This window comes from Blastococcus jejuensis, from assembly GCF_039534705.1.
GTDB classification, from domain to species: Bacteria; Actinomycetota; Actinomycetes; order Mycobacteriales; family Geodermatophilaceae; genus Blastococcus_B; species Blastococcus_B jejuensis.
Map to the genome: position 1 here is coordinate 175,946 of NZ_BAAAVV010000005.1, position 57,671 is coordinate 233,616.

Below are 57,671 nucleotides of genomic sequence, written 5' to 3' on the forward strand. Positions count from 1 at the left end.
TGGAGCAATTCACAACCCGCGCAGTGTGCGTTCGAGTCGCACCGGGGGCACCGACGAGCCGACTCCAGTACGGGGTTGGAGCAATTCACAACCCGCGCAGTGTGCGTTCGAGTCGCACCGGGGGCACCGACGAGCCGACTCCAGTACGGGGTTGGAGCAATTCACAACCCGCGCAGTGTGCGTTCGAGTCGCACCGGGGGCACCATCAGCGCCTGATCGCACCACCCAAGGGTCAGCGGGGCGTCGACGTCCCGGGACGGAACGGCGCACCGTGGCCGGGCACGACCAGCGTGGCCAGACCCAGGCATCGATCGCGGTTCTGCCGCAGCTCGTTCCGGTCCAGGCAGTAGGGGTCCTCGGCCGGCCCCTCCCCCGTCCACCACAGATGGGTCAGCGCGACGACGTCGTCGGGCGTGCCCACCAGCGTCGTGATGTCCTGCGGTGTGTGCCCCGGTGTGGCCAGCAGCCGGATGCTCGGCGTGAGCTGCACCCCCTCGGCGGGACGCCGGGTGAACACGTCGCCCTCGATGACGGATTGGAAGTCGTGCACCGGCACCACCGGGAACAGCGCGACGTTCAGGTTGTGGTCGAGGTGGTGGTGGCTGAGGACGACGTCGGTCACGTCCTCCGGCCGCACCCCGAGCGCGCGCAGCGGCCCGAGGATGAGCTCCCGGTCGGCGACCATGCCGGGGTCCACGACGACCACGCGGTCCCCGTCCCGGATCAGGCTCACCGTGCCCGCGACGTTCGGCGGCCGCACGTAGCCCTCGACCAGGACGTCGACTCTCGCGGTGCGGCCGAGGTCTGCCATGCAGCGGAACGTAGCAGCCGACGGTGGGTGCGCCCGCTCCCCGACCCGGGCCACATACGGTGGGCACCGTGACCGAGCCCGCACCGCACATGACGCCTGAGCAGTTCCGGCAGCACGGCCACGAGGTCGTCGACTGGATCGCCGACTACTGGTCCCGGATCGAGTCGTTCCCGGTGCGCTCCCAGGTCTCGCCGGGTGAGGTCCGGGCGGCGCTCCCACCCGCCGCCCCCGAGCGGGGCGAGCCCGTGTCGGCGATCCTGGCCGACCTCGACCGGGTCGTGCTCCCCGGGCTCACGCACTGGCAGCACCCCGGTTTCTTCGGCTACTTCCCGGCCAACACCTCGGGCCCGTCCGTCCTGGGCGACCTGGTCTCCGCGGGCCTGGGCGTGCAGGGCATGTCCTGGGTGACCAGCCCGGCCGCCACCGAGCTCGAGCAGCACGTCATGGACTGGTTCGCCGACCTGCTGGGACTGCCGGCCGCCTTCCGCTCCACCGGCGCCGGTGGCGGCGTGATCCAGGACTCCAGCTCCGGCGCCAACCTCGTCGCCCTGCTGGCCGCTCTCCACCGCGCCAGCAGGGGCGGCACCGTCCGGCACGGCGTCGAGCCCGACCGGGCCACCGTCTACGTCTCCGCCGAGACCCACTCCTCCATGGAGAAGGCCGTCCGCATCGCCGGCCTCGGCTCGGACGCCGTCCGCATCGTCGAGGTCGACGAGAACCTGGCCATGCGGCCCGAGGCGCTCGCCGCGCGGCTGGAACGGGACGTGGCCCGGGGTTACACGCCGGTCCTCGTGTGCGCCACGGTCGGGACGACGTCGACCACCGCCGTCGACCCGCTGGCGCAGCTCGGCCCGATCTGCCAGCGGTACGGCGTGTGGCTGCACGTCGACGCCGCCTACGCCGGCGTCAGCGCCGTCGTCCCGGAGCTGCGCCCGCTGCAGGACGGCGTCGAGTGGGCCGACAGCTACACGACCGACGCGCACAAGTGGCTGCTCACCGGGTTCGACGCGACCCTGTTCTGGGTCGCCGACCGGGCGGCCCTCACCGGCGCCCTCGGGATCCTGCCGGAGTACCTGCGGAACGCGGTCACCGACGCGGGCACCGTCGTCGACTACCGCGACTGGCAGATCGAGCTGGGGCGGCGCTTCCGCGCCCTGAAGCTGTGGTTCGTCGTGCGCTGGTACGGCGCCGAGGGGCTGCGCGCGCACATCCGCGGGCACGTGGCGCTGGCCCAGGAGCTGGCCGCGTGGGCGGAGGCCGACGAGCGCTTCGACGTCGTCATGCCGCACCCGCTCTCGCTGGTGTGCCTGCGACCGCGGTGGGCCGACGGCGTCGACGCCGACGTCGCCACCATGACGCTGCTCGAGCGGCTGGACGACGGCGGGCAGGTCTTCCTGACCCACACCACGGTCAACGGCTCGGCGGTGCTCCGCGTGGCCATCGGCTCCCCCGCGACGACCCGCGCACACGTCGAGCGGCTCTGGGCGCTGCTGCGGGAGAACCACGACTGGCTGGCCACCGACTTCGCCGCGGCTGCGGCAGAGCGGGAGGCCGCCCGCGCGGCGGCAGCAGCCGTCCTTCAGGGGCCCGCGCCGAGCTAGCGAGGCGTGGGGGGAAGGACGGTGTTTTCTCTGAGCAGACCCTCCTGGGCCACCGTGGCGACGTGCGTGCCGTCGGCGGCCCAGATCTGGCCGAAGCAGAGCGCACGGCCGGCGGACGCGGCCGGGCTGTCGGTCTCGTAGAGGAACCAGTCGTCGGCCCGCACCGGCCGGTGGAACCACACGGCGTGGTCGAGGCTCGCGCCGATGAAGTCCTGCCAGCCGCCCCCGAGCCGCGCGAAGCCTGCCCCGAGCAGCGTCAGGTCGCTGACGAAGGTCAGCGCGGCCGCGTGCACGGCCGGGTCGTCGCCCAGCCGGCCGGCCACCCGGAACCAGGTGCGCGCCTGGGTGTCGGGCGGTGACTTCGGCGGCGCGGTGAACGGGTCCTCGAGGAACCGCTGGTCCACGGCCCGCCCCATGGCGCTCATCCAGGCTGCCCGGTCGCCGTGCCGGGCGGCGATCTCGGCCGTCCCCGGCAGCGTCTCGGGATCCGGCACCGCCGGCATCGGCAGCGAGTGCTCGGCCACGGGCTTCTCGCCGGCGTGGAAATCGGCGGTGAGCGCGAAGATCGCGACGTCCTCGCCCTTGCGGGTCTGCCAGGCGACCACGCGGCGGGTGGTGAAGGACCGGCCGTCGCGGATGCGGTCGACGGCGTACCGGATCTCCTCGTCGGGGTCGCCGGGCCGCAGGAAGTAGGAGTGCAGCGAGTGCACGCCACGCTCGCGCGGCACGGTCCGGCCGGCCGCCATGAGCGCCTGACCGGCCACCTGCCCACCGAAGATCCGCTGCCGCTGGGTGCTCGGGGTCTGGCCGACGAAGACGTCGGTCTCGCGCTCGTCGAGGTCCAGGATGGCCAGCAGCGCGGCGGCCTGGCTGTCGTCGCGCACCTCGCTCACGAGTCGGTGCCCACTTCGTGGACGCGGATCAGGTTGGTCGACCCGACCGTGTTGGGCGGGCTGCCGGCCACCACGACGACGCGGTCCCCGACCTTGAGCCGGCCGATGGACAGCAACGAGAAGTCCACCTGGGCGACCATGTCGTCGGTGTGCTCCACCGAGGGCACCAGGAACGTCTCGACGCCCCAGGACAGCGCCAGCTGGCTGCGCACCCGCGCGTCGACGGTGAAGGCCAGCAGGGGCTGGCGGGGGTGCAGCGCGGCCAGCCGCCGGGCGGTCTCGCCGGTCTGGGTGAAAGTGGCCAGCGCCTTGACCTCCAACGCCTCGCCGACGTCCTTGGCGGCACGCACGATCGCTCCCGAGCGCGACCGCGAGCGGCGCTGCAGCTCCGGGACCATCGAGTGCGCGCTCTCGACGGCGTCGATGATGCGTTCCATCGTGCGCACGGCCCCGATCGGGTGCGCGCCCACCGACGTCTCCCCCGACAGCATGACGGCGTCGGCCCCGTCGAGGACGGCGTTGGCGACGTCGGAAGCCTCGGCGCGGGTCGGGCGCGAGTTCACGATCATCGACTCGAGCATCTGGGTGGCCACGATGACCGGCTTGTTCCGCTCGCGGGCCGACTGGATGGCCCGCTTCTGCACCAGCGGCACCTGCTCCAGGGGCAGCTCCACGCCGAGGTCACCGCGCGCGACCATGATCCCGTCGAACGCCTCCACGATGGCGTCGAGGCGCTCGACGGCCTCGGGCTTCTCGAGCTTGGCGATGACCGGGACCTCGATGTCCTCCTGCCGCATGATCTCGCGGACGAGCTCGGCGTCCTCGGGGTGGCGGACGAAGGACAGCGCGATGAAGTCCACGCCCAGGTGCAGCGCGAACCGCAGGTCCTCCTCGTCCTTGTCCGACAGCGCCGGCACGCTCACGGCGACCCCGGGCAGCGACAGGCCCTTGTTGTTGGAGACCTCCCCGCCCTCCACGACCAGGCAGATGACGTCGGGGCCCTCGACCTGCACGACGGTGAGGGCCAGCTTGCCGTCGTCGACGAGCAGACGGTCGCCCACGCGCGCGTCGTTGGCGAGGTTCTTGTAGGTCGTCGACACGCGCTCGGCGGTGCCGTGGACGTCGTCGACGGTGATGCAGACCTGCGCCCCGGTCGGCCACTGGACGGGGCCCTCGGCGAAGGTGCCGAGGCGGATCTTGGGGCCCTGCAGGTCGGCCAGGACGGCGACCGCGTGCCCGGTCCGGTCCGACGCCGTCCGGACCTTCTCGTACGCCGTGGCGTGGTCGGCGTGCGCGCCGTGGCTGAAGTTGAGCCGGGCGACGTCCATCCCAGCCTCGACGAGGGCGGTGACCTGCTCCAGCGAACTGGCGGCCGGACCCAGGGTGCAGACGATCTTGGCGCGACGGGACATGGCTCAGACGCTAGTGGGGTGGCGGCGATCTCACCGGAGGGACCCGGTGCCGACCCGCGGGATTAGTCGTGGCCGGCACCGAATCCTCGGCGGCGGAGCGGCTACCTCAGGGCGACGGTGGTCGGCGCGACCGGGCGCGGCAGCATCGAGTTGCCCGTCAGCCAGGTGTCGGCGGCGGCCGCGGCGGCGCGGCCCTCGGCGATGGCCCACACGATCAGCGACTGGCCGCGGCCGATGTCGCCGGCGACGAAGACGCCGGGGAGCGTCGACATGAAATCGCTGTCGCGGCTGACGTTCCCGCGACCGTCGACGTCGACCCCGAGGTCGTCGACCAGACCCTCGCGCTGCGCACCGGTGAAGCCCATCGCGAGGAAGACGAGATCCGCGCGCAGTTCGCGCTCGGTGCCCTCGACCTTCTGGAACTTCCCGTCGACCATCTCGACCTCGTGCAGCAGCAGCGCCCGCACGGCCCCGGCGTCGGGGCCCTCCTCGTGACCGAGGAACCGCTCGGTGTTGACCGAGTACAGCCGCTCGCCGCCCTCCTCGTGCGCGGAGGACACGCGCATGATCATCGGGTAGGTCGGCCAGGGGTTGGTGTCCTCGGCCCGGCGGTCCGGCGGCTGCGGCATGATCTCCAGCTGCGTCACCGAGGCGGCACCCTGGCGGTGCGCCGTCCCGAGGCAGTCGGCCCCGGTGTCACCGCCACCGATGATCACCACGTGCTTGCCGTGGGCGCTGATCGGCGGGTCGTCGAGCTCGCCGAGGGCCTGCAGGTTGCCGTAGGGCAGGTACTCCATGGCCAGGTGGATGCCGCGCAGGTCGCGGCCCGGCGCCGGCAGGTCGCGGCCGACGGTCGCGCCGCCGGCCAGGACGACGGCCTCGTACTCGGCCCGCAGCGCCTCGGTGGAGAGGTCGTTCTCGCCGCTGCCGCCGACCTCGACACCGGTGACGAACCGCGTGCCCTCGGCCCGCATCTGGTCCAGCCGCCGGTCGAGGACGGCCTTCTCCATCTTGAACTCGGGGATGCCGTAGCGGAGCAGCCCGCCGACGCGGTCGGCCCGCTCGAAGACGGTGACGTCGTGCCCGGCCCGGGTGAGCTGCTGGGCGGCGGCCAGACCGGCCGGCCCCGACCCGATGACGGCGACCTTCCTCCCCGTCCGCTTCGACGGGGTCTGGGGCTGCACCCAGCCCTCCTCGAACGCGCGGTCGATGATCTCCCACTCGATCTGCTTGATCGTGACCGGCGACTCCTGCAGGTTGAGCACGCAGGAGCCCTCGCACGGCGCGGGACACAACTTCCCGGTGAACTCGGGGAAGTTGTTGGTCGAGTGCAGGCGCTCGATGGCCTCGTGCCAGTCGTCGCGGCGGGCGAGGTCGTTCCACTCCGGGATCAGGTTGGCCACCGGGCAGGCGTGGTGGCAGAACGGGATGCCGCAGTCCATGCAGCGCGCGGCCTGCTTGCGCACGGCCGACACCGGGAACACCTCGTCCTCGCCGTTGGCGCGGGACAGGTAGACGTCCTTCCAGTCCATGATCCGCACGTCGACGGGACGCCGCGGCGGCAGCTCCCGCTCGTACTTCAGGAACCCACTGGCGTCAGCCACAACTGCCGTCCCTCCGGGCGAGATCGCCGATGTCGCTCGTTTTCGTGGCCCAAGGCGTGCGAGATCGCCGATCTCGTCGGTGACTGGAGCGCGTCTCAGCCACGAGCAGCCTCCATCACCGCAAGATCGACATCGGTCCCGTTGGCCTCGGCCATCCGTTGCGCCTCGAGGGCGCGTCGGTAGTCGCGCGGCATGATCACGCTGAACTGCTCCGACCAGCGGCCCCAGTCGGCCAGCAGGGCCTGCGCGACCGGTGACTCGGTGTCAGCGGCGTAGCGCACCAGGACGTCGCGCAGCCACTGCGCGGACTCCCCGTCGAGCGGCTCGATGTCGACCATCTCGGGGTTGACCCGGTGCCGGGCCAGCTCGAGCACGTAGCCGATCCCCCCGGACATGCCGGCCGCGATGTTCCGGCCGGTCGCGCCGAGGATCACCGCGCGCCCGCCGGTCATGTACTCCAGCGCGTGGTCGCCGGCCCCCTCGACGACGGCGAGGGCGCCGGAGTTGCGGACGCAGAACCGCTCGCCGACCCGCCCGCGCAGGAAGATCTCCCCCGCGGTCGCGCCGTAGCCGATGACGTTGCCGGCGATGACGTTGTCCTCGGCGGCGAAGGAGGCCTCCCGCGCCGGCCGGACGACGATCCGCCCGCCGGAGAGACCCTTGCCGACGTAGTCGTTGGCGTCGCCGAACAGCCGCATCGTGATCCCGCGCGGCAGGAAGGCGCCGAACGACTGCCCGGCCGACCCGCCGAAGGTCAGGTCGATGGTGCCGTCGGGCAGACCTTCACCGCCGAAGCGCCGGGTGACCATCGACCCGAGCATCGTGCCGACGGTGCGGTTCACGTTGCGCACCGGCAGCTCGAGGCTGACCGGGCGGGCGTCGAGCAGCGCACCCTCGCAGAGCTGGATCAGCGTCTGGTCCAGCGCGATGTCCAGGCCGTGGTCCTGCGACGTCACCCGGCGGCGCGGCGCGCCCTCGGGCAGCTCGGGCACGACGAGGACCGGCGACAGGTCCAGCCCGCGCGCCTTCCAGTGGTCGACGGCGGTGCGGGTGTCGAGCATCTCCGCGTGGCCGATCGCCTCGTCCAGCGACCGGAAACCGAGCTCGGCCAGGTACTTCCGGACCTCCTCGGCGAGGAACTCGAAGAACGTGACGACGAACTCGGGCCGCCCGGTGAAGCGCTTGCGCAGTTCCGGGTTCTGGGTGGCCACGCCCACCGGGCAGGTGTCGAGGTGGCAGACACGCATCATCACGCAGCCGGACACGACCAGCGGGGCGGTCGCGAAGCCGTACTCCTCGGCGCCCAGCAGCGCGGCGATGACCACGTCGCGGCCGGTCTTCATCTGGCCGTCGACCTGCACCACGATCCGGTCGCGCAGGCCGTTGGCCAGCAGCGTCTGCTGGGTCTCGGCCAGGCCGAGCTCCCAGGGCGAGCCGGCGTGCTTGAGCGAGGTCAGCGGCGCGGCGCCGGTGCCGCCGTCGTGCCCGGAGATCAGGACGACGTCGGCGTGCGCCTTGCTCACCCCGGCCGCGACCGTGCCGACCCCGACCTCGCTGACCAGCTTGACGTGCACCCGCGCCTGGTCGTTGGCGTTCTTCAGGTCGTGGATGAGCTGCTTGAGGTCCTCGATCGAGTAGATGTCGTGATGTGGCGGCGGGCTGATCAGGCCGACGCCCGGCGTCGAGTGCCGGGTGCGCGCGACCCACGGGTAGACCTTGCTGCCGGGCAGCTGGCCACCCTCGCCGGGCTTGGCGCCCTGTGCCATCTTGATCTGGATGTCGTCGGCGTTGACCAGGTACTCGCTGGTGACGCCGAACCGGCCCGACGCCACCTGCTTGATCGCCGAGCGCCGCAGGTCGCCGTTCGGGTCGGGGGTGAACCGGTCGGGGTCCTCGCCGCCCTCACCGGTGTTGGACTTGCCGCCCAGCCGGTTCATCGCGATGGCGAGGGTCTGGTGCGCCTCCTGCGAGATCGAGCCGTAGCTCATCGCGCCGGTGGAGAACCGCTTGACGATCTCGCTGACGGGCTCGACCTCGTCGAGCGGCACGGCCGGCCGGACGCCGGTCTTCAGGGTGAACAGCCCGCGCAGCGTGGCGGCGTCCTCGGAGAGCTGGTCGACGGTCCGTGTGTACTTCTCGAAGACCTCGTACTGCCGTGACCGGGTGGCGTGCTGCAGCAGGAACACCGTCTCCGGGTTGAACAGGTGCACCTCGCCCTCGCGGCGCCACTGGTACTCCCCGCCGGTCTCCAGCCGGCGGTGCGCCCGCTCGGTCGGGTTGTCCGGGTAGGCGCGGCGGTGGCGCATGGCCACCTCCTCGGCGAGCACGTCGATGCCGACCCCGCCCAGCGGGCAGGAGGTGCCGGTGAAGTACTCGTCGACGAGGTCCTGCGACAGGCCGACGGCCTCGAAGATCTGCGCCATCGTGTAGGAGCCGACGGTGCTGATGCCCATCTTGCTCATGACCTTGAGGACGCCCTTGCCCAGCGCCTTGACCATGTTGCGCACGGCCTGCGCGGGCTCGACGCCGGTGAGGGCGCCGTCGCGGATCAGGTCCTCGATGGACTCGAACGCCAGGTAGGGGTTGACCGCGGCCGCGCCGTAGCCCAGCAGCAGGGCGACGTGGTGCACCTCGCGGCAGTCGCCGGACTCGACGACGAGGCCGACCTCCATGCGGGTCTTCGCGCGGACCAGGTGGTGGTGGACCGCGGCGGTCATCAGCAGCGACGGGATCGGGGCGCGCTTCTCGTCGCAGTCGCGGTCGGAGAGCACGATGATCCGGGCCCCGGCCGCGATCGCCTTGCTGACCTTGGTCCGCAGCTCCTCGATCGCCTGCGCCAGGGCCGGGCCGCCGCCGTGGACGTCGAAGTGGCCGGTGATCCGGACGGCGGCGTAGCCGGGCAGGTCGCCGTCGTCGTCGATGTGCAGGATCTTGGCCAGCTCGTCGTTGTCGATGACCGGGAACGGCAGGAACACCTGGCGGCAGGACGCCGGCGTGGCCTGCAGCAGGTTCTGCTCCGGGCCGAAGGTGCGGCCGAGGCTGGTCACCAACTCCTCGCGGATGGCGTCCAGCGGCGGGTTGGTCACCTGCGCGAACAGCTGGCCGAAGTAGTCGTAGAGCAGCCGGGAGCGGTCCGAGAGGGCCGCGACCGGGGTGTCGGTGCCCATGGAGCCGATCGGCTCGGCCCCCGACGACGCCATCGGCGTCACCAGGATCCGCAGCTCCTCCTCGGTGTAGCCGAAGAGCATCTGCCGGCGGACGACGGACTCGTGGCTGGGCCGCGCGCGCCGCCGCTCGGGCAGCGTGGGCAGGTGCACGAGCCCGGCGTGCAGCCAGTCCTCGTAGGGGTGCTCGGCGGCCAGCGCGCCCTTGACGTCCTCGTCGGAGACGATCCGCCCGGAGGCGGTGTCGACCAGGAACATGCGGCCCGGCTGCAGCCGCCCCTTGGCGACGACGTCGGCCGCGGGGATGTCGAGGACGCCGACCTCGCTGGCGAGGACCACGAGGTCGTCCTTGGTGTGCCACCAGCGGCCCGGGCGCAGCCCGTTGCGGTCGAGGACGGCACCGATGAGCGTGCCGTCGGTGAACGCGACCGCGGCGGGCCCGTCCCACGGCTCCATGATCGAGGAGTGGAACCGGTAGAAGGCCCGGCGGGCCGGGTCCATCTCGTCGTGGTTCTCCCACGCCTCCGGGATCATCATCAGCACCGCGTGCGGCAGCGAGCGCCCCGAGAGGTGCAGCAGCTCGAGCACCTCGTCGAAGGTCGCCGAGTCGCTGAAGTCGCTCGCGGTCACCGGGAAGATGCGGTCCAGGCCGAGCTCCGACGCGGGGCCGGCCGGGCCGTCGAACAGCTCGGTGTCGAGCTTGGCCTCCCGGGCCCGCATGCGGTTGCGATTGCCCTTGATGGTGTTGATCTCGCCGTTGTGCGCGATCAGCCGGAACGGGTGGGCCAGCGGCCAGCTCGGGAAGGTGTTGGTCGAGAACCGGCTGTGCACCAGCGCGATCGCCGACTCGTAGCGCTCGTCGCGCAGGTCGGGGAAGAACAGCGGCAGCTGGTCGGTGGTCAGCATGCCCTTGTAGGTGATGGTGCGCGAGGACAGCGAGGCGATGTAGAGCGAGCTGCCCGCGTCGACGGCGGCCCGCTCGGCCCGCTTGCGGAGCACGAAGGAGCGCCGCTCCAGCCGGGTGACGCCGTTGCAGACGAGGTTGCCGCCGAAGGCCTTCTCGTCGGCACGGGCGCCCATGGTCTCGGCGACGAACACCTGGGCGAAGTGCGGCATGACCGCGCGGGCGGTGGGGCCCACGTCGGCGCCGTCGGGGTCGACCGGGACGTCGCGCCAGCCGAGGACGGTCAGGCCCTCCTCCTCGGCGAGCCGGGCGACGTCGTCGTAGCGGGCGGCCCGCTCGGCGTCGTCGGTGGGGAGGAACGCGATGCCCACCGCGTACTCACCCAGCGGCGGGAGGTCGAAGTCGACCGCGGCCCGGAGGAGGACGTCGGGGACCTGGGTGAGGATGCCCGCCCCGTCACCGGAGTTCGGCTCGGCGCCGGCGGCACCGCGGTGGTCGAGGTTGTGCAGGGCGGTCAGGCCCTTGGCGACGATGTCGCGGGACCGGCGGCCGCGGGCGTCGGCCACGAAGGCGACGCCGCACGCGTCCTTGTCGTTGGCCGGGTCGTAGAGCCCCGAGCGCGCCGGGACCGCGGAGAACGGAACAGCGGCGGGGGCGGTGAGGTCTGGCATGTCACTCCCGTCGTCGGCGGCGTCCGCGTCTCGGGCGAGGTCGCGGACGGGGCTGGGCCCGGGCCGGTGGTCGAAGGCGCTGGCAGGGCGGCACGTGCGGGAGCCGGACGGTCGGGGTCCCGTCGTCCCGACGCGGTTCAGGCTCGCGAGCCCAGAGGGAGGTGACCGCTGGGCTGTCGTCCGCGGGGCGACGCTGGCCCGGTTCCGACGAGGTGGACCCGGCCAGGATCGCCGGCGGGTCTGAGCGAAGGGTACACAGCGGTCACAGCCACCTCACACGCTCGACGCCGACCGTCACACGCTCGTCAACTACGCGACCCGCTGCTCGGTCACGCCCCCGGACCGGGGCGGTGATCATCCTCACTCACGACGGCGTCCTCGGCCTGCGGAGAGTCGTCCTCCCGGTCCGCGGCGGCCGCCGGACCCCGTTCGATGACCTCCCGGGGCCTACCCCGCTGCCAGATGAAGTACGCGACGGCGAGCAGTCCCAGGACGCCGGCGGTGAACACGTTGAGCCGGACGCCGAAGAACGTCTCGGCCGGGTCGGTGCGCAGCAGCTCGATCCAGAACCGTCCGAGGCAGTAGCTCGCCACGTAGAGGGCGAACGCGCGGCCGTGGCCCAGCCGGAAGCGGCGGTCGGCCCAGATCACGACGGCTGCGGCCGCCAGGTTCCACAGCAGCTCGTAGAGGAACGTCGGGTGGAAGGTGCCGAGCACGACCGGCTGCCCGTCGGCGCCGACCACGGCCTGCGCGCCGTCCCACTCGTAGATGCGCAGCGCCCAGGGCAGGTCGGTCGGCCCGCCGTACAGCTCGTTGTTGAACCAGTTGCCCAGCCGGCCGATGGCCTGGGCCACGAGCAGCCCGGGGGCCAGGGCGTCGGCGAAGGCCGGCAGCGGGATGCCGCGACGCCGGCAGGCGATCCAGGCGCCGACGCCGCCGAGGGCGATCGCGCCCCAGATGCCCAGGCCGCCCTCCCAGATGGCGAACGCCCGCAGCGGGTCACCGTTCTCGCCGAAGTAGGCCCGGGGGCTGGAGATCACGTGGTAGATCCGGCCGCCGACGATCCCGAAGGGCACGGCCCACGTGGCGATGTCGATGACGTCGCCCGGGGCGCCCCCGCGGGCCACCCACCGCTTCTCGGTGATCCAGGCCGCGGCGATGATCCCGGCCACGATGCACAGCGCGTAGGCGCGGATCGGCAGCGGGCCGAGCTCCCAGACGCCCTGCGTGGGGCTGGGAATGGTCGCGAGCACGGTCACGCTCTGACTCCTTCGGCGAGGTCGGCGGTCAGCGCGCGGACGCCGTCGGCACCGCGGCCCTCGAGCAGCTCACGGACGTAGGCGGAGCCGACGATCACGCCGTCGGCGAAGGCGGCGACCTCCGCCGCCTGGGCGCCGTCGGAGACCCCGAGCCCGACGCAGACCGCCAGGTCCGGCGCGGCCTCGCGGGTGCGGGCGACCAGCGCCTCTGCGGCGTCGCCGACCGTCGCCCGCGTACCGGTGACGCCCATCGTGGAGGCGGCATAGACGAACCCGCGGCAGGCGGCGGTCGTCGAGCGCAGGCGGGCGTCGGTCGACGACGGCGCGACGAGGAACACCCGGTCGAGGTCGGCCCGCTCCGCGGCGGCGATCCAGGCCCCGGCCTCCTCGGGGATCAGGTCGGGGGTGATGGCGCCGGCGCCCCCGGCGGCGGCGAGGTCGGTCGCGAACCGCTCCACCCCGTAGCGCTCGATCGGGTTCCAGTAGCTCATCACCACGGGGACGGCCCCGGCCTCGGCGACGGCCGCGACCGCGCGCAGCACGTCGGCCATGCCGACCCCGGCGCGCACCGCGACGTCGACGGCCTGCTGGATCACCGGTCCGTCCATTCCGGGGTCGCTGTAGGGCACCCCGACCTCGACGACGTCGGCGCCGGCCTCGACCGCCGCCGTCATCGCCGCGATCGAGTCGTCGACGGTCGGGTAGCCGACCGGCACGTAGGCGATCAGCGCCGCCCGTCCCTCGGCCTTCGCCTTGCCGATGCGCTCGGCCAGCTGACTGGTCACGCCGTCTCCCCCGCCTCGGGCCCCGCCACCGCGTCGCCCTGGCTGATCGCGCCCTCGGTGGGCTGCTGGTCGGTGTCGAGGCCGGGGCCCGGGTCCACGGCGTCGGCGTCGCCGAGGCCGAACCACGTCGACGCCGTCTCGACGTCCTTGTCGCCGCGGCCGGAGAGGTTCACCAGCAGCAAGGAGTCCGGGCCGAGTTCCTTGCCCACCACGAGGGCTCCGGCCAGCGCGTGCGCCGACTCGATCGCCGGGATGATCCCCTCGGTGCGGCAGAGCAGCGCGAACGCCTCCATCGCCTCGGCGTCGGTGACCGCCCGGTACTCGGCCCGGCCGATGTCGTGCAGGTAGGAGTGCTCCGGGCCGACGCCGGGATAGTCCAGCCCCGCGCTGATGGAGTGCGACTCGATGGTCTGCCCGTTGTCGTCCTGCAGCAGGTAGGAGCGGGCACCGTGCAGCACCCCGGGCGTGCCTCCGGTGATCGTGGCCGCGTGCCGGCCGGAGTCCACGCCCTCGCCACCGGCCTCGAGGCCGATCAGCCGCACGCCCTCGTCGGGCACGAACGCGGTGAAGATGCCGATCGCGTTGGACCCGCCGCCGACGCAGGCCAGGACGGCGTCGGGCAGCCGGCCCTCCCGCTCCAACACCTGCGCGCGGGCCTCGTCGCCGATCACCCGCTGGAAATCCCGGACCATCGCCGGGAACGGGTGCGGGCCGGCGACGGTGCCGAAGACGTAGTTCGTCGTCTCGACGTTGGTCACCCAGTCGCGGAAGGCCTCGTTGATCGCGTCCTTGAGCGTGCGCGAGCCGGTGGTCACCGGGATGACCTCCGCGCCGAGCAGCCGCATGCGGGCGACGTTCAGCGCCTGGCGGCGGGTGTCCTCCTCGCCCATGTAGACGGTGCAGGACAGGCCCATCAGCGCGGCCGCCGTGGCGGTGGCGACGCCGTGCTGACCGGCGCCGGTCTCGGCGATGACCCGGGTCTTGCCGATCCGCTTGGTCAGCAGGGCCTGACCCAGCACGTTGTTGATCTTGTGCGACCCGGTGTGGTTGAGGTCCTCCCGCTTGAGCAGGATCCGGGCTCCCCCGGCGTGCTCGGCGAACCGCTGGACCTCGGTGAGCGGGCTCGGCCGGCCGGTGTACTCCCGCTGCAGGCGGTCGAACTCGGCCAGGAAGGCGGGGTCGACCCGCATCGCCTCGTAGGCCTCGGTCAGCTCGTCGAGCGCGGCGATCAGCGCCTCGGGCACGAACCGTCCGCCGAACCGGCCGAAGTGACCGGTGTCGTCGGGCCAGCCCGGGCGCGCCGGCAGGAGATGTTCTCCGGGCTGCGGGGGGCTGGTGGTCGTCATGCGCCCAGTGTCCCGCGCGGGGCCGAGGAGCTGTGGAAGGGGGTTACCGACTGGTGCGCGGCGTGGCGGGATGCGCGCCCGCCGTCACCAGGTCGGCGACCGCCTGGCGAGGGTCGCCGGAGGTGACCAGCCCCTCGCCGACGAGGACGGCGTCGGCTCCGGCCCCGGCGTAGGAGATCAGGTCGTGCGGGCCGCGGACGCCGGACTCGGCGACCTTCACCACGCCCGAGGGCAGGCCCGGGGCGATCTTCTCGAAGGTCGACCGATCGACCTCGAGGGTGGTCAGGTCGCGGGCGTTGACCCCGATCACCGAGGCCCCGGCGTCGAGCGCGCGATCGGCCTCGGCCTCGGTGTGCACCTCGACCAGCGCCGTCATCCCCAGCGACTCCACCCGCTCCAGCAGACCCACCAGGGCGTTCTGCGGCAGCGCCGCGACGATCAGCAGGACGACGTCGGCCCCGTGGGCCCGGGCCTCGTGCACCTGGTAGCTGGTGACGACGAAGTCCTTGCAGAGCACCGGCACGTCGACGACGGCACGCACCGCGTCCAGGTCGGCCTGCGAGCCGCCGAAGCGCCGCCCCTCGGTGAGCACGCTGATCACCCGGGCACCCCCGGCGGCGTAGAGCTCCGCCAGCTGCGCGGGGTCGGGGATGGCGGCCAGCTCGCCCTTGGAGGGACTGCGCCGCTTGACCTCGGCGATCACGCCGACACCGGGAGCGCGCAGGGCGGCGAGGGCGTCCAGCGCCGGCCGCGCGTCGAGCGCGGCGGCCTTCACCTCGGCCAGCGGGGTCGCGGCCTCGCGGGCGGCGAGGTCCTCGCGGACCCCCGCCACGATCTCGTCGAGCACACTCACGAGAGCGAGTCCTCGAGGTCCACTGGCAGCTGCACGTCGGCCCCCTCGCCGGTCGGATGGGTGGACCTCACTCTAGAGGCGGCGCTGAATCCCCCCGGGGGGCGGGTCGGCGTGCGGGGTCGCGACGGCCGTGGGGTCCTCGCCCCGGTCCAGCGCCTTCCAGGCGTCCTGCGCGCGGTCCTCGTCGGTCCGGGACGCCGGAGCGACCGTGCTCGCCGACCCGGTCCGCTCGTACCGCTGGCCCATCCCGGGCCACGCCCGCCCGTGCAGCACCACCAGCGCGCCCGCCCCGACACCGACGGCCCCGGCGACGACGGCCAGCACCGGCCAGGCGACCGCGACGTCGACGCCGACCTCGGCCCCCGCTCCCCCGACGTCGTCGACCCGCACCCCGGCGATCAGGACCCGCAGACCCGACCACGCCAGGGTGCCGCCGGCCAGGGCCACGAGCAGCCCCGTCGCGACCCGGGCCACGCCGCGCACGGCGAGCAGGGCGACCGCGGCGGCCAGCAGCACCAGTCCCGCCGCGGGGACGAGCGGGGCGGCGTCCGCGCCGGACAGCGTGCTCTCGGTCGGCGGCAGGGGGGCCGCCCGCCCCACGGTGACCTGCGCCCACGCCTGGCTGCCGGCCGTGAGGGCCAGCCCACCGGCGGCCGCGGCCGCGACGACCGCGCTGGTGAGCTCCCGGCGGGCGCCGACGTCCTGACTCATGACAGCTCCCGCAGCCCCTCCGCGGCGGCGATCGCCGAGATCACCGCGCGGGCCTTGTGCCGGGTCTCGGCCTCCTCGGTCGCGGGATCGCTGTCGGCGACGATCCCCGCACCGGCCTGCACGTAGGCGCGACCCTGGTGCAGCACCGCCGTCCGGATCGCGATCGCCATGTCCATGTCGCCGCTGGCGTCGAGGTACCCGACGGTGCCGGCGTAGAGCGCACGCCGCGTGGGCTCCAGCGACTCGATGATCTCCATGGCCCGCGGCTTGGGCGCCCCCGACACGGTGCCGGCCGGGAACGTCGCGTCGAAGACGTCGAGCGCGTCGTGGCCGGCCGACACCTCACCGGTGACGGTCGAGACCAGGTGCATGACGTGGCTGTAGAGCTCCACCCGCATGAAGTCGGGCACCTCGACCGTGCCCGGCACGCAGACCCGGCCGAGGTCGTTGCGGGCGAGGTCCACGAGCATCACGTGCTCGGCCCGCTCCTTGGGGTCGCGCAAGAGTCCCTCGGCCAGCCGGACGTCCTCCTCCTCGGTGGCGCCGCGGGGCCGGGTGCCCGCCGGCGGGTGCACGACCGCCGACGTCCCCGTGACGGTCACCAGCGCCTCCGGCGAGGACCCGACGACGTCGAACGGCGTCTCCCGTCCGGCGAAGCGCAGCAGGTACATGTAGGGCGACGGGTTGGTCGCGCGCAGCACCCGGTAGAGGTCCAGCGCGTCGGCCGTCGTCGGAACCTCGAAGCGCTGCGAGAGCACCACCTGGAAGGCGTCCCCGGCCCGGATGTGCTCCCGGATCCGCTCCACGCCCTCCTCGAAGACCCCCGGCTCGAGGTTGCTGGTCACCGGCGGCTCCTCGGCGGGATCCACGACCGCCACGCCCGGCGGGACGGCGGTGGTGAGCGCGGCGGCCATCGCGTCCAGTCGGGCGAGGGCGTCGTCGTACTCGGCGTCCCCGTCGCCTCCGGCCGCCCGCAGCACGTTCGCGATGAGCAGCACCGAGCCGTCGGTGTGGTCGAGCACCGCCAGGTCGGTCATCAGCATCATGGCCAGCTCGGGCATGCCGATGTCGGGGTCGCTGGTCTCGGGCAGCCGCTCGAGGCGGCGGACGACGTCGTAGCCGAGATAGCCCACCAGGCCGCCGGTCAGCGGCGGCAGTCCCTCGGTGCGCGGCGAGCGCAGCCGGCGGGCCAGGACTCGGACGGCCGCGAGCGGGTCCGCCGGCAGGTCGTCGGTGACGCCCGGGATCTCCTCGCCGAGCCACTGCGTGGCGCCGCCGGTCTCGGTGAGCACCCCGGCGCTGCGGACCCCGACGAAGCTGTACCGGGCCCACCGCTTGCCCTGCTCGGCCGACTCGAGCAGCACCGTGCCCGGCCGGTTGCCCGCCAGCTTGCGGTAGACGCCGACCGCGGTCTCGCTGTCGGCGAGCAGCCGCCGGGTCACCGGCACCATCGGCTGCCGCAGCGCGGCGAACTCCGCACGGGTCGGGCTCGTGACGCCGAACCTCACGAGGGGACCCCCTGCACGGCGGGAAGGGGCCGGAAGAAGCAGCTGCGGGCGCCGGTGTGACAGGCGGCCCCCTCCTGGTCGACCAGGACCAGCAGCGCGTCGCCGTCGCAGTCCAGTCGGACCTCGCGGACCCACTGCCGGTTGCCCGACGTCTCCCCCTTCACCCAGTACTCGCCGCGGCTGCGGGACCAGTAGGTGGCCCGCCCGGTGGTCAGCGTCCGGTGCAGCGCCTCGGCGTCCATCCAGGCGAGCATCAGCACCTCGCCGGTGTCGTGCTGCTGCACGACGGCGGCGACCAGGCCGGCCGGGTCGCGCCGCAGCAGGGCGGCGACCTCCGGATCCAGGGCTGTGGGGGCAGGGGGGACGGCGGACATGCGGCCGATTCTCCCCTGCGCCGCGGTCAGCCCTGCGGGGCGGGCGCCGTCCCCGTGTCGAACCAGCGGCGACCGTCCCCGAACAGGATCAGGCCCAGCCCGACCAGCGGCCCGGCGGCGAAGAACAGGGTGAACACGAAGAAGACCGCGCCGGCGTCCGGACCGGGGGTGTCGCCGGCCAGCGACGAGAGGCGCACCAGCCAGTAGAGGCTGAGCACCACCTGGAACCCGTGCGCGGCGAGCAGCAGGATCCAGGCGCGGCGGTTGCGCTGGTTGAGCGCGAGCACCCCGGCACCGACGAGGAGGACGGCCGACAGCACCTGCACGATCGCCAGCACCGTGCCCTCGGTGGCCAGTCCCTGGGCGGTGTCGGTGTCGAGCGAGCCGGGTGCGTCGGCGGCGACGACGTCGACGATCGACGCGGCGAACCAGACGTAGAGCGATGCGATGAGCACCATCGCCGCCTGCACGAAGGCGAGCACCGCCGAAGCGATCACCTGCCCCGGACGACGTGGCCCCCGGGGCACCATCGGCCAGGGGGCGGGGTATCCGTAGCCGGGCGGCGGGTAGCCGTAGCCGGGCGGCGGATAACCCGACGGCGGGTACCCGGGTGCTCCGTACCCCGGAGGGGCCCAGCCGGCGCCGGGCGGCGTGGTGGTCGGAGGGCCCGCGTAGGGCGCCCCGTGCTCGGTCGGCGTGCTCGGATCCGCCCACGGATCGCTCACAGCGCCGCCGCCACGGCGCGGCCAGCCACCCGTCCCGAGAACAGGCACCCGCCCAGGAACGTGCCCTCCAGGGAGCGGTACCCGTGCATGCCGCCGCCCCCGAAACCGGCCACCTCGCCGGCGGCGTACAGCCCGGCGAACACCTCCCCGCCCGGGCGCAGCACGCGTCCGGACAGGTCGGTCTCCAGGCCCCCCAGGGTCTTGCGGGTGAGCAGGTTGAGCCGCACGGCGATCAGCGGTCCGGCCTCGGGGTCGAGCAGCCGGTGCGGCGAGGCGACCCGGATCAGCTTGTCGCCGAGGTAGTTGCGCGCGCCGCGGAGCGCGGTGATCTGCATGTCCTTGGTGAAGGCGTTGGCGATCTCCCGGTCGCGGGCGACGACCTCGTTCTCGACCGTCGCGAGGTCCAGCTCGGGCGTGCCGCCGGTGATCCGGTTCATCCCGGCCACCAGCTCGGGCAGCGTCGTCGCCACGACGAAGTCCTCCCCGCGGTCCAGGAACGCCTGGACCGGACCCGAGACGCCGGCCTTCACCCGGTTCAGCAGGAGCTTCATGTCCTTGCCGGTGAGGTCGGGGTTCTGCTCGGAGCCCGACAGCGCGAACTCCTTCTCGACGATCTTGTGCGTGGCGACGAACCAAGTGTGCTCGTAGCCGGTCGTCCCGATGTGGGCCAGCGTGCCGAGCGTGTCGAAACCGGGGAACAGCGGCACCGGCAGCCGCTGCCCGGTCGCGTCCAGCCAGAGGGACGAGGGGCCGGGCAGGATCCGGATGCCGTGGCGCGCCCAGACCGGGGTGTGGTTGGTGATGCCCTCGGTGTAGTGCCACATGCGGTCGCGGTTGACCACACTGGCGCCGGCGGCCTCGGTGGCCTCCAGCATCGCGCCGTCGACGTGCGCGGGCACGCCGGAGAGGAGGCGCTGCGGGACGGGTCCCAGCCGGGCCGGCCAGTTCTTGCGCACCAGGTCGTGGTTGCCGCCGATGCCGCCGGAGGTGACGACGACGGCCTGCGCGGTGATCTCGAAGTCGCCGACCTCGGTGCGCGAGCTGGCCTCCCCGCGGGCGGCGTCGCTCGGCTCGAGGACGGCGCCGCGCACGCCCGTCACCGCTCCCCCGCTGACCACGAGCTCGGAGACCCGGTGCCGGAAGCGCAGCTCCACCAGTCCGGCGTCGACGGCGGCGCGGACCCGCCGCGCGAACGGCGCGACCAGGCCCGGCCCGGTGCCCCACACGATGTGGAAGCGGGGCACCGAGTTCCCGTGCCCCGTCGCGGTGTACCCGCCGCGCTCGGCCCAGCCGACCACCGGGAAGAAGCCGACGCCCTGCTCCTTCAGCCAGGCGCGCTTCTCCCCCGCGGCGAACTGCAGGTACGCCTCGGCCCACTGCCGGGGCCAGTGGTCCTCGGTGCGGTCGAAGGCGGCGGTGCCGAACCAGTCCTGACGCGCGAGCTCCAGCGAGTCGTGCACCCGCAGCCGGCGCTGCTCCGGGGAGTCGACGAGGAACAGCCCGCCGAACGACCACCACGCCTGCCCGCCGAAGGAAGCCTCGGGCTCCTGCTCGAGCAGGACCACCCGCCTCCCGGCATCGGCCAGCTCGGCGGCGGCCACCAGACCGGCCAGGCCGGCCCCCACGACGACGACGTCGGTCTGCTCGGTCACGGTCACGGTCCCGACGCTAGCGGTCGGCGCCTCGGGTGCGCCGTCCCCCGGGCGAGCGAGTCGGCCGGCCGGGGCTGGTCCAGTCCCGGACGGGGCGGCGGGTGGCGAGGATCAGGCAGCCCAGCGGCCCGGTGGTGAGCAGCACCGCCGACCACATCTCCGCGGTGGCGCCGAGCGCCCCGAGGATGAACACGAGAACCAGCAGCCCGACCAGCGGGAGCACGGCCGCACCGGCCAGGACCATCCAGGCGCGCGGACGGCCGCCCAGGACCAGCAGCGACCCGGCCACGGCGGCCGCCGCGAGCAGCACCGGGACGACCAGGTACCAGTCGAGGGAGGGGTCGGGCTCCCACAGCAGGTAGCCGAGGTAGAGCACCTCGGCCGCCATGAGCAGCCCGAACACGACCGCGAAGGGCACGGCGAGCGGGCGCTCGCGCGGGGACGGCGACGTCCGGCCGGCGGCCCGCGGCGAGCGGCGCGGGGTCACGCGGGCGCGGGACGAGGGCACGGGCGCAGCCTAGGACGCGGGTGCCGCCGTCAGCCGCGGGTGCGCTGGCCGGCCGCGAACCGGCGGCGGCTCGCCACCCAGCGCCGCACCGCGGGCAGCCCGGCGAGCAGCATCGCGAGCACCGGCGCGCCCAGCGCCGGGGTGTACCAGCCCATGCCCTGGTCGTTGACGACCTGCTCGACCACCAGGTACGCCAGCAGCGCCGCACCCGGGAGGCAGGTGACCACCAGCAACCACCAGCTACGGCCGATCAGCAGCTCGATCGCTCCCCAGAGCTGCAGCAGCGGGGCGGCCAGCAGCGGGTAGAGCCACCACTCGACCCCCGTGTCTCCCCACAACCCGCCGAGTGCCACGGCGGCTCCGACCAGCAGCGCCAGGGGGAGCGTCCCCGCGATCCCGAGGGTCCCCGCGGCCAGCGCGGCGATCGGCATGGGCCGGACCCGCCCCCGGCTGCCGGGCACCCGGCGGCGCGGCTCGGGGAAGGGCCGGTCGGGGCCCATGTAGCCCTGCGAGTACGGCCCGGTGTACGGCGCCGCGCGCGGGCGCAGCCGGGGCTCGGGGAGCTCGCGCAGCAGCTGCTGCCGGGGCTGCTGGGTGGTGGGCTGCACGCTCCCGGAGGCTAGGGCCTCATGGCCCGGTGCGGAACGCCTGTGGCCGTGCGGATCGGGCCCGCAGGCCCCTTTTTCCGCGCAGGTCGGGGCGGCGAGCCGGGGTCGAGGGCGCGGAACCCCTGCGGGCATCACGGCGGGTCACTCCGGCCCTCCGGAGGGTCAGGACGGCGCGCCGCCGACCGGCTCCGGCTCCCCGGCCGAGGAGCGCCGCCACGACGCGTGCAGGCGGGCATAGGGACCGTCGACGTCGACGAGCTCGGCGTGCGTACCGCGCTGCGCGACCCGCCCCCGGTCGACGACGAGCACCTCGTCGGCCCGCTCCGCGGTGGACAGCCGGTGGGCGATGGTGAGCGTCGTCCGGCCGTCGGTCAGCGCGTCCAGCGCGCGGGTCAGCCGGCGTTCGGTCGCCGGGTCGACCGCGCTGGTCGCCTCGTCGAGGACCAGCAGGTCGGGGTCGGCCACGTAGGCCCGGGCGACGGCGACCAGCTGCCGCTCCCCCGCCGACAGGCTCTCGCCGCGCTGGCCCACCGCGGTGGTCACACCGGCCTCGAGGGAAGCCACCCAGTCGGCCAGACCCAGGTGGTCGAACGCCTCGGCGATCTCGGCGTCGGTCATGCCGGGCCGGCCGTAGCGCACGTTGTCCGCGACGGTCGCATCGAACAGGAACCCGTCCTGCGGAACCATCACGACCTGCGCGCGCAGCGAGGCGAAGGCCACCTCGGGAAGCGGCACCCACCCGGCGGCGTCCGACCCGAGCAGCACCCGGCCCGCGCTCGGGTCCATCAGCCGCGTGACGAGCTTGGCGAACGTCGTCTTCCCGGAGCCGGTCTCGCCCACGATCGCCACCCGACGGCGGGGTTCGAGGGTCAGGTCGACGTCCTCGAGCGCCGGCCGCGCGCCCGGCGAGTAGCGGAAGGTCACGTGCTCGAAGCGGACGCCGAGCGGGCCGCCGGGCAGCCGGTGGACCCGCCCCGGCGTGCTGATCGCCGGGTCGCGGACGTCGGGCTCGGCATCGATCACGTCGAGCACGCGCCGGAAGCCGGCGACCGCGTTCTGCGCCTCGTTGAGCACCTCGCTGGCGGTCTGGACCGGCGCGACGAAGAGCGTGACCAGGAAGAGGAACGCGACCAGGGTGCCGGCCGAGATCTCCCCGGCCAGGCCCAGGAGCACGCCGACCACGACGACGGCCGCGTTGGCCAGCGCCGCGACGAACTCGCCGCTGACGAACACCGCCGCGGTGGTCTTCTGCGCGTCCACCGACGCCCGGTAGTGGCGGTCGATCGCGGCGTCGATGCGGTTCGCCGTCCGGTCGCCGACGCCGTAGGCGCGGACCGTCGACGCCCCAACCACCGACTCCGAGACCGCGCCGAGCACGTCACCCACCCGCTCGCGGACGACGCCGTAGACCCGCGCCAGCCGCTTCGCGAACCACCGGACGGCGAAGCCCAGCGGCACGAAGCAGGCGAGCACCAGCAGCGTCAGCTGCCAGGAGTAGACGGCCATGACGGCGGTGGCGACGACGAGCTGACCGAGGCTCACCAGGCCGAGGACGCCGCCCCACTGCATGAACACCGACAGCTGGTCGACGTCGCTGGTGACCCGGGAGACCAGGGAACCGCGGCGCTGCCCCTGCTGGTGCAGCACCGACAGGTCGTGCACGTGGCGGAACGCGCGCACGCGGAGGCCGGCCAGGGCCGTCTCGGTGGTGCGGAACAGCCGCACGTTCATCCGGTAGACGGCGACGGCGGTGATGACCACGACGACCGCGCACGCCAGCACGAGCCAGGTGACCAGGCCCATGTCGGGGCCGCCGGGGCGGGTCAGGCCGCGGTCGATGACCTGCTGGACGGCGATCGGGACCACCACCCGCCCCGCGGTCGCGATCAGGGCGAGGCTGAACGTGGCCGGCAGCCCGCGGCGGAACTCCGGCATCATCCGCAGGCCCCGGCGCAGGGTGGTCAGGGCGCCCTCGTCGCGGCGGTCGCCGGGCAGCAGGACGTCGTCGTCGGAGCCGCCGCGCAGGCCTGCCCGCGTCATGCCGCCACCTCGCCGGCCTGGGAGTACGCCCGCACCAGGGCGGCGTACCCGGGCACGTCGGCGAGCAGTTCCTCGTGGCTGCCGCGGGCGAGCACCTCGCCGTTCTCCAGCCACACCACCTCGTCGGCCAGCGCGATGGTGGCCTGGCGGTAGGCCACGACCACGACCGTCGACGGCGCGTCCCCGTCGCGCAGCGCGTCGAGGATCCGCGCCTCCACGGCGGGGTCGACCGCGCTGGTGGCGTCGTCGAGGACCAGCAGCCGGGGCCGGCGGACGACGGCCCGGGCCAGGGCCAGCCGCTGTCGCTGCCCCCCGGAGAGGGTCGCCCCGCGCTCGCCGACGCGGGTGTCGAGGGCCTCGGGCAGCGCGGCGACGAAGTCGTCGGCGGCGGCCACGCGCAGCGCCGCCCACACCTCGTCGTCGGAGAACTCGCCGCCGAGGGTGATGTTGCCGCGCACGGTGTCGTCGAAGAGGAAGGTTCCCTGGGCGACGAACGCCGCCTGGCCGCTCACCTCGCCCTCGCGCAGCCGGCGCAGGTCGATGCCGTCGAGCAGCACCGCGCCGTCGGCGGGGTCGACGAGACGCACGAGCAGCCCGGCGAGGGTCGACTTCCCCGACCCGGTGGGGCCCACCAGTGCCACGGTCGACCCGGCCACGACGTCGAAGGTCACGCCGCGCAGGGTCGGCCGCGACGTGCCCTCGAACGCGAAGTCCACCGCCCGCACGCCCAGCCCGGCGCCGCCGACGCCCGGGACCGCGGCGTCGGGCCCGTACGGCGTCTCGCCGGTGGCGTCGAGGACCGGGGTGACCCGGTCGAACCCGGCCAGCGCGCGGGGCAGGTCGGCCAGGACCCAGCCGATGGCGCGGATCGGCAGCGCCAGCAGGGTGAACAGGTAGGCGACCGAGACGAGGTCACCGGCGTCGGTGCCGCCGTCGGCGACCCGCGCGGCGCCGATCAGCAGGACGGCCAGGGTGCCCAGGCTGGGCAGCGCCTCCATGAGCGGGTCGAACAGCCCGCGCACCCGGCCGACCGCGATCAGCCCGTCGCGCAGGTCCTCGGCGCGGTCGGCGAAGCGCTCGGTCTCGGCGGCCTCCCGGCCCAGGGTCTTGACCACGAGCGCCGCGTCGAAGCTCTCGTGCGCGATCTCGCTGACCTCGGCCCGCAGCTGCTGGGCCAGCTGCATCCGCGGGCTCATCACCTGCGAGTAGACGACGTTGGCGCCGAACACGAGCGGGAACACGACCAGCCCGACGAGCGCGAGCAGCGGATCGGTCAGGACGAGCGCGACCGCGGTGATCGCGATCATCACCAGGGCCCCGACCGCGAAGGGCAGCGGCGCGACGAAGAACCAGGCCGCCTCGACGTCGGAGTTGGCGTTGGACAGCAGCTGGCCGGTCGGGTGCCGCTGGTGCCACGACAGCGGCAGGCGCAGGTACTGCCGGGTGACCCGGCGCCGGTAGTCCGCCTGCAGCCGGTAGCTCATGATCCCCGCGAACAGCCGCCGGCCGAGGATGCCGAGGATCTTGAGGACGGCGACGCCGATGATCGCCACCGCGGCGAGCCCGAGCGCCCCTGCCGTCGTGGCGCCCGTCTCGAACGAGGGCAGGAGCACGCGGTCGGTGATCTCACCGATGACGTAGGCGCTGGCGACCGTCATCCCGCCGTAGAGGCTGCTGCCGAGCACGGCGAGGGTGAACATGCCGCGCTGCTCGCGGATGGCCCGGCCGACGTGACGGAGACCGCGCCGCACGACGGCGTCTCGGCGGCGGGTCACAGGGCTCCTCGGGCGGGCGGTGGGAAAGGGCTCGATGGATCGGATCGCGGAGTGCCGATGCTACGCGATCGTTAGGGCTGCTAACGGAGGTCGGCGGACCGGCGGGTCTCGTGGGTAACCTCCGGCGATGAGCCCTTCTTCCCCGTCGTTCGCCGTCCGTGAGCGCGCGGCGCTGGCCGACCTCATGGAGGAGCTCGGCCCCGACGCGCCGACGTGCTGCGCGGGGTGGACCACCGCCCACCTCGCCGCGCATCTCGTCGTCCGCGACAACCGGCCCGACGCGCTGGCCGGGTACGGCCTCGAGGGCGCCGGCATCGGTGGCCCCTTCGTGGCCTGGACGCACCGGGCCGAGGACCGGCTGCGCACGTCGACCCCGTACAGCGACGTCGTGGCGCGCGTCCGGAACGGACCGCGGCCGTGGCTGCCCATGGGCTGGCCCCCGATCGCGGAGGCGCTCAACGTCACCGAGTTCGCGATCCACCACGAGGACGTGCGCCGCGCCCAGCCCGACTGGGCGCCCCGCGAGCTGTCGCGCGCCGACCAGGACGCGCTCTGGTCGCACGCCGGTCTCTACGCCCGCCGCGGGGCGGGACGCCGCGGCCTGGTGCTGCGCCGCTCCGACGCGCCGGGGGTCGAACGACGGATCGGCGCGGCCGGCCGCGTCGTCGAGGGCGAGCCGATGGAGCTGCTGCTCTGGGCCGCCGGCCGCCGCGACGTCGCCCGGGTCGAGGTCTCCTAGCCCGCGAGGGGGTGGTCGGCCTCGCGGCGCACCGGGTAGCCGGCCGCCGCAAGGGCGTCCTTCACCTCACCGATCCGCAGGATCCCGAAGTGGAAGACGCTGGCCGCGAGCACCGCGTCGGCGCCCGCGTCGACCGCGGGCGGGAAGTGGCCGGCCTCCCCCGCGCCCCCGCTGGCGATCAGCGGCACGCTCACCTCCCGACGCGCGGCGCGGATCAGCTCGGTGTCGAAGCCGGCCCGCGTGCCGTCGGCGTCCATCGAGTTGAGCAGGATCTCCCCCGCCCCGAGCTCGGCGGCCCGGACCACCCACTCGATGGCGTCCTGTCCGGTGCCTCGGCGGCCACCGTGCGTGGTGATCTCGAAGCCGGAGTCGGTGGCCGCCCCGTCCTGGCAGCGACGCGCGTCGAGGGACAGCACCAGGACCTGGTTGCCGAAGCGGTCGGCGATCTCGGCGATCAGCTCCGGCCGGGCCACCGCGGCGGTGTTGACCGCGACCTTGTCCGCCCCGGCGCGCAGCAGCTGGTCGACGTCGCCGACGCTGCGCACTCCCCCGCCGACGGTGAGCGGGATGAACACGCTCTCGGCGGTCCGGCTGACCACGTCGTAGGTGGTGGCACGGTCACCGGAACTCGCCGTGATGTCGAGGAAGGTCAGCTCGTCGGCGCCCTCGGCGTCGTAGACCCGGGCCATCTCGACCGGGTCGCCCGCGTCGCGCAGGTCGACGAAGTTCACGCCCTTCACGACCCGGCCGGCGTCGACGTCGAGGCACGGGATGACGCGCACAGCGAGACTCACGCGGTCGTCCCCCGGACCGCGTCGGCCTCGACCTCCACCAGCATCGCCGGGTCGATGAGCGCGGCCACCTGCACCATCGACGTCGCCGGGCGGATCTCCCCGAAGACCTCGCCGTGCGCCCGGCCGATCTCCTCCCAGCGCGAGATGTCGGTCACGAACATCCGGGTGCGGACGACGTCGTGCAACGTGAAGCCCGACCGTTCCAGCGCGGCCGCGATGTTCGCCAACGCCTGCCGGGTCTGCGCCGCCGCGTCGCCGGGGTGGACGACGACCCCGTCGACGGTCGCCGTCGTGCCGCTCACCCAGGCCGTGTCGCCGCGGACGACGACGCGGCTGTAGCCGACCACGCCCTCCCAGGGCGACCCGGAGCCGAGCCGGATGACGCTCACGATGTCCCCCGTTCACTCCCGCGGGGCGCTCCGCTCCTCGCTCGTTCCTCGCTGCGATGCTCACGCCCCTGTCCGCTCACGAGACCTCCTGGGTGACAGCCAGCGCCTCCGGCAGGGTGAACGCCCCCGCGTAGAGCGCCTTGCCGACGATCGCGCCCTCCACCCCGACCGTGGTGAGCCCGGCGAGGGCACGGACGTCGTCGAGCGAGCTGACCCCGCCGGAGGCGATCACCGGCTTGGCGGTGGCGGCGCAGACCTCCCGGAGCAGGTCGAGGTTGGGGCCGCGCAGGGTGCCGTCCTTGGTGATGTCGGTGACGACGTAGCGCGCGCAGCCCTCGGCGTCGAGCCGGGCCAGCGTCTCGTAGAGCTCGCCGCCCTCGCGCGTCCAGCCGCGGGCGGCGAGCCGGGTGCCGCGCACGTCGAGGCCGACGGCGATCCGGTCGCCGTGCTCGGCGATCGCGCGGGCACACCACTCGGGGGATTCCAGCGCCGCGGTGCCGAGGTTCACCCGGCGGCAGCCGGTCGCCAGCGCCGCGGCCAGCGACTCGTCGTCGCGGATGCCGCCGGAGAGCTCCACGTCGACGTCGAGCTCGCCGACGACCCGGGCCAGCAGCTCGCGGTTGCTGCCGCGCCCGAACGCGGCGTCGAGGTCGACGAGGTGCACCCACTCGGCGCCGTCGCGCTGCCACGCCAGCGCGGCCTCCAGCGGGTCCCCGTAGGACGTCTCGCTGCCGGCCTCCCCCTGCACGAGGCGGACGGCCTGGCCGTCGGCGACATCGACGGCGGGGAGCAGCTGCAGCGTGGGCACGAGCGACAGCCTAGGAGCGCCCGGCCGGTGGACGCCGGTAGCCCTCGGGCAGGCTCTGGGCCATGAAGTTCGCCGAGGTGGTGCGCCGGCGCCGGATGGTCCGTGACTACGACCCGGGACGGCCCGTGCCGGCCGAGGTGCGCGAGCGACTGCTCGAGCACGCGATGCGGGCGCCGTCCGCCGGGTTCAGCCAGGGCTGGGCCTTCCTGGTGCTCGAGTCGCCCGAGGAGCGCGACCGCTTCTGGACGGCGACCAGCACCGGCGGCGCCCCCGACGGCTGGCTCACCCGGATGCGGCGGGCGCCGCTGCTGATCGTGCCGCTGTCGAACAAGGCCGCCTACCTCGACCGCTACGCCGAGCCGGACAAGGGCTGGACCGACCGCGACGAGGCCCGCTGGCCGGTGCCGTACTGGGACGTCGACGCCGGCATGGCCGCCCTGCTGATGCTGCTCACCGCCGTGGACGAGGGGCTGGGCGCCTGCTTCTTCGGCGTTCCGCCCGAGCGGGTGGACGCGTTCCGGGCCGCCTTCGGCGTACCGGGCGAGTACCACCCGGTCGGGTGCGTGTCGGTCGGCTACCCCGGGGACGACGACCGTCGCTCCCCGTCGCTGCGCCGTGGTCGGCGCCCCGTCGAGGAGGTCGTGCACCGTGGCAGCTGGTGAGGGACGGGCCGTACTGGTCACCGGAGGCTCGCGCGGGATCGGCCGGGCGATCGCGCACGCGTTCGCCGAGCGGGGCGACCGGGTCGCCGTCCACTGGGGCAGCTCTGCCGACCTGGCCCGGCGGGTGCGCGACGAGCTCCCGGGCGCCGGCCACGTGCTCGTGCAGGCCGACATGTCCGACGCGCAGGCCGTGGGCGAGATGGTCGACCGGGCGGCCTGGGATCTCGGTGGGCTCGACGTGCTGGTGAACAACGCCGGGATCTTCACCGCCCACCCGCCGCTGTCCACCTCGTACGAGGACTGGCAGGCGGCCTGGTCGCGGACGCTGGCGGTGAACCTCGTGGGCGCGGCCAACGCGACCTTCCGGGCCGTGCCGCACCTGATCGCTGCAGGCGGCGGCGCGGTGGTGAACGTGACCAGCCGCGGGGCCTTCCGCGGTGAGCCGAACAATCCCGCCTACGGAGCCTCGAAGGCCGGGCTCAACGCGTTCGCGCAGTCGATGGCGCTGGCCCTGGCACCGCAGGGCATCTCGGTCAGCGCCGTGGCGCCGGGGTTCGTGCAGACCGAGATGGCCCGCGAGGTTCTCGACGGGCCGGGCGGGGACGCAGTGCGCGCGCAGTCACCGTTCGGCCGGGTCGCCCGTCCCGAGGAGGTCGCCTCCGCCGTCGTCTGGCTGGCCTCCCCCGAGGCCCGCTTCTCCAGCGGCACCATCGTCGACGTCAACGGCGCGTCCTACCTGCGCAGCTGACGCCCGGTCAGCGGGGCGGAGTGGCCACGCGCGGTGGGGTCGTCACGCGCGGCAGGCTCAGCATCGCCTTCAGCGCGCCGAGCACCCCGAGCGCCGCCACGGCGATCGCGACCCACGTGCCGAGATCGAACTGCCCGGTGCTCCAGTCGGCGCCGGCGAGCAGGGTCAGGACGGCGGCGGTCGCGGTCAGCGCGGCGACCAGCGCCAGGACGCCGAGCAGCCGGTGGGTGTGCGCGGGCAGGAACAGCAGCAACCCCAGGACCAGCATGACCCCGCCGCCCAGCACGACCGCGACCGGCTGCCACAGCCCCGAGCGCAGGAACTCGCCCAGCCCGGAGTCGACGACCTCCAGGCCCCGCCGGAACAGCGACAGGCCCCGCTCGCGCTCCCCTCGCACCCAGGGCACCGTCAGGCTGGCGGCCGATGCGACGCCCGCGAGGACCAGCGCCGCGCCGGCGATCCGGTCGGGGCGGCGCAGGACCACGAGCGCGACGCCCGGGTCGGTCTCGTCGTCGTCCTCGTCGGACTCGATCTCGGCGGGGAAGCCCAGGATGGTCGGCTCGTCGTCGGCGGCGCCGCGCGGCGGCGGTGTCCCGGGAACGGTGCGCTGGCGCTCGAGCATCGGGGCCTCCGACGGCGCTGGGCGCGGAAGGGGGCGCCCGTGGCACCAGGGTAGGGCTCCGGGCGCGCCGTGGCTGGTTTTCCGGAACGGCAGCGACCTCACCCGAGGCCCCGGACGCCGAGCCGCCCTGCACCGCCGGGCGGGGCGCAGACTGGCGGCGTGACCGGCCGTGTCCCGCTGCGGCTGCCCCGCCGCGCGGGGCGGCGGACCAATCTCGGCCTGCTCGCCCTGCTGCTGGTGGCCGGCGGCACGGGCGTGCTCGCCTACGGGGTCGGGACGTCCGGGGCGTCCGCCGTGGTCGTCGCGGTGCACGGAGCAGCCGGTCTCGGCCTGCTCCTGCTCGTGCCGTGGAAGACGGTCGTCGTCCGCCGGTCACGACGGCGGCAGATCGGGCGGCGCGACCCGACCGCGGCCGTGGGTCTCGGGGTGCTCGTCGTCCTCACCGTCGTCACCGGTGTGCTGCATGCCGTCGGCGTCACCGGGCCGTGGCCCGCGGTCGGCGGAGTGGCCGCCCTGCAGGTGCACGTCGCCGGCGCGATCATCGTCCTCGCGCTGCTGGTGATCCACGTCTGGGGCGCGCGGCAGCGGCCCCGCGCGACCGATCTCTCGCGGCGCTCGCTGCTGCGGGCCGGGGCGCTCGGTGCCGGCGCCGCGGCGCTGTGGGTCGGCAGCGAGGGCCTGCTCCGGGTGACCGGGGCGCCCGGCGCCGACCGGCGCGGCACAGGGTCGCACGAGCGGGGCACCGACGACCCGAGCGCGATGCCGGTCACCCAGTGGATCGGCGACACCGTGCCCGAGGAGCGGGCGGGCACGCTCGCCGTCGTCGCCGGCGGCCGGCGGGTCCGCGTCCCGGTCGCCGACCTCGACCGGGGGGACCGCGTGCGCGCCGTGCTCGACTGCACCGGCGGCTGGTACGCCGAGCAGGACTGGGGCGGGGTGCGGCTGGACCGCCTGCTGGCCGACGTCGTCGGCGATCGCCTGCCCGAGGGCGGCAGCGTGGACGTGGTGTCGGTGACCGGCTTCCGCCGGCGGCTCCCGCTGCGCGACGCCGGTGCGCTGCTGCTGGCCGTCTCCGCCGCCGGCGAGCCCCTCTCCCCCGGGCACGGCGCGCCCGTCCGCCTGGTCGCCCCCGGACGGCGCGGCTTCTGGTGGGTGAAGTGGGTCAGCCGCGTGGAGGTCGTCGACGCGCCCTGGTGGCTGCAGTCGCCGTTCCCGCTGCAGTAGCCGATCAGCCCAGCTCGGTGGTCGAGCCGACCAGCACCAGGTCGGAGCTGTGCGAGCCGGCCGCGTCGACGCCGTCGGGTCGCGGCTCGAAGCCGGGCAGACCGTCGAGCCCGTCGCTGCCGTCGACCACTCGCAGAGATGCCGTCCCGTCGCCGGCGACGGAGAAAGTCGCCTGGAGGCCGTCGGGCGGCGGGGCGTGGAACGTGATCCGCAGGAAGCTCCCGCCCAGTGCCGCGTCCGGCACAGCGCGCCCCCCGGCCCGGGCGCGCTCCACCGTCCCCCCGTCCACGGCCAGCTCCAGCGACAGCAGCCGCACGGCAGACCGCTGCGGCGTCACCCGCACGGTGACCTCGCGTCGCTCGCCGACGACGGCGTCGGAGACGACCTCGACCTCCGGGGCCGGCAGGTCGGCGGGCACGGCCGGGCCGGCGACGACGTCGGAGCCGTCGAGGTAGGGCCAGCCGCCGAAGGAGGAGTCCTCGTCGACGTAGCGGGAGGTGTACTCCCCCGGCTCGTGCTCCGTGCTCGCCCACCACGCCTGCCCCCCGTCGGCGTCGAGCACGTACACCAGCTGGCTGGGCACCGGGTGCTTCGCGTCGAAGGTGTCGACGAGCAGCCCCGCGACGGCGCAGGCCCCCGCGGTGACGAGGGCGACGACCGGCACGGCCGCCGCCGTTGTCCGCGAGCCCGCGGTCGGCACCGCGTCGGGGTCGGGGAACAACAGCTCGAAGGCGGGCAGCAGGGCGACGGTCAGCATCGCGGCGACGAACGCCGGCGCGGCGCCGGAGGACAGCCCGAGCGCCGGGAAGAACAGCGACACGGTCGGCGCCAGGACCACGACGGCCACCGCACCCGCGGCCAGGGCGAGGACGGCCCGCACGACCCGGTTCGCCGTCAGCGCGCAGACCAGCACCACCAGGGCCCCGGCGAGCGCCGGCCACACCGCGAGGTAGGAGCCGCCCGGCGCGTACGCCGCCAGCACCCCGGCGAGGACGGCGAGCCAGACGAGGCCGCCGACGGCCAGCGACGTCGGGCCGATCCGCCGGCGCAGCACGGCGTACCAGAGCAGCGTCACGGCGGCGACCAGCGCCACCGCGGCCAACCGGTACGGCCCGGGCCGCCAGTGGTCGAGCATCGATCCGTAGTCGGAGCGCACCGCGACGAGTCCCCACCACAGCCCCTGCACGGCCAGCGGCCCGCCGACCAGCGGGACCGCCGCCAGCAGGGTGCCGGCCAGCGTCCAGCGCAGCGGGCTCTCCCCCCGCCGGGCGACCACCCACACGACCAGCAGCACGAGCACCCCGGCTCCGGCCGCGAGCGGCCACACCCAGCTGCCCGGGTAGCGCACCAGCTGGTCGAGAACCGGGAAGTAGGTGGCGTCCTCGGCACCCGGCACGGCCAGGGCGGCGAGGTCGCGGTCGCCGAGCTCGCGGGCCATCGCCAGGGCGTTGTCCCCCATCGCCTGCAGGGTGGCGCGGTCCAGCCGGTCCGGCACGTCCTGCGGGGTGTGGTACGCCGCCGCCCCGTCGATGAAGGCGGTGTTCAGGCCGGTGAAGCGGCCGTCGGCGAGCAGCACGCTGAAGTCGGTGTCGTTCGGGAGCGCCCGGTAGACCTCGACGGCGAAGCTGCTGGCCACCTTGTGCGGCGCCGCGTCGGCGAAGGCCCCGGCCAGCCCCGCGTTGCCCAGCGACGTCTCGAACATGATCGGCGGGCCGGTCGTGCCGCGGGCCTCGAAGTTGAGCACCACTCCCCCGCCGGAGGCCAGCGGGTGCGAGGCGGCGAACGCCTCGGCGCCGCAGAGGCAGGCCTCCTCGGCGTCGGTGAGCACGACGACGACGTCGTTGCGCAGCTGCGGGCCCTCGGTGAGCGCGCGGACCGACTCCAGCAGCGCCGACACCCCGGCCGCGTCGTCGGCGGCGCCCGGCCCGGTCTCCACCGAGTCGTGGTGGGCCATCAGGTAGAGGCGGCCCGTCGGGTCGGACCCGGGCAGGACGGCGACGACGTTGCGGACGCGCGCCATCTCGGTCGAGCCCGGCTCGGACTGCCAGGCACCGACCGCGCGCTGCACGCGGGTGTCGAGGCCGAGCGCCGACAGCGTCTCGACCAGGTCGTCGACGACCCGGCCCCCGGCCGCGCTGCCCGCAACGTGGGTCTCCGCCGCGATCCGCTGCACGTGCTCGAACGCGCGGGCGGCGCTGAACTCCGCGGCCGGGGCGTCGGCCGGCGCCGGGGACGGCGGCCGCAGGGCGAGCACGCTCCACGCCGCCAGCCCGAGCAGCAGGACGACGACGAGCAGGCCGGCGAGGCGCGGGAACGGACGCGGCGGAGTCGGCACGCGGGCACCCTAGGTGACGATCTTGGTCATCCCGGGGAGGCGCGGAACCGCACGGGCCAGCGCGGCGCGGATGGATGTCCCCCAGGCGGGCACTCCCCGCAGAGAAGTGCCCGGGCGAGGGACGACGATGCGGCCCAGCCGGGCCCAGGCCCGCTCAGGCGAGCGTTCGTAGCCAGTTGGTCAGCAGCTGGGCGCCGGCGTCGCCGCTCTTCTCCGGGTGGAACTGGGTCGCCGACAGCGCCCCGTTCTCCACGCCGGCGACGAACCGGTCGCCGTGCTCGGCCCACGTCACGAGCGGCCGCTTGAGCGGGCTCGGGGGGCCGTCGGCACCGAGCGGGAAGTCGCGGACGCCGTAGGAGTGCACGAAGTAGAAGCGCTGGTCGGTGAGCCCCTCGAACAACCGGCTGCCCTCGGGGACGTCGACGGTGTTCCAGCCCATGTGCGGCAGCACCGGGGCCTCCAGCCGCTCGACGACGCCGGGCCACTCGCCGCAGCCCTCGGCGTCGTGGCCGTGCTCGACCCCGCGGTCGAAGAGGATCTGCATGCCGACGCAGATGCCGAGCACCGGGCGCCCCCCGGCCAGCCGCCGGCCGATGAGCCGCGGCCCGTCGACCGCCCGGAGGCCGGTCATGCACGCGGCGAAGGCCCCCACCCCGGGGACGACGAGGCCGTCGGCGTCGAGCGCTGCCTGCCGGTCGGCGGTGACGGTGACGTCGGCGCCGACCCGCTCGAGGGCCCGCTCGGCCGAGCGGAGGTTCCCCGAGCCGTAGTCGAGGATGACGACCTTCTTCACGCGTCCCACGCTACCGAGCAGCGGTCCGGGCCCCCGGGGTGTTCCCGCCGCGTCAGAAGAACCGGAGGATGCCCGAGGCCGTCGCCAGCAGGGCGCAGACCAGCAGGGCGACGGCGATGACGGTCTGGCCGGTGCTCCGGGCCCGCTCGTCGGTGTCGAGCTTCCAGACGCTCCAGGCGCCGCCGAGCAGGAACCCGCCCAGGACGAGCAGCAGCAGGGGGAACGTCATGCGAGGAACCGAAGCACTGTCACGGGCTACAGGGCGCCCTTGGTGGACGGGATGCCGCCCACCCGGGGGTCGAGCGCGACGGCGGTGCGCAGCGCCCGGGCCAGCGCCTTGAACTGGCCCTCGACGATGTGGTGGGCATCGCGGCCGGCGTAGAGCACCCGCACGTGCAGGCTGATCCGCGCGTTGAAGGCGAACGACTCGAGCACGTGCTTGGTGAGCGACGTCGGGTAGTCGGGCCCGATCATCGGGGTCATGTTCTCGGGCTCGGCGTGCACGAAGTACGGCCGGCCCGACAGGTCGACCGCGGCCTGCACGAGGACCTCGTCCATCGGGATGGTCGCGTCGCCGTAGCGGGTGATGCCCTTCTTGTCGCCCAGGGCCTCGGCGAAGGCCTGGCCCAGCGCGATCGCGACGTCCTCCACCGTGTGGTGGGCGTCGATGTGCAGGTCGCCGTCGGCCTGGACGGTGAGGTCGATGCCGCTGTGCTTGGACAGTGCGGTGAGCATGTGGTCGTAGAAGCCCACGCCCGTGCTGATCGAGCTGGACCCGGTGCCGTCGAGGTCGACCTCGACGACCAGCTTGGTCTCGCTGGTCGCGCGCTCGACCCGTGCGGTGCGGTTCATGCGGTCATCCTCCCAGAGCGGCGCGGTGGTCCGGCGCGATCTCCCCCAACGTGGTGGCCGGAAGCAGGTGTGCGGCCGTCAGCGCGCGTCACCGAGCTCAGCTCGAACAGCCGCCAAGGCCATGAGAAAGGCGGTGGTCTCCTCCGCCGTCCCCGCGGTCACCCGGAGCCAGCCGGGCAGCCCGACGTCACGGACGAGGACCCCCCGGTCGAGCAGCGCCTGCCAGGCCGCGTGCGCGTCGGCGAAGTGGCCGAACAGCACGAAGTTCGCGTCGCTGGGCACGCTGGTCAGCCCGAGCGCGGGCAGCGCCGCGACGATCCGGTCGCGCTGGGCCTTGACCGCGTCGACGGTGGCCAGCAGCGCGTCGGTGTGCGCCAGCGCGGTGAGCGCGGCGGCCTGGGTCAGCGAGCTGAGGTGGTAGGGCAGCCGGACCAGCTGCAGCGCGTCGACGACGGCGGCGTCGGCGGCCAGGTAGCCCAGCCGCAGCCCCGCCATCCCGAACGCCTTGCTCATCGTGCGGCTCACGATCAGCCGCGGTCGCCCGGGCAGCAGGGTCAGCGCCGACGGCGTGCCGGCGCGGGCGAACTCGGCGTAGGCCTCGTCGACGACGACCACCCCCGCCCCGTCGTCGTAGGTGGTGGCGTCGTAGATCGCCCGGATCGTCTCAAGCGCGACCGCGGTGCCGGTCGGGTTGTTCGGGCTGGTGACGAAGACGACGTCGGGGCGCAGCGCGCGCACCTGGGCGGCGGCCGCCGCGGCGTCGATGGTGAAGTCGTCCCGCCGGTGCCCGTCGGCCCAGCCCGTGCCGGTGCCCGCCGCGATGATCGGGTGCATCGAGTACGAGGGCGTGAAGCCCAGCGCGCTGCGGCCCGCCCCGCCGAAGGCCTGCAGGATCTCCTGCAGCACCTCGTTGGACCCGTTGGCCGCCCACACCTCGCGGGCCTCCAGCGGCTGCCCGGTGGTGCGGGTCAGGTAGCGCGCCAGCTCCGTCCGCAGCTCGATGGCGTCCCGGTCGGGATAGCGGTTAAGGGTGACCGCGGCCTGCTCCAGCGCCTTCGCGAGATCGCCCAGCAGCTCCGGCGGGAGCGGATAGGGGTTCTCGTTGGTGTTGAGCCGGTGCGTGGCCGGCACCTGCGGGGCGCCATAGGGCGTGCGCCCGCGCAGCTCCGGCCGCAGCGGGAGCTCGTCGAGCGTCGCCATCAGGTGCTGGACCGGCCGGACTGGCGCACCCGGACGGCGGCCGCATGGGCCGGGAGGTCCTCGGCGCCGGCGAGGGCGTCGATGTGCGTGGCCACGTCGGCGAGGGCCTGCTCGTCGTACTCGACGACGTGGATCCCGCGCAGGAACGACTGCACCGACAGGCCGCTCGAGTGCCGCGCGCACCCGCCGGTGGGCAGCACGTGGTTGGAGCCGGCGCAGTAGTCGCCCAGCGACACCGGCGACCACGGGCCGACGAAGATCGCGCCGGCGTTGCGGACCCGCATCGCGACCGCGTGCGCGTCCCGCGTCTGGATCTCCAGGTGCTCGGCGGCGTAGGCGTCGACGACCCGCAGCCCGGCGTCGAGGTCGTCGACGAGCACGATGCCCGACTGCGTGCCGTCGAGGGCGATCGTGATCCGGTCGGAGTGCTTGGTGGCCGCGACCTGGGCCGGGACGAGCGCGAGGACGGCGTCGGCGAGGGCCTCGCTCGGGGTGACCAGCACCGCGCCGGCCAGCGGGTCGTGCTCGGCCTGGCTGATCAGGTCGGCGGCGACGTGCGCGGGGTCGGCGGTGTCGTCGGCGAGGATCGCGACCTCGGTCGGCCCGGCCTCGGAGTCGATGCCGATCAGGCCGCGCAGCAGCCGCTTGGCCGCCGTCACGTAGACGTTGCCCGGCCCGGTGACCATGTCGACCGGCTCGCAGGACCCGGCGCCGTAGCCGAAGACGGCGATCGCCTGGGCCCCGCCGACCGCGTAGACCTCGGTGACCCCGAGCAGCGCGCAGGCCGCGAGCACGCCCGGGTCGGGGAGGCCCCCGTGGTCGCGCTGCGGCGGAGAGGCGACGGCGATCGACTCGACGCCGGCGATCTGGGCCGGCACCACGTTCATGACCACGCTGGACAGCAGCGGGGCGAGGCCACCGGGCACGTAGAGGCCGACCCGGCGGACCGGCAGCCAGCGCTCGGTGACCGTTCCGCCCGGCGCCACCTGGGTGGTGACGTCGGTGCGCCGCTGGTCGCCGTGGACGGCCCGCACCCGGAGGATCGCCTCCTCCAGCGCGGCACGCAGCGCCGGGTCGCACTCGACCAGGGCGCGGTCGAGCGCCTCCTGCGGCACGGCGAAGTCCTCGGCGTCGACACCATCGAGCCGGGCGGTGATCTCGCGGACCGCTTGCGCGCCCCGGATGCGGACGTCCTCGCACAGTGGACGGACGGTCGCCATCACCGAGTCGATGTCGGTGCCGGCCCTGGGCAGGAGACCGGCGAGCTCCCGCGGGCCGGGCAGCGCGCTTCCGCGCAGGTCGATGCGGGCGAGCACAGGCCACCTCCGGGGACAGGTCGGGAGTCTCCAGGGTAGCCAGCGGCGCGTGGCCCCCCGCCCGTAGGCTTCCGCAGATGGGCGAGCTCATCCCGTTGTTCCCGCTCGGGACGCCCCTGTTCCCCGGCGTCGTCCTGCCGCTGCAGATCTTCGAGCCGCGGTACCGCAGGCTCATGCACGACCTGCAGGCCCACCCCGAGGAGGGGGACCGCCGGTTCTTCGGCGTCGTCGCCATCCGGCAGGGCTGGGAGGTGGAGAAGATCGCGCCCGCGGCCGCGCTCTACGACATCGGCTGCACCGCGCGCCTGCAGCGGGTCGTCGCGCAGCCCGACGGCGGGTTCGGGATCGTGACCGTCGGCGGCGACCGCTTCCGGATCCTCGACGTCGTCGTCGGCGAGGACCCGCCCTATCTCCAGGCCGAGGTCGAGTGGCTGGCCGAGGAGGAGGCGGCCGAGGAGGCCGCCGGCGACGCCGAGGGCATCCAGCCGCCGGCCGGCGTCCCGGGAGGGACCGAGGGGCTCGACGAGATCGTCGCCTCGGTGGCCCGGGGCTCCATGGACGTGCTGGTCCGGGGCGTGCGCGGGCTGTTCACCCGGTACGTGACCGAGGTCGCCAACCTCGGTGCCGGACGAGGCGGCGACCCGGTCGACGTGGCAGCCGCAGGCGAGAGCGCGGAGGCCGCGGTGCTCCTCCGCGCGGCCGACGACCCTGCCGCCCTGTCTTGGCTGGTCGCCTCGGTCTCGCTGCTGACGACCGAGGACCGGCAGTCGCTGCTCGCGGAGTCGGCGACCCGGCGCCGGCTGGCCATGGAGTCGCGGCTGCTGCGGCGGGAGCTGACCCTGCTGCAGGAACTCGGCGCCGTCCCCGTGCCGCTGCACGAGTTCGCGACGCCGATGACTGTCAACTAAGGGCGGCCGTCGGAGTCGGGCTGCGCCTGCGGGGGCACCTCGACGAGCGCCCGCTCGCCGGCCGTCGCCGGATCGCCGGGCGCCGGGACGGGCCCGGCGGGGTGCTCGCGCCCCAGCCCGTCGTCGGCGACGTAGAGGACGGCGACCACGTAGGCGAGCACCGCGGCGAACGGGGCGATCGCCAGCGCGGGGAGCGAGCCGAGCGTCAGGGACGTCGTGACCACACCGCCGACCGCGGTCAGCTCGGCCTCCGTCGGCCCGGCGCCGAGCAGCTCGCCCACCTGCCAGGCCACGGCGCCGGTGAGCGCCGTGCCGACGGCCAGCGCGGCCAGCGTGGCGACCCCGCGGCGGCGGCGCAGCCGCCAGGCGGCCGCGCCCACGACGAGACCGAGCCCCGCGAGGACCAGGACGAACACCACGTCGTCGGCGACGAGGAGTTCCTCGCTGGGCTCGCCGAGGGCGACGGGCCCGTCGGCGGTGATCCGGAAGTCGGCCCGCGGGGCGAGCAACCACCAGAGGACGCCGGCGGGCAGGCCGGCGAGCGTCAGCGACAGCACCAGCCACGCGGAACTGCGCAGGTCCGCCCGGAGTTCTCGCCTGCCCTGCCAGTACGCGGAAGCGCCGGGGCCGGAGTGCTGGTTCACGGACACAGTGAACCCCGTCGCGTTCCCGCCGTGCCGCGCGACCGGCCGGACCGGCTCACCCGCCGGTCACGTCGACGTAGCCGTGCGCCCCTCGCTCGGCGTCGACCATGACGTGCGAGACGAACGGATAGCGGCCGGCCTCGGGGAAGGTCAGCTCGACGAAACCGCCCTGGGCGGGCGCCAGGGCCAGGGCCTGGCTGCCGCCCTCCCCGCGCCCGAGCAGGTAGGCGCCCTCGGCGTACGTGGTGTCGAACTGCCCACCCACGACGTGGAAGGAACTCGACCGGTTCGGCCCGGCGTCGAGGACCCAGATCCGCACCCGCTCCCCGACGGCGGCGGTCAGGGGGCGATGGTCGTACTGGTTGGCGTAGCCGTTGAACACGACGGCGTCGGGTCGCTCGTCGGCCAGCGCGTCGACGTCGACGGTCCCGCCCGGAGGGCCGAGGTAGAACTCGGACTGCACCAGGACGTAGGACCGGTCGACCGCCGGCAGGTCGGCGGGCTCGATCACCACCGCACCGAACATGCCATTGGCGATGTGCGCCGACATCGGCATGGTCGAGCAGTGGTACGCCCAGATCCCGGCCCTGGTCGCGGTGAACCGGTAGACCAGCGACTCCCCGGGCGGGATCGTCCGCATCGGCTGCTCGGGGGCCAGCGAGCCCGCGTGGAAGTCGATCGAGTGCCCGATGGTCCCGTCGTTGACCAGCGTGATCTCGAAGACGTCGCCCACCCGGCCGTGCAGGACCGGCCCGGGCGCCGTGCCACCGAACGTCCACAGGCGCTGGGTGACGCCCGGCGCCACCTCGCGCTCGACCTCCGACACGGTGAGGGTGCGCCGGTGCACCGTCCCCTCGGTCAGCGGCGGCAGCCGTGGGTCGTAGGCGGTGAAGCCCTCCCCCGGTTCCGCGGTCAGGTCGACCGCCCGGCCCTCGCCGCCGGTGTCGCCGGGCGCCGTCGCCGGAGGCCCTCCGACGGCCCGGATCTCGAGCACCATGCCCATCTGCCGGTGCCCCACCACCGAGCACCAGCCGTCGACGTCGGCCCCGATGATGCCGGCGTCCACCCGGGCCGACCCGCCCGGAGCCAGCCGGCCCGACTCGGGCCCGGTGGCCAGGACCAGGTCGTGCACCGCGTCGTGATCGGTGTTGACGACCTCGATGACCAACCGGTTGCCCACCGGCACCTCGACGACGTCGGGCGTGAACCGCATGTGAGCGGCCTCGACCCGCACGGTCGTCGTCTCCCCCGTGGCGACGGCAATATCTCCGGCCCCGGACATCCCCCGGACCGCGCCCAGCGCGGAGGGGTCAGCCGCGGCACCGCCGGCGACGGCGAGCACGACGAGACTCAGCCCGACCCCGGCCAGTCCGGCCGCCTGGCCGCGCGGGCGGGGTGGGAGCGGACCCGCCACGACGACACCGGACCTCGTGGCCCGCCGGCTCGCGCCGATGGCCAGGAACAGCAGCGGGACGAAGGCGGCCAGCGCGGCGAGCACGACGACCGAGGCGGCCACGCGCACGAGACTGGGCACCGGCAGGGCGCAGACCAGCAGGCCGGCGTTGACGGCGGCGATCCGCAGCGCACCGCCCCGGTCGAGGACCGCGTTGGCCGCGCGCACCGGCGTGGCCCCGCCGCCGAGCGCCACGGGGACCAGGTAGGAGAGCGCGCCGAGCAGCACCTGCGCCCCGAACCCGGCCGCGAGGAACGGGGTCAGCCAGCCGAACCGGTCCCCCGCCTCCGCCCACGAGCCCGCCGTGCCGACGAGCACGGCGGCCGCGATCAGGCAGCCGACCAGCCACAGCAGCGCGGCGGCCACCGACCACGTGGGATACGCCGACGGCGGCCGGGCGCGAGCGGTGCGGGCCAGGGCTCCGGCGACCAGAGCCAGCCCGACCAGGTAGCCGGCGAGGCCGAGGACGGCGACCGGGCGGAGACCGACCAGCGCACCGGCGGCGGCCACCAGCACCCCGGCCACGAGCACCGGGAGTGCCCGCCGGGCCGACCGCTCGCCCAGGTCGTCGACGCGGGTGCGCAGCATCGTGGGCCAGAGCGTGACCAGCGTGCCGACGACGGTCAGCCCCATCCAGCCGAGCACGTTGACCACGGCGTGCGCCATCGTCACCCGGTCGTCCCACGGGTCGGCCAGACCGCGGGCGAGCAGCGTGCCCAGCACCGCGCCGACGGGCAGCAGCGCAGCCGCGGCCAGGTAGTAGCGCACGGTGGAGCGGAACCGGCCGGGCAGCGCCCGCCGGATCTGCCGGGCCAACGCCACGCCGTGCCATCCGACGGCGCCGACGACTCCGGCCGCTCCGACGACCGTGACCGGCCAAGTCGCCGTCGTCACCCCGACGACGACCAGCAGCGCGCCGCCGTCGAGCAGGACGAGCCGGGCGGACTGGCGGCGCCGGTCCCCCGGCTGGGGCGCGGTGTGCAGCAGCGCGTCCGCGAAGTGCCGGCTCCAGACCAGGATCGCGTGGCTCACCGCGCCGAGCAGCAGCAGGTGGATGAGCAGCCAGCGCGGCGCCGGCAGCGCCGGGTGCGCCAGCGCGACCACCGCGACGGCCAGCAGCCAGACGACCACCGGCAGGTCGCGCATCGGCCAGAACCCCCGGTCCTTCCCGGTCACGTCGTGCCCCCGGCGGTGCCGGCGCGGTGGGCGGCCAGCGCGACCGAGCCCGCGGCGAGCACCACGAACAGCAGCACGGCGGCGATGTTGAGCACGCCGCCCCACCTCCACGCGCCGACCACGCCGTGGGCGTCGCCGAGCCACAGCCGCAGGACCAGGGACGCGTGCAGCAGCACTGGCGGCACCGCCAGCGCCGGGGAGTACGGCAGCGGTCGGCGCAGCACCGTCGGGAGGATGACCGGCGCGTGCGCCATGATCATCGACAGCGTGAAGCCCAGGAAGACGGCGTGGACCACCGCGTCGTAGCGGGCCCCCGCCGTCGCCGGCCCGCCGACCAGCCAGATCGCACCCGCGACGCCGAGCCAGGCGTACCCGGCGAGCATGCACGCGGCCATGAAGCGGGGCAGCCCCGTCGATCGGATCGTGTGCCGGGCGACGTCGTGCGCGGCGAGCCAGCCGACCAGGGCCAGCAGGGCGGCGCCGAGCAGCGCCGTCCCGGCGGCCGGCCACAGCAACGCCGCGACGGTGCCGCCGATCAGGCCACCGGAGAGCAGGACCAGCGTGCCGCCGGCCCGCGGCCCCATGGACAGCCGCGCGAGTTCCAGCCGCTCTCCGCCGATGGTGAGCACGACGAAGCCGACCAGCCACGGGAGCAGCAGCGGGAACGGGATCTCGCCGAGCCAGAGGAGCAACGCGCCGGCGGCCAGGACCGCTCCGAGCGCCTGGACGAGCACCGCGTCGTCCCGCTGCCGTCGCCAGAGCGCGACGTAGACACCGAGGAGCGAGGCCGCGCCGAGCAGTTGCACCGAGATCCCGACGGCCAGCGGAACCGGGGCGAGCAACAGGAGTCCGCCTACGCCCAGACCCAGCGGGCCCAGGTACCCGGCCGTCCACCGGAGCGCGATCGCCCGTTCGAGGGCGATGAGCGTGCCGACGAAGCCGAGCACCAGCAGGACGCCGTGCACCTGCGGCAGCCGGTCGGCCGTGACCGGCGCCGGGACACCCAGCAGGAGCAGTGCGGCGTCCACCCCCGCGAGGAGCGCGAGGCCACCCGGGACCAGGAGCAGCGCGCGGGGCAGGACGGTCGCCGGGCGCGCGGGCGCGGGGCGGGGTGGGCCGCCGCGGTCGACGGCGGTCATCTCAGGCGGCGCGGGTGAAGCTGAGCCGCCAGGTCTCCGGTCCGCGCTCCAGGTAGCCGACGGCGAAGACCCCGGGACGGCGCTGCTCGATCTGGGCCAGCAGCGGCAGCGGGTCGTGCGGGGCGAGGAGGACGAGCCCGCCCCCGGCGGGGACGGCGTCGAGCGCCCCGAAGATCGTGGCGTGCCGGATGGCGTGCGGCACGGCCCGCGCGTCGAGCACCGGGAATCCGGGGTCGTCGTGCCCGCCGCACCCGCAGCTGTGCCCCGCCGGCTCGGCGGCCTGCTGGGCCGACTGATCGGCCGGCTGGTCGGTCTGGGCGCCGAGCAGCTCGTGCATCCCGCCGAGGAGGTCGGCGAGGGACACGCCCGGGGCCGCGGTGAGCAGGGGCAGCACGAGCTCGTTCTCCTTGCGGAGGTGGCTGGCGAACATCGCCTCGAGCGCGCGACCGGCAGCTGCCGCCCGGACCGCACCCTGCGCGGCCGCGATCTCGTCGACCAGCGCGGAGATCTCGGTGTGCTCGGTCAGCATGGCGTCGATGAGCAGCCGGGCCCGGGCGTCGTCGCGGGCAGCCGGGTACAGGGTCCGCTCCTCGGCGGCGGCGTGCGGGAGCAACTCGTCCCGGCCCCATCGCACCAGGCTCTCCCGGGCCGCACGCTGGGCGGCGTCGTCGGGACCGGAGGCGGCCGCGACCAGGGCGCTCACGCGGGCGGCGAGCGCCCCGGCCATCTGCGCGTGGTGCTGCTCGATGGCGGTGGCGGCAGCGGCGTCGGCCTCGGTGGTGGCCAGCAGGACGTCGGTCATGTCAGTGCCCTTCGGTGGGTGGGGACGGTTCGAGCGGGGTCAGGTGGGCGTGGCAGACGCCCGGGGCCACGAACGGCTCCAGCCGGGCGTGCAGCGGTGCGGCGAGGTCGTCGAGCACCCCCTGGATGAGGCCCAGGTGGACACCGCACACGACCTCCGGGTGCTCGGCGGCGACTTGCTGGAACGGGCAGCGGTGCAGCTCGATCGGATCGCCCGCGCGGTCGGGCGGGACCGGGGCGAATCCGAGATCGTCGAGCGCGGCGACGAGTCGTCCGGTGGCCTCGGCGGCCCGGGTCGGCACGGTCGGCTCGGTCGAGGAGGCTGGCTCGGGAGCGAGCGTCCGGGCCCAGGCGCGGCCGGCTTCGGCGGCGACGAGTCCCGGCCGGGCGCTCGTGCTCTCCAGCTCGCCGGCGAGGATGCCGGCGAGCACCCGGTAGCCGTCGTCGCCCGGCTCGGGTGGCGCCTCGGCGACGGCGGTGAAGAGCACGCGGGGCCGGCCGGGGCCACGCCGGGGCTCCCGCGCCCTGTCGACCAGGCCCGCATCGGTCAGCTGGTCGAGGTGCAGGCGCACCGTGTTCGGGTGCAGGCCGACCTCGATCGCCACCTCGTCGGCCGTGGCCGCGGCCCGGCGCTCCCGGAGGAACTCCAGGACGCGCACCCGGCTCGGTCCGGCGAGCGCCCGGTGGGTCCGGGGGTCGATCGGCGAGGCGGGCACGCCCCCGAGTTTTTCCAGGTTCTCCTGGAGAAACAAGGGGACGAAAGTCCCGGGGCGGTGTGCCGCCGGTCACTCCACGAGCGGTCCCGGGGACGCCGTCAGAGCAGGGCGACGCTGGTCGGGCCGAGCAGCGCCTTGATGTCGCCCATGAGGGCCGTGCTCGGTCGGACCCGCAGGCCCTGGTCGAGACGCAGCACCGTCTCGCGGCTGCCGTTGATCAGCTTGAGCTGGACCTCGGTGGTGCCGGGGTGACTGCCCAGCACCTCGCGCAGGCGCTCGACGACCGGGGGCGTGCAGCGGGCCGCCGGCATCGACACCAGCACCGGCCCGCGGGGGCCCTCGGTGAGCTCGGGGATGCTCACCTCGGAGGCGAACAGCGACGGCTGGTCGTCGCGGCGGCTGATCCTGCCCTTGACGACCACGATCTGGTCGCGGACCACCTTCTCCGACACCTCGGCCCAGGTCTTCGGGAAGAACAGCACCTCGATGCCGGACTCGAGGTCCTCCAGCGTCGCGATCGCCCAGGGCGCGCCCTGCTTGTTCGTGCGCGGACCGACCGCGGTGAGGATCCCGGCGATCGTGACGTTGGCGCCGTCCTCGACCCCGCCGGCGTTGATCTCGGCGATCGGGGTGTCGGCGTGCGACGTGAGCACGTGCTCGACGCCGTGCAGCGGGTGGTCGGAGACGTAGAGCCCCAGCATGTCGCGCTCGAACATCAGCCGCTCGGACTTCGACCAGTCGGCCATGGGGATGGCGATGTCGAGGGCACCGCCGAACGGGTCGTCCTCCCCGCCGCCGTCACCGAAGCTGCCGAAGAGGTCGAACTGGCCCTCGGCCTCCTTGCGCTTGAGCGCCATCGCGGAGTCGACGGCCTGGGCGTGGACGGCGACCAGCCCCTGCCGGGAGTGGCCGAGGGAGTCGAACGCCCCGGCCTTGCAGAGCGACTCGATGACCTTCTTGTTGCAGGCCACCGTGTCGATCTTGCGCATGAAGTCGGGGAAGTCCTTGAACGCCCCCTTCTCCTCCCGGGCGCGGACGATCGAGTCCACGACGTTGTGGCCCACGTTGCGCACCGAGGCCAGGCCGAAGCGGATGTCGGTGCCGACGGCGGTGAAGTCGGCCGAGGACTCGTTGACGTCGGGCGGGAGGACCTTGATGCCCATCCGGCGGCACTCGGCGAGGTAGATCGGCCGCTTGTCCTTGTCGTCGCCGACGCTGGTGAGCAGGGCGGCCATGTACTCGGCCGGGTAGTTGGCCTTGAGGAAGGCCGTCCAGTAGGAGATCAGCCCGTAGGCGGCCGAGTGCGCCTTGTTGAAGGCATAGTCGGCGAACGGGACGAGGATGTCCCACAGGGTCTTGACCGCCGCCGGGGAGAAGCCGTTCGCCTTCATGCCGGCCTCGAAACCGACGTACTCGGCGTCCAGGACCGACTTCTTCTTCTTGCCCATCGCGCGGCGCAGCAGGTCGGCCTTGCCGAGGGAGTACCCGGCGACCTTCTGCGCGATCGCCATGACCTGCTCCTGGTAGACGATCAGGCCGTAGGTCTGGCCGAGGATCTCCTCCAGCGGCTCGGCCAGCTCCGGGTGGATCGGCGTGATCTCCTGCTGGCCGTTCTTGCGCAGCGCGTAGTTCGTGTGCGAGTTCGCACCCATCGGGCCCGGGCGGTAGAGCGCGCCGACGGCGGAGATGTCCTCGAAGTTGTCGGGCCGCATGAGCCGCAGCAACGAGCGCATCGGGCCGCCGTCGAACTGGAAGACGCCCAGCGTCTCGCCGCGGGCCAGCAGGTCGTAGGTGGCCGGGTCGGTGAGCTCCTTGCTCAGCTCGTCGAGGTCGATGGCCTCCTTGCCGTTGATCACGATGTTGCGCAGCGCGTCGTCGATCACCGTGAGGTTGCGCAGGCCCAGGAAGTCCATCTTGAGCAGGCCGAGCGTCTCGCAGGTCGGGTAGTCGAACTGCGTGATCACCGCGCCGTCGGACTCCCGGCGCATGATCGGCACGCTGTCGATCAGCGGGTAGCGGCCGATGATGACGCCGGCGGCGTGCACGCCCCACTGCCGCTTGAGGCCCTCCAGCTTGCGCGCCTGGTCGATCACCTCTGCCGCGCCCGGGTCGGACTCGTACCGGGCCCGGAACTCCGAGGCCTCCTTGTAACGCTCGTGGGACGGGTCGAAGATCCCCGACAGCGGGATGTCCTTGCCCATCACGCCCGGCGGCATGAGCTTGGTCAGCTCGTCGCCCACCGAGTACGGCCGGTCGAGCACGCGGGCGGCGTCCTTGATGGCGGCCTTCGCCTTGATCGTGCCGTAGGTGACGATCTGGCTGACCCGCTCCTCGCCGTACTTCTCCGACACGTAGCGGATGACCTCACCCCGACGCCGGTCGTCGAAGTCGATGTCGACGTCGGGCATGGAGACACGCTCGGGGTTGAGGAACCGCTCGAAGATCAGCCCGTGCGCCAGCGGGTCGAGGTCGGTGATGCCCATGGCGTAGGCGGCCAGCGAGCCGGCGGCCGACCCGCGGCCGGGACCCACGCGGATGCCCTGGTCCTTGGCCCAGTTGATGAAGTCGGCGACCACGAGGAAGTACCCCGGGAAGCCCATCTGCGTGATGATCCCGACCTCGTAGTCGGCCTGCTTGCGCACGTGGTCGGGGATGCCGTTCGGCCAGCGCTTGTGCAGCCCGCGCTCGACCTCCTTCACGAACCAGGAGGTCTCGTCCTCGCCCTCGGGCAGCGGGAACCGGGGCATGAGGTCGGCGCCCTCGGTGAACGTGACCTCGCACTGCTCGGCGACGAGCAGCGTGTTGTCGCACGCCTCGGGCATGTCGGCGAACAGCGCGCGCATCTCCGCGGAGCTCTTCAGGTAGTAGCCGTCGCCGTTGAAGCGGAAGCGGTTGGGCTCGTTGAGCCGGGAGCCGGTCTGGATGCACAGGAGCGCGTCGTGGGCCTGCGCGTCTTCCTTGTGCGTGTAGTGCAGGTCGTTGGTGCCCAGCAGCGGGATGCCCAGATCCTTCGCGATCGCCAGCAGCGCCGGCTTGGTCTTCTTCTCGATGGACAGGCCGTGGTCCATCACCTCGGCGTAGAAGTTCTCCTTGCCGAAGATGTCCTGGAAGTCCGCCGCGGCCTGGCGGGCGCGGTCCTCCTTGCCGGCGCGCAGCCACATGTTGACCTCGCCGGAGGGGCAGCCGGTCGTGGCGATCAGGCCCTTCCCGTAGCGCTCCAGCAGGTCGCGGTCGAACCGCGGCTTGCGGTACTGGCCCTCGAGGCTGGCCAGCGAGGAGATGCGGAAGAGGTTGTGCATGCCCTCCGTCGTCCGGGCCAGCAGCGTCATGTGGGTGTAGGCGGCCTTGCCGCGGTTGTTCCCGCCGTCACCCTCCTCGTCGAGGAGCTTGTCGCCGAAGTCGAACGGCGCGCGGTCGAACCGCGAGCCCGGCGTGTAGTAGCCCTCCATGCCGATGATCGGCTTGACCCCGGCCTTGGTGGCCTGCTTGTAGAAGTCGTAGGCACCGAAGACGTTGCCGTGGTCGGTCATCGCCAGCGCGGGCATGCCCTGTGCGGCGGCCGCCGCGGTGACCTCGGGCAGCTTGGCCGCACCGTCGAGCATCGAGTACTCGGTGTGCACATGCAGGTGCACGAACGAATCGTTGCTGGTCACGGGCGGTCGTGCTCCTCGGTGGTCGTGCGTGCCCGACTGTCGGGACCTCCAGCGGGCGACCGGCGGGGAAGACCGGTGGGTGCCGTGCGGGATCGGCTGGGCGCTGGGGGCGCCCTCCGATCCTCGCACTGCGAACGGTGTACTCCGAGGGTCTGACAGAACGTGTTGCGACACAGGCGGACCGATCCGTCACATCCGTCCCGGCCCGCTCAGGGAAGCCGGCGCCGCATCGTGACGTGCGCGATCCCGGCCTCGAGGTACTCCTCGCCCACCGGCTCGTACCCGGCCCGGTCGTAGAACCCGCGGGCGCTCAGCTGCGCGTGCAGCTCGAGCTCGGTGACCCCGCGCGCCACCGCCTGCCGGTGCAGCTCGGCGAGGACCGCCGCCCCGTGGCCGCTCCCCCGCGCCCCGGCATCGGTGGCCATCCGCCCGATGCTCGCCCGCCCGCCGTCGCCGAGCAGCAACCGGCCGGTCGCCACGACGCGGCCGGTCGCGTCGCGGCTGAGCGCGTGGACCGCCGCGGCGTCCCGGTCGTCCTGCTCGATCTCGGGCGGCACCCCCTGCTCGTGCACGAACACCCGGGTGCGGAGGTCGACGATCTCCGGCCAGTCGGCCGGCTCGGCCACCGTCGCCGTCGGACCGGTCACGCGACGGCCCGTCCGGTCGGCAGCACGCGGGCGGGCACGAGCAGGAAGCGCAGGTCGATGGCGGCATGGAGGAGCACCGGGAGCAGCAGCGAGCCGGTTCCCAGGTAGAGCGCGGCCATCACCCCGCCGAGCACGCCGGTGGTCACGACGCCCACGGCGCCCTGGTAGGCGTGCGCCAGGCCGAAGGCGACCGCCGCGACGGCGACCAGCACGGCGACCGACGGCCCGCCCGCGACCGCGGAGACCACCGCGAGGAAGAAGCCGCGGTAGAGCCACTCCTCGCAGACACCGGCGGTCACACCGACGAGCGTGAACAGCCGCCGCTCCCCCGGCGTCCGGGGCAGCAGCGCCAGCGTGGCGTGCGCCGCCGGCTCGGCGTGCCGCCCCTCCCCTGCCCGGCGCACCGGCGGGGCCGTGTCGAGCAGCGCTCCCCCGCGGAGGGCCCGCGTGGAGACGACGACGAAGAGCAGCACGAGCACGAGGACGGCCCCCGTGACCGGGCCGGGCCACTGCGTCGGCCAGCGCAGCCCGACCGCCGCCGCGTCGACGTCCGGCGACAGCAGCCAGATGACCAGGACGAGGACCGACAGCCCCCACTCCAGGACCAGCAGCCGCCGGTAGAACGACCGGCGGGCGTGCGGATCGGTGCGCAGCCGACCCTCGAACCGCCGGTGCAGCACCTGCCCGACCACCGGCTCGCCGACGACCAGGTAGGCCGCGACGACGACCGCCGCCAGCGCGGCGGGGCCGAAATCGGCTATCGAGGCCGGCAGGGACACGGCGGTGCGATCACGCCTCGGCGCGCAGGGCGGCCAGCGCGCCGGCGAGGTCGGGCGGGTACTCGCTGGTGAACTCCACCCACCGCCCGTCGGCCGGGTGCGCGAACCCGAGCCGCACGGCGTGCAACCACTGCCGCTCGACGCCGAGCCGCGCAGCCAGCGTCGGGTCGGCGCCGTAGGTCGTGTCGCCGACGCACGGGTGCCGGAGGGCGGAGAAGTGCACCCGGATCTGGTGGGTGCGCCCGGTCTCGAGCCGGATGTCGACCAGGCTGGCCGCCGGGAAGGCCTCGATGACCTCGTAGTGGGTGACCGACGGGCGCCCGCCGCTGACGACGGCGAACCGCCAGTCGTGCCTGGGGTGGCGGTCGATCGGCGCGTCGATGGTCCCGCGGGACGGGTCGGGGTGCCCCTGCACGAGCGCGTGGTAGCCCTTGCTGACCGTGCGCTCCTTGAACGCGGCCTTCAGCGAGGTGTAGGCCCGCTCGCTCTTGGCCACGACCATGATCCCGGTGGTCGCCGCGTCCAGGCGGTGGACGACGCCCTGCCGTTCGGCCGCCCCCGAGGTCGAGATCCGGTAGCCGGCTGCCGCGAGACCCCCGACCACGGTCGGCCCGTCCCAGCCGGGGCTCGGGTGCGCCGCGACGCCCACCGGCTTGTCCACGACGACGATGTCGTCGTCGTCGTGCAGGATCGTCATCCCGACGACCGGCCGCGGGGCCGCCGGCTCACCCGGTGGGGCGGGCAGCTCGACCTCGAGCCAGCTACCGCCGCTGAGCCGGTCGCCCTTGCCGCGCACCCGCCCGTCGACGACGACGTTGCCGGCGTCGGCCACCTCGGCGGCGACCGTCCGGGAGAGCCCGAAGAGCCGGGACAGCGCCTGGTCGACCCGCTGCCCCTCGAGCCCGTCGGGCACCGGCAGGGCGCGCTGGGTCCCTGGGGTGGGCAGGGCGGAACTGGTCACGTCGTCCATTGTGCCGGGAATCCTGGCGGGCTCGGGGCGGTGCAGGGCTCAGGCAGCGGGCTCGGACGAGCCGGCCGCACCGGCCGCCTTCGCCCTGGAGCCGTCGAACTCGATGCCGCGCAGGGCCAGCAGCGCGCCGAGGATCCCCCCGCAGACGATGGCCGAGTCGGCCACGTTGAACACCGGCCAGACCCGCCCGTCCGGCGCGAAGGCCGACAGGAAGTCGACGACCCCGCCGCGCAGGAAGCCGGGGTCGCGGAAGATCCGGTCGACGAGGTTGCCCACGGCGCCGCCCAGCACCAGGCCCAGGGCCACCGCCCACCCGGTGGAGAACAAGCGGCGGGCCGTGCGCACGATGACCACGGCGACGACGACCGCGATCACGCTGAAGACGACGGTCCAGCCCTCCGCGAAGGAGAACGCCGCACCGATGTTGCGCAGCTGGGTGAGGTAGAACAGCCCGCCGAGCACGCGGATGTCCTCGCCGGGCTCGATCGTGGCGACGACGACGACCTTGGTGACCAGGTCGACGACGAAGACCGCCGCGGCGAGCAGGATCAGCAGGCGGGTGTGCGGGCGCTTCGCGACGGCTGCCTGGCTCGACGGCTCGGGCTGCTCGGACAGGACGCGCTCCTCGACTCGGTGGGCCCGGACGGCCCGGCGGGTGGCCCCGCCGCGTCCGACGATAGCCGCGCCCGGCGCGTCAGCCGATCACCCGCGCCATCTCGTGGACGACCAGGTGCCGCAGCCGGGCGCCGTCGCCTCCGGTGACCCGGATCGTCAGGCCACCCCCGGGAGGGAGCACTCGGGCCGCGGCGACGCCCTCGCCGCCGGTGAACACCTCGGCCACACCGCCGTCGAGGAGCAGGCGCAGCCCGATCGCGCCGTCGGGCTCCGGCCGCAGCGGCGCGACCACGTCGGGGTGTCCGGGTGCGGTCAGCCGGGCCTGTCCGGGACCGGGGTCGGCCGTCAGCGTGAGCACCGGCCCCCCGCTCCCGTCCACCACGAGCACCACGGGCCGGCCACCGGGGTCGGCGGCCAGGGTCACGTCGAGGTGCGCGCCGGGCACCGCGACCTCGCAGGGCCCCGCGGACAGGGCCACCGGGCCGTGCTCCGCGAGCACCCGCGTGCGCAGCGTGTCGACGTCGGGGTGCGGGACGACGGTGACCCGGTCGCCGTCGCGCCCCAGCAACCACGGGACGGAGAGCGCGCCCGACCACGCCCCGCCCTCGCTCCCCGCCTCCTGGATCCAGGAGAGCGCGCACCGGCGGCCCGCGGCGTCGGCGAACGCGGTCGTGGCGTACAGCGGCTCGTCGGCCAGCCGGTGCCACGCGCGGGCGACGAACCGCTGCCCGTCGTAGTCGCCGACGGCACAGGCCACCCCGCCCGGGCCCTCGTCCCAGACCGACACCATCAGCACCCAGGCGCCCTCGAGCGGGAACAGCTGCGGGCACTCCCAGACCGCGCCGCCGGGATCGGTCCTGCCGTCCTCCGGCCCGGCGAGCTCGCCGTCGAGCCGCCACCGGCGCAGGTCGGGCGAGGAGTACTGGAGGACCGACGGACGGCCGGCGGTGTCGCCCGCACCGAGCGCCATCCGCCACTGGTCGCCGTCCCGCCAGACGAACGGGTCGCGCACGTGGGCGAAGCCGCGCTCCGGCTCCAGGGCGGGGATCACCGGCCCGGCCGGGTCCGGCGTCCAGCGCCGCCAGGCGGCGTCCCCCTCGGCCAGCGCGACGCGGCCCATGCCCGGCTCGTCGGCCAGCACGCTGGTGTAGACGATCACCGGGACGCCGTCGCGGACCACGACCGAGCCCGACCAGCAGCCGGTCTCCTCCGGACCGGGCTCCAGGGCGGTGCGGAGGTCTCCCCACCGGACCAGGTCGGGCGAGGTCACCTGCCCCCACCGGCATTCCGGCACCCAGACCGCCGCCTGCGGGTTGTACTGGAAGAAGAGCTCGTAGCGGCCACCCTCGGGCGCCGCGTGCCAGGTGACGCCGAGCGGGTCGTTGATCCAGCCGACCGGCGCCGTGACGTGGAAGCCGGGGCGGCGGGGATCAGAACTCGTCGAAGTCGGGGGCGGTGGCTTCGGGGTCATCGAATCCTTCCGAGCCGATCGGGCCTTCGGGGTCGGTCATGGCCGAGACGGGGGTGACCAGGTCCTCGGGCACCTCGGGCAGCACCCGGTCGAAGTAGTCCCTGGCCGCAGCGGTGGTGCCGACGTCGACCCCGGCGGCCTCGGACAGGAACCAGCGGTGCTCGAGGATCTCGTGGAAGATCTCGGCCTGGTCGAGCCGGGTGCGCAGGTGTGCCGGGATGGCTCGCACGACCGGTTCGTAGATCTCGGCCAGCCACCGGCTGGCGGCGACCGCCTCGGGCACGCGACGCTGCCCGGCCTGCTCCAGCCACCCCCGGAAGGACGCGATGTCGGCCAGCAGGCGCCGCGCCTGGTTCTCCTGGACGTCGAGGCCGGTGCGCGCGAACAGGACGCGCCGGTGGTGCCCCGGCTCGGCCACCCGCGTCGTCAGCTTGAGCCGGCTCCCGCCGCTGGGGTCGTCGATCAGCTCCACCTCGTCGACGTCGAACCCGAGCTCGTTGAGCCGGCGGATCCGCTCGCCGATCCGGTAGCGCTGCTCCTTGCGCTGCAGGACCTCCTCGTCGGTGAGCTCGGCCCACAGCCGGCGGTAGCGGTTGACCAGGTCCCCCGCGGCGTCGATCGGGTCGATGTCCTCGGCCAGCAGCTCCCCGGCCTGCAGGTCCATCAGTTCGGCGGCCACCTTCTCGTAGGCGATGTCGAGGTCGTGCTCCCGCTGCCCCACCGACAGCTGCGGGTGGATCTCCGCCGTCTCGGCGTCGACCAGGAATGCCGAGAGCGCGCCCGCGTCGAACCGGAACAGCGTGTTGGACAGCGAGCAGTCGCCCCAGAAGACCCCGGCCAGGTGCAGCCGCACGAGCAGCTCGACCTGGGCGTCCATCAGCCGGTCGGTCAGGTGCGCACCGCGCGGGTTGGCGAACAGCGCCCGGAAGGACGACGAGTAGTCGAGGAAGCGGGTGACCAGCATCGCGTCGAGATCGTCGGGCCGCTCCACCACGACCCCGAGGACGTCGACGGCGGGGATCCCCATCCGCCCGATGCGGCGCAGCACGGAGTACTCCCGGCGGGCCAGCCGCTCGGGGATCTCCTTGAGCGCGAAGACCTCGCCGCTCTCGGCGATGAACCGGACGACGTGCCGCGAGATGCCCCGCTGCGGGATCTCGGTGAGCCGGTCGTCCTCCCACTCCTCCAGCGGCTGCTCCCAGGGCAGGTTGAGCAGTCCCGCGGCCGCCTGCGCGGGCGGGCTGAACACGAAGTGCACGGCCTCTCCCGACTCGAGGAGGAACGATCAGGGCACGAACGGTGCGGTCAGGCCGGGCCGGAGCAGTCGCCGGGTGGTCGCCAGCCCCCACTCGTCGAGCCCGCGCAGCCGGTCGCTGCTCGCCCGCAGCCCGCTGTACCGCTCCACGACGGCCGCCCAGTCCTCCCGCCGCTCGACGTGCGCGCCCGCGACGATGCAGTCGGCGTCGTTGACCCAGAACCGGCCGTGCTGCCAGGCCCGCCAACGGCTGTTCTGCGCCGCGGCACGCTGGGAGGGCTGCGAGAGGTCGCCGTCGATCGGCTCGACGTGGTGCGCGATGTCCGGTCCGACCCGCATCGCGTCCACCAGACCCACGCTGGGCAGGATCGGGGCACCGCACCCGAGCAGGTATGCGTCGGGCCCGATGGCCTCGCGGATCACCTGCAGCCCCCGCCGGTAGGCCCCCACCCCCGTGGCGTCCGGATCGGCCCGTCGTCCCTCCATCGCCCCCGCGTACACGAAGTCGATCTTGAAGTAGTCGATGCCGAGCTCGCGGAACGTGCCGAAGACCTCCCGCAGGTACGCCTCACCCTGCGGGTGGGTCACGTCCAGCGCCGATAGCCGCTGGTCGCCCCAGCCGGTGCCCGGGCACGCGCCGTCGACCAGCCAGTCGGGGTGGTCGCGAGCGAGCACGGCCCGCTCGCCCACGAGGAACGGCGCCACCCAGATGCCCGCCCGACGACCGGCCCCGCGGATGTGGTCGACCACGGCGGCCAGCGACGCGAACCGGTCCGACAGCCGCAGCCAGTCGCCGATCTCGGCCTGGTAGCCGTCGTCGATCTGGACGACGTCGACGTCGAGCCCCAGATCCCCGATCGCCTGCAGGTTCTCCTCGATGTCGCCCTGGGTGACCTTCTCGAAGTAGTGGTACCAGGAACACCACGCCGTGGGCGGCGGCCGGATCGGACCGACGTGTTCGGCCGCGGCGAAGCCCTCGCCCCAGCGGGCGAGGGCGCCGTCGAGATCACCCGGGTGGACCGCGGTGGACACCTCGGCGTCCGCGCTCACGACGACGGCGTCGCCGGACACCTCCGCGCGGATCGAGGCCATCGGGCCGCTCGCCGACGGCGCCCCGACGACGTGCACCCCCTCGCCGGTGCCCGGGTCCACCGCGAGCAGGCCCTCGCCCTGGAACGCGTCGGCCGATGCCGTCACCTCCGGCCGGTAGTTGCCCACCCGCCGGTCGTCGCTGACCGGCCGGAACGGCCGATCGTCCAGCCGGTAGGCCGCCGTGGGGCTCCACGACTGCCAACCGTGCTCGTACACCCGGGCCCGGGAGGGGTCGACCGGGATCCGGGCGAGGACCTGCCGGTCGGCATCGGTCATGGCCGCTCCCCCACCGTGCTGTGACCTGCCCGTCCCTCGTCCCGACCGGGACGCCCCTCGGCCGCGCTCAGCCCTTGACCGCGCCGGCGGTCATGCCCCGGACGAAGTACCGCTGCAGGGACAGGAACACCAGGATCGGGATCAGCATCATGAACAGGCCGCCGGCGGTGAGCAGCTGCCAGCCCTGCCCCTGTTGCCCCAGCAGCGAGACCAGGGCGATGGAGAGCGGTGCGTTGTTGTTGGGCCCGATGAAGATCAGCGCGTTGAGCAGGTCGTTCCACACCCAGAGGAACTGGAAGATGGCGAACGACGCCAGCACCGGGGTCGACATGGGGAGGATCAGCTTCCAGAAGGTCTGGAAGTGACTGGCCCCGTCGATCTTGGCCGACTCGATCACCTCTCGGGGCAGCGTGGCCATGTAGTTGCGGATGATGTACACGGCCAGCGGCATGCCGAACCCGATGTGGGCGATCCAGATGGCCGGGAACGTGCCGTTGATGCCCAGCGAGCCGAAGATCTTCAGCAGCGGCACCAGCGCCACCTGGGTCGGGACCACCAGCAGCCCCACGATCAGGATCAGCAGCAGGTCGCGACCGGGGAACTGCATGAAGGTGAATGCGTAGGCGGCGAAGGCGGCGATCAGGATGGGGATGACCGTCGCCGGGATGGTGATCGCCAGGGTGTTCACGAAGGCCGTGTCCATGTCGGCCTGGGCGAACAGATCGCCGTAGTTCTCGAAGGTCAACCGGGTGAAGTTGGCCGGGCTGGTGAACAGGGTCCACCAGCCGGAATCGGTGGCGTCGGTCTGGTTGCGGAACGACGTGACCGCGAGGCCGAACGTCGGGACGACCCAGACGATGCAGATGACCGCCAGGACGATCCGCACCCAGAGCGGCGACTTGCCGGTCGCGTCCTTGCGCTTGGTCCGGGTCACCCCGGAGACGGGCTGCTTCGGCGCCTGGACCGGTGTCGGCGTGACTGCCTGCGTTCCGCTCATCGGGCGGCCTCCTCGGCACGGAACTGACGGACCTGGAAGACCAGGACCGGGATCATGATGATCAGCAGCATCACGACGATCGCCGCGGCGTAACCGGCGTTGTTGTTCGTGAACAGCTGGTTGAAGAAGTCGACCGCGATGATGTTGGTGTTGAAGTTGCCGTTCGTCATCACGTAGACGATGTCGAAGGTCTTCAGCACCCCGATGAGCACCGTGATGAAGACCGTGATCAGCGTCGTCCGGATCTGCGGGATGACGATCCGGAAGAAGATGGAGCCCTCACCCGCGCCGTCCAGCCGCGCGGCCTCGAGGGTCTCGGTCGGCACGCCCTTGATGGCGGCCGAGAGCAGCACCATCGCGAACCCGGCCTGCAGCCACAGGAGCATGACCATGAGCAGCAGGCTGTTGAAGCGGAAGTCGGAGATCTGCAGCCAGTTGACCGGTTCGCCGCCGAACCCGGTGACGATGCCGTTGAGCAGACCGATCTGGTCCTGCGTCGGCGGGTTCGAGGCGTAGACGAACTTCCAGATCGCGCCGGCGCTGACCGCGCCGATCGCCATGGGCAGGAAGATCAACGTCTTCGAGAGCTTCTCGCCCTTGGGGCTCAGCCGGTCGGCGAGCGTCGCGATCGTGAGCCCGATCGCGATCGCCCCGGCGGGGACGATCAGGATCCAGAGGAACGTGTTGAACAGGGTGTTCTGGAAGTTCGACGAGCTCAGCAGGTCGGCGTAGTTGTCGAAGCCGACGAACTCGGTCGCCTGCTGGTTGGCGAAGCTGTACACGAACGTCTGGATCGTCGGGTAGATCAGGGTGAGCCCGATCGCCGCGAACGCCGGGAGCAGGAAGAGGTAGGGCTTGATCCGGTCCTCCCACCGCCCCGGCAGGAGTTCGGCCAGCTTGTTGAGCAGCCAGTAGAGGGCGATCGCGCCGACCACACCGCCGACGACGGCGATCAGGGCGTTGAGGATCTTGATGGTCACGGGGGACCTCCCGTCGGTGCGGGTGGGAACACGGGGACGGGATCGGGGCGCCGGGCGGCAGGGCCGCCCGGCACCCCGGTCGGACGACTCAGGCCGGCCAGCTGTTCTCGATGTTGTCGACGGTGGCCTGGATGTCCTGGCCGCCGCTGATCCAGGCGACCATCTCCCGCCAGAACGAGCCGGAACCGACCTCACCCGGCATCTGGTCCGAGCCGTCGAACACGAAGTCCGTCGACTCGTAGGCGATCTGCGCGATCGTCTTCCAGGTCTCGGTCGGGTACAGCTCGACGTCGAAGTCGGTCCGCGGCGAGATCCAGTTGCCGCTGGCGCCGTACTCCAGCGTCCCGAAGTCGGCGGACGCCAGGAACTGCACCAGCTCCTGCGCGGCCTCGTTGTCCTGGGCGAAGATGCCG

At 73.9% G+C, this 57,671-nt stretch carries 50 protein-coding genes (1 of these 50 cut by a window edge); 6 read left to right on the plus strand and 44 right to left on the minus strand.

What is annotated here, in order from left to right; all coding sequences use genetic code 11:
• Positions 1-232 precede the first annotated feature (232 nt).
• Positions 233-811, minus strand: coding sequence for an MBL fold metallo-hydrolase (locus ABD644_RS12380; protein WP_344689197.1), 579 nt, complete (start codon positions 809-811; stop codon positions 233-235).
• A gap of 68 nt (positions 812-879) precedes the next feature.
• Between ABD644_RS12380 and ABD644_RS12385 the strand changes: the two genes are divergently transcribed.
• Complete coding sequence (locus tag ABD644_RS12385) at positions 880-2,412, plus strand: aminotransferase class V-fold PLP-dependent enzyme (protein WP_344689198.1); 1,533 nt, start codon at positions 880-882, stop codon at positions 2,410-2,412.
• Here the strand turns inward: ABD644_RS12385 and ABD644_RS12390 are convergent.
• From ABD644_RS12390 to ABD644_RS12470, 17 genes are all read right to left on the minus strand, one after another.
• Positions 2,409-3,305: an acyl-CoA thioesterase gene (locus ABD644_RS12390; RefSeq protein ID WP_344689200.1), complete on the minus strand. Its 897-nt coding sequence runs from the start codon at positions 3,303-3,305 to the stop codon at positions 2,409-2,411. The genes ABD644_RS12385 and ABD644_RS12390 overlap by 4 nt on opposite strands.
• Positions 3,302-4,717, minus strand: coding sequence for a pyruvate kinase (gene pyk, locus ABD644_RS12395; RefSeq protein WP_344689201.1), 1,416 nt, complete (start codon positions 4,715-4,717; stop codon positions 3,302-3,304). The genes ABD644_RS12390 and pyk overlap by 4 nt, the downstream gene beginning before the upstream one ends.
• Before the next feature lie 101 nt (positions 4,718-4,818).
• The gene (locus ABD644_RS12400; RefSeq protein ID WP_344689202.1) at positions 4,819-6,321 is read right to left on the minus strand and encodes a glutamate synthase subunit beta; all 1,503 of its coding nucleotides are present in this window, start codon (positions 6,319-6,321) and stop codon (positions 4,819-4,821) included.
• 95 nt (positions 6,322-6,416) lie between these two features.
• Positions 6,417-11,060: a glutamate synthase large subunit gene (gltB, locus tag ABD644_RS12405; protein WP_344689203.1), complete on the minus strand. Its 4,644-nt coding sequence runs from the start codon at positions 11,058-11,060 to the stop codon at positions 6,417-6,419.
• Positions 11,061-11,389: 329 nt separating this feature from the next.
• Entirely contained in the window at positions 11,390-12,319 is a 930-nt protein-coding gene (lgt, locus tag ABD644_RS12410; protein WP_344689204.1) for a prolipoprotein diacylglyceryl transferase, read from the minus strand.
• Positions 12,316-13,104 carry a tryptophan synthase subunit alpha gene (trpA, locus tag ABD644_RS12415; protein ID WP_344689205.1) on the minus strand — a complete coding sequence of 263 codons (789 nt, stop codon included), beginning with the start codon at positions 13,102-13,104 and terminating at the stop codon, positions 12,316-12,318. The genes lgt and trpA overlap by 4 nt, the downstream gene beginning before the upstream one ends.
• The gene (gene trpB / locus ABD644_RS12420) at positions 13,101-14,450 is read right to left on the minus strand and encodes a tryptophan synthase subunit beta (protein ID WP_344689206.1); all 1,350 of its coding nucleotides are present in this window, start codon (positions 14,448-14,450) and stop codon (positions 13,101-13,103) included. Before trpB ends, trpA begins: the two co-directional genes overlap by 4 nt.
• A gap of 43 nt (positions 14,451-14,493) precedes the next feature.
• Positions 14,494-15,303 carry an indole-3-glycerol phosphate synthase TrpC gene (gene trpC, locus ABD644_RS12425; RefSeq protein ID WP_344689207.1) on the minus strand — a complete coding sequence of 270 codons (810 nt, stop codon included), beginning with the start codon at positions 15,301-15,303 and terminating at the stop codon, positions 14,494-14,496.
• Between the two features lie 72 nt (positions 15,304-15,375).
• The gene (locus tag ABD644_RS12430) at positions 15,376-16,014 is read right to left on the minus strand and encodes a Trp biosynthesis-associated membrane protein (protein WP_344689208.1); all 639 of its coding nucleotides are present in this window, start codon (positions 16,012-16,014) and stop codon (positions 15,376-15,378) included.
• A complete protein-coding gene (locus ABD644_RS12435; RefSeq protein WP_344689209.1) occupies positions 16,011-17,522 on the minus strand; it encodes an anthranilate synthase component I in 1,512 nt (503 codons plus the stop codon). The genes ABD644_RS12430 and ABD644_RS12435 overlap by 4 nt, the downstream gene beginning before the upstream one ends.
• On the minus strand, positions 17,519-17,896 hold the full coding sequence (gene hisI, locus ABD644_RS12440; protein ID WP_344689210.1) for a phosphoribosyl-AMP cyclohydrolase: 378 nt from the start codon (positions 17,894-17,896) through the stop codon (positions 17,519-17,521). Before hisI ends, ABD644_RS12435 begins: the two co-directional genes overlap by 4 nt.
• Before the next feature lie 26 nt (positions 17,897-17,922).
• Positions 17,923-18,393 carry a hypothetical protein gene (locus tag ABD644_RS12445; protein WP_344689211.1) on the minus strand — a complete coding sequence of 157 codons (471 nt, stop codon included), beginning with the start codon at positions 18,391-18,393 and terminating at the stop codon, positions 17,923-17,925.
• A gap of 224 nt (positions 18,394-18,617) precedes the next feature.
• The gene (locus ABD644_RS12450) at positions 18,618-20,279 is read right to left on the minus strand and encodes an FAD-binding dehydrogenase (protein ID WP_344689212.1); all 1,662 of its coding nucleotides are present in this window, start codon (positions 20,277-20,279) and stop codon (positions 18,618-18,620) included.
• 10 nt (positions 20,280-20,289) lie between these two features.
• The gene (locus tag ABD644_RS12455) at positions 20,290-20,781 is read right to left on the minus strand and encodes a hypothetical protein (RefSeq protein ID WP_344689213.1); all 492 of its coding nucleotides are present in this window, start codon (positions 20,779-20,781) and stop codon (positions 20,290-20,292) included.
• Positions 20,782-20,810: 29 nt separating this feature from the next.
• The gene (locus ABD644_RS12460) at positions 20,811-21,389 is read right to left on the minus strand and encodes a hypothetical protein (RefSeq protein ID WP_344689214.1); all 579 of its coding nucleotides are present in this window, start codon (positions 21,387-21,389) and stop codon (positions 20,811-20,813) included.
• Positions 21,390-21,551: 162 nt separating this feature from the next.
• Positions 21,552-23,429, minus strand: a complete 1,878-nt coding sequence (locus ABD644_RS12465; protein WP_344689215.1) for an ABC transporter ATP-binding protein — start codon at positions 23,427-23,429, stop codon at positions 21,552-21,554.
• On the minus strand, positions 23,426-25,204 hold the full coding sequence (locus ABD644_RS12470; RefSeq protein ID WP_344689216.1) for an ABC transporter ATP-binding protein: 1,779 nt from the start codon (positions 25,202-25,204) through the stop codon (positions 23,426-23,428). The genes ABD644_RS12465 and ABD644_RS12470 overlap by 4 nt, the downstream gene beginning before the upstream one ends.
• A 127-nt stretch (positions 25,205-25,331) precedes the next feature.
• Here ABD644_RS12470 and ABD644_RS12475 point away from each other — a divergent pair, with 127 nt between their 5' ends.
• Entirely contained in the window at positions 25,332-25,943 is a 612-nt protein-coding gene (locus ABD644_RS12475; protein WP_344689217.1) for a TIGR03085 family metal-binding protein, read from the plus strand.
• Here ABD644_RS12475 and hisF read toward each other — a convergent pair.
• The 3 genes from hisF to priA all read right to left on the minus strand — a co-directional run bounded on the left by hisF (position 25,940) and on the right by priA (position 27,934).
• Complete coding sequence (hisF, locus tag ABD644_RS12480) at positions 25,940-26,737, minus strand: imidazole glycerol phosphate synthase subunit HisF (RefSeq protein ID WP_344689218.1); 798 nt, start codon at positions 26,735-26,737, stop codon at positions 25,940-25,942. The genes ABD644_RS12475 and hisF overlap by 4 nt on opposite strands.
• On the minus strand, positions 26,734-27,126 hold the full coding sequence (locus tag ABD644_RS12485) for a RidA family protein (RefSeq protein ID WP_344689219.1): 393 nt from the start codon (positions 27,124-27,126) through the stop codon (positions 26,734-26,736). The genes hisF and ABD644_RS12485 overlap by 4 nt, the downstream gene beginning before the upstream one ends.
• A 76-nt stretch (positions 27,127-27,202) precedes the next feature.
• On the minus strand, positions 27,203-27,934 hold the full coding sequence (gene priA, locus ABD644_RS12490; protein WP_344689220.1) for a bifunctional 1-(5-phosphoribosyl)-5-((5-phosphoribosylamino)methylideneamino)imidazole-4-carboxamide isomerase/phosphoribosylanthranilate isomerase PriA: 732 nt from the start codon (positions 27,932-27,934) through the stop codon (positions 27,203-27,205).
• Between the two features lie 62 nt (positions 27,935-27,996).
• On the opposite strand from priA, the gene ABD644_RS12495 reads away from it, so the two are divergent.
• Entirely contained in the window at positions 27,997-28,596 is a 600-nt protein-coding gene (locus ABD644_RS12495; RefSeq protein WP_344689221.1) for a nitroreductase family protein, read from the plus strand.
• Positions 28,583-29,344 (plus strand): SDR family NAD(P)-dependent oxidoreductase, encoded by a 762-nt coding sequence (locus tag ABD644_RS12500; RefSeq protein ID WP_344689222.1) that lies wholly within the window; start codon positions 28,583-28,585, stop codon positions 29,342-29,344. The genes ABD644_RS12495 and ABD644_RS12500 overlap by 14 nt, the downstream gene beginning before the upstream one ends.
• Before the next feature lie 7 nt (positions 29,345-29,351).
• Here ABD644_RS12500 and ABD644_RS12505 read toward each other — a convergent pair whose 3' ends face one another.
• Positions 29,352-29,966, minus strand: coding sequence for a hypothetical protein (locus ABD644_RS12505; RefSeq protein ID WP_344689223.1), 615 nt, complete (start codon positions 29,964-29,966; stop codon positions 29,352-29,354).
• Positions 29,967-30,125: 159 nt separating this feature from the next.
• On the opposite strand from ABD644_RS12505, the gene ABD644_RS12510 reads away from it, so the two are divergent.
• Complete coding sequence (locus ABD644_RS12510; protein WP_344689225.1) at positions 30,126-31,190, plus strand: molybdopterin-dependent oxidoreductase; 1,065 nt, start codon at positions 30,126-30,128, stop codon at positions 31,188-31,190.
• 4 nt (positions 31,191-31,194) lie between these two features.
• Here ABD644_RS12510 and ABD644_RS12515 read toward each other — a convergent pair whose 3' ends face one another.
• The 6 genes from ABD644_RS12515 to hisD form a co-directional block, all read right to left on the minus strand.
• Complete coding sequence (locus ABD644_RS12515) at positions 31,195-33,525, minus strand: M28 family peptidase (RefSeq protein WP_344689227.1); 2,331 nt, start codon at positions 33,523-33,525, stop codon at positions 31,195-31,197.
• Positions 33,526-33,679: 154 nt separating this feature from the next.
• Positions 33,680-34,318: an imidazole glycerol phosphate synthase subunit HisH gene (gene hisH / locus ABD644_RS12520; RefSeq protein WP_344689228.1), complete on the minus strand. Its 639-nt coding sequence runs from the start codon at positions 34,316-34,318 to the stop codon at positions 33,680-33,682.
• Positions 34,319-34,370: 52 nt separating this feature from the next.
• On the minus strand, positions 34,371-34,547 hold the full coding sequence (locus ABD644_RS12525) for a hypothetical protein (protein ID WP_344689229.1): 177 nt from the start codon (positions 34,545-34,547) through the stop codon (positions 34,371-34,373).
• Positions 34,548-34,573: 26 nt separating this feature from the next.
• A complete protein-coding gene (hisB, locus tag ABD644_RS12530) occupies positions 34,574-35,170 on the minus strand; it encodes an imidazoleglycerol-phosphate dehydratase HisB (protein ID WP_344689230.1) in 597 nt (198 codons plus the stop codon).
• Between the two features lie 78 nt (positions 35,171-35,248).
• A complete protein-coding gene (locus ABD644_RS12535; RefSeq protein ID WP_344689231.1) occupies positions 35,249-36,370 on the minus strand; it encodes a histidinol-phosphate transaminase in 1,122 nt (373 codons plus the stop codon).
• Positions 36,370-37,686 carry a histidinol dehydrogenase gene (hisD, locus tag ABD644_RS12540; RefSeq protein WP_344689232.1) on the minus strand — a complete coding sequence of 439 codons (1,317 nt, stop codon included), beginning with the start codon at positions 37,684-37,686 and terminating at the stop codon, positions 36,370-36,372. Before hisD ends, ABD644_RS12535 begins: the two co-directional genes overlap by 1 nt.
• 77 nt (positions 37,687-37,763) lie before the next feature.
• Between hisD and ABD644_RS12545 the strand changes: the two genes are divergently transcribed.
• On the plus strand, positions 37,764-38,594 hold the full coding sequence (locus tag ABD644_RS12545; protein ID WP_344689233.1) for an LON peptidase substrate-binding domain-containing protein: 831 nt from the start codon (positions 37,764-37,766) through the stop codon (positions 38,592-38,594).
• Here the strand turns inward: ABD644_RS12545 and ABD644_RS12550 are convergent.
• The 16 genes from ABD644_RS12550 to ABD644_RS12625 form a co-directional block, all read right to left on the minus strand.
• Complete coding sequence (locus tag ABD644_RS12550; RefSeq protein ID WP_344689234.1) at positions 38,591-39,238, minus strand: DUF2567 domain-containing protein; 648 nt, start codon at positions 39,236-39,238, stop codon at positions 38,591-38,593. The genes ABD644_RS12545 and ABD644_RS12550 overlap by 4 nt on opposite strands.
• Positions 39,239-39,293: 55 nt before the next feature.
• Positions 39,294-41,867, minus strand: coding sequence for a multicopper oxidase domain-containing protein (locus tag ABD644_RS12555; RefSeq protein ID WP_344689235.1), 2,574 nt, complete (start codon positions 41,865-41,867; stop codon positions 39,294-39,296).
• The gene (locus ABD644_RS12560; RefSeq protein ID WP_344689236.1) at positions 41,864-43,006 is read right to left on the minus strand and encodes a hypothetical protein; all 1,143 of its coding nucleotides are present in this window, start codon (positions 43,004-43,006) and stop codon (positions 41,864-41,866) included. The genes ABD644_RS12555 and ABD644_RS12560 overlap by 4 nt, the downstream gene beginning before the upstream one ends.
• Before the next feature lies 1 nt (position 43,007).
• Positions 43,008-43,808, minus strand: coding sequence for a DUF2249 domain-containing protein (locus tag ABD644_RS12565; protein ID WP_344689237.1), 801 nt, complete (start codon positions 43,806-43,808; stop codon positions 43,008-43,010).
• Between the two features lies 1 nt (position 43,809).
• Positions 43,810-44,523: a helix-turn-helix transcriptional regulator gene (locus tag ABD644_RS12570; protein ID WP_344689238.1), complete on the minus strand. Its 714-nt coding sequence runs from the start codon at positions 44,521-44,523 to the stop codon at positions 43,810-43,812.
• Positions 44,524-44,621: 98 nt separating this feature from the next.
• Positions 44,622-48,176: a DNA polymerase III subunit alpha gene (gene dnaE, locus ABD644_RS12575; protein WP_344689239.1), complete on the minus strand. Its 3,555-nt coding sequence runs from the start codon at positions 48,174-48,176 to the stop codon at positions 44,622-44,624.
• Positions 48,177-48,385: 209 nt separating this feature from the next.
• Positions 48,386-48,823, minus strand: a complete 438-nt coding sequence (locus ABD644_RS12580; protein ID WP_344689240.1) for a GNAT family N-acetyltransferase — start codon at positions 48,821-48,823, stop codon at positions 48,386-48,388.
• Positions 48,820-49,602, minus strand: coding sequence for a CPBP family intramembrane glutamic endopeptidase (locus tag ABD644_RS12585; RefSeq protein ID WP_344689241.1), 783 nt, complete (start codon positions 49,600-49,602; stop codon positions 48,820-48,822). The genes ABD644_RS12580 and ABD644_RS12585 overlap by 4 nt, the downstream gene beginning before the upstream one ends.
• 10 nt (positions 49,603-49,612) lie before the next feature.
• The gene (locus ABD644_RS12590; RefSeq protein ID WP_344689242.1) at positions 49,613-50,572 is read right to left on the minus strand and encodes an RluA family pseudouridine synthase; all 960 of its coding nucleotides are present in this window, start codon (positions 50,570-50,572) and stop codon (positions 49,613-49,615) included.
• A gap of 39 nt (positions 50,573-50,611) precedes the next feature.
• A complete protein-coding gene (lspA, locus tag ABD644_RS12595) occupies positions 50,612-51,250 on the minus strand; it encodes a signal peptidase II (RefSeq protein ID WP_344689406.1) in 639 nt (212 codons plus the stop codon).
• A gap of 16 nt (positions 51,251-51,266) precedes the next feature.
• A complete protein-coding gene (locus ABD644_RS12600; protein WP_344689243.1) occupies positions 51,267-52,658 on the minus strand; it encodes a glycoside hydrolase family 32 protein in 1,392 nt (463 codons plus the stop codon).
• Positions 52,618-53,916, minus strand: a complete 1,299-nt coding sequence (locus ABD644_RS12605; RefSeq protein ID WP_344689244.1) for a DUF4032 domain-containing protein — start codon at positions 53,914-53,916, stop codon at positions 52,618-52,620. Before ABD644_RS12605 ends, ABD644_RS12600 begins: the two co-directional genes overlap by 41 nt.
• A gap of 27 nt (positions 53,917-53,943) precedes the next feature.
• Positions 53,944-55,281, minus strand: coding sequence for a glycoside hydrolase family 36 protein (locus tag ABD644_RS12610; RefSeq protein WP_344689245.1), 1,338 nt, complete (start codon positions 55,279-55,281; stop codon positions 53,944-53,946).
• 67 nt (positions 55,282-55,348) lie between these two features.
• Complete coding sequence (locus ABD644_RS12615) at positions 55,349-56,278, minus strand: carbohydrate ABC transporter permease (protein ID WP_344689246.1); 930 nt, start codon at positions 56,276-56,278, stop codon at positions 55,349-55,351.
• A complete protein-coding gene (locus ABD644_RS12620) occupies positions 56,275-57,258 on the minus strand; it encodes a carbohydrate ABC transporter permease (RefSeq protein ID WP_344689247.1) in 984 nt (327 codons plus the stop codon). Before ABD644_RS12620 ends, ABD644_RS12615 begins: the two co-directional genes overlap by 4 nt.
• Before the next feature lie 88 nt (positions 57,259-57,346).
• Positions 57,347-57,671, minus strand: partial view of an ABC transporter substrate-binding protein gene (locus ABD644_RS12625; RefSeq protein ID WP_344689248.1) — the end only. 983 nt of this gene lie beyond the right edge of the window; only the last 325 of its 1,308 coding nucleotides appear in the window; its start codon lies beyond the right edge, outside the window; its stop codon occupies positions 57,347-57,349.

Bases quoted from the DNA above. Each gene is read 5' to 3' on its own strand.
- ABD644_RS12380 (WP_344689197.1), bottom strand. From the start codon at position 811: ATGGCAGACCTCGGCCGCACCGCGAGAGTCGACGTCCTGGTCGAGGGC.
- pyk (WP_344689201.1), bottom strand. From the start codon at position 4,717: ATGTCCCGTCGCGCCAAGATCGTCTGCACCCTGGGTCCGGCCGCCAGT.
- gltB (WP_344689203.1), bottom strand. From the start codon at position 11,060: ATGCCAGACCTCACCGCCCCCGCCGCTGTTCCGTTCTCCGCGGTCCCG.
- trpB (WP_344689206.1), bottom strand. From the start codon at position 14,450: ATGACGACCACCAGCCCCCCGCAGCCCGGAGAACATCTCCTGCCGGCG.
- ABD644_RS12430 (WP_344689208.1), bottom strand. From the start codon at position 16,014: ATGAGTCAGGACGTCGGCGCCCGCCGGGAGCTCACCAGCGCGGTCGTC.
- hisI (WP_344689210.1), bottom strand. From the start codon at position 17,896: ATGTCCGCCGTCCCCCCTGCCCCCACAGCCCTGGATCCGGAGGTCGCC.
- ABD644_RS12465 (WP_344689215.1), bottom strand. From the start codon at position 23,429: ATGACGCGGGCAGGCCTGCGCGGCGGCTCCGACGACGACGTCCTGCTG.
- ABD644_RS12475 (WP_344689217.1), top strand. From the start codon at position 25,332: ATGAGCCCTTCTTCCCCGTCGTTCGCCGTCCGTGAGCGCGCGGCGCTG.
- ABD644_RS12495 (WP_344689221.1), top strand. From the start codon at position 27,997: ATGAAGTTCGCCGAGGTGGTGCGCCGGCGCCGGATGGTCCGTGACTAC.
- ABD644_RS12505 (WP_344689223.1), bottom strand. From the start codon at position 29,966: ATGCTCGAGCGCCAGCGCACCGTTCCCGGGACACCGCCGCCGCGCGGC.
- ABD644_RS12525 (WP_344689229.1), bottom strand. From the start codon at position 34,547: ATGACGTTCCCCCTGCTGCTGCTCGTCCTGGGCGGGTTCCTGCTCGGC.
- hisB (WP_344689230.1), bottom strand. From the start codon at position 35,170: ATGAACCGCACCGCACGGGTCGAGCGCGCGACCAGCGAGACCAAGCTG.
- ABD644_RS12535 (WP_344689231.1), bottom strand. From the start codon at position 36,370: ATGGCGACGCTCGACGAGCTCCCGCTGCGGCCGGAGCTGCGCGGGCGC.
- ABD644_RS12545 (WP_344689233.1), top strand. From the start codon at position 37,764: ATGGGCGAGCTCATCCCGTTGTTCCCGCTCGGGACGCCCCTGTTCCCC.
- ABD644_RS12560 (WP_344689236.1), bottom strand. From the start codon at position 43,006: ATGACCGCCGTCGACCGCGGCGGCCCACCCCGCCCCGCGCCCGCGCGC.
- ABD644_RS12565 (WP_344689237.1), bottom strand. From the start codon at position 43,808: ATGACCGACGTCCTGCTGGCCACCACCGAGGCCGACGCCGCTGCCGCC.
- ABD644_RS12590 (WP_344689242.1), bottom strand. From the start codon at position 50,572: ATGGACGACGTGACCAGTTCCGCCCTGCCCACCCCAGGGACCCAGCGC.
- ABD644_RS12600 (WP_344689243.1), bottom strand. From the start codon at position 52,658: ATGACCCCGAAGCCACCGCCCCCGACTTCGACGAGTTCTGATCCCCGC.
- ABD644_RS12610 (WP_344689245.1), bottom strand. From the start codon at position 55,281: ATGACCGATGCCGACCGGCAGGTCCTCGCCCGGATCCCGGTCGACCCC.
- ABD644_RS12615 (WP_344689246.1), bottom strand. From the start codon at position 56,278: ATGAGCGGAACGCAGGCAGTCACGCCGACACCGGTCCAGGCGCCGAAG.